The organism is Terracoccus luteus, from assembly GCF_003635045.1.
GTDB classification, from domain to species: Bacteria; Actinomycetota; Actinomycetes; order Actinomycetales; family Dermatophilaceae; genus Terracoccus; species Terracoccus luteus.
Genome location: NZ_RBXT01000001.1, coordinates 2511168 through 2568838 on the forward strand (window position 1 = coordinate 2511168; position 57671 = coordinate 2568838).

Here is a 57671-nt window from a genome sequence, read left to right on the forward strand (position 1 = left end):
CCGGACGGCCTTGCGGCCCTCGGCGGTGAGGCTGAGGATGACCTGCCGGCCGTCGGTCGGGTCGTCGGCTCGGGCGACGAGGCCGAGGTCGACGAGGCTCTGGGTCGTGCGCTTCATGCTCGGCGCCGACACCTTCTCGATCTCGGCCAGCTCGCTGTTGGTGCGCGGCGTCGTCTCGAGGCGGATGAGCGCCGAGAATTGGTGCGGCGCGAGCTCGGGGTCGCTCTCGAACCGCACGCGGCGCGAGATGCGCATGCACGCGATGCGCAGCTCGTTCGACAGGGTGACGAGCTCACCGCGGGTGAGAGCAGGAGCCGACGGGCCGGCATCCATGGTGGTGGGGGTCTTGGTACGCAAGGGGGTCCTCGGAAGTGTTGTATCGACAACTACTTACCTTAACTCATTACCCCGGCTAACCATTCCGCCACCGTCACAGCCCCGCTTCCTGCGTCCGGCCCGCGGGCGCTACGTGCTGCCCACGTCCGAGGTCGGCCGTCGCGAGTCGCACCGCCTGTCGGCCGTGGCGTGTCTGCGCACCGCGGCCGTCTCGTACGAGTGGTCGCTCACGACCCAGCCGACCCGCGCCCAGCTGCTGTCGGCGGCGGGGCGGCTGCCGAGCCGAGGGCGCGACGCGGCGGCCGAGATCGCGTGACGGGCGGACGGGAGGGCCGCGAACCCCTTCGAGTCGGTCGTCCGTGCCGACTCGTACTCGGCTCCCGGCATCCGCCTCGTCCCTCAGCGCCGGCTGCGGGTGGGCGGCACGACCATCCGACCCGATCTCGTCGACGAGCAGCTGCGCATCGTCGTCGAGTGCGACAGCGCAGAGTTCCACACCTCGGGTCGTGCCATCGACAAGGACTGCTGGCGCTACACGGAGCCGGCGCTCGCCCGGTGGTTCCTCGTGTGAGTCTCGTGGGTGCAGGCGATGTACCGACAGCCGGGGTGCGGTCGGCGATGCTGCGCGCCACCGACCGCCAGGAGCTGGCGCTCGGCACGACCATCGCCCACGCCCGACGGTTCGCACGTGGCCGACGGACTGGGCTCTGAGGCCCTGACGACCGTTACTACCGGGCACCCCCAGTGAGGAGCGGCCGCGCCGCTTGCGGTGGTGGCCGCACCCGACCACGGGTCGTCCGAGCGGCCGGCCGCCCCCCGACAGCCCGCGGCAGCCCCCGGTCAGGCGCCGGTGAGGAGGCTCTCGATCGGCGCCTTGGCGAAGTACACGAGGAAGAACGCCGTGACGATCCACAGGAGCGGGTGGATGCTGCGCGTCTTGCCCCGGGCCACCTTGAGCAGCACCCAGGCGATGAACCCCGCGCCGATGCCGACGGTGATGTTGTACGTGAACGGCATGAGCACGATGGTGAGGAAGGCCGGGATGCCGACCTCCATGTCGTCCCACGAGATGTTCGTGACCTGCGTCATCATCAGATAGCCGACGATGACGAGGGCGGGCGCCGCGGCCTCCGAGGGGACGATCGCGAAGAGCGGGGCCAGGAACGTCGCCAGCAGGAAGAGGATGCCGGTGACGACCGACGCGAGGCCGGTGCGGGCTCCCTCCCCCACCCCCGCGGCGCTCTCGATGTAGCTCGTGTTGCTGCTGACACCGCCCGCGCCACCGGCGATGGCGGCCACCGAGTCGACGGCGAGGATGCGGTCGGTGTTCGGCGGGTTGCCGTGCTCGTCGAGCAGCTTGGCCTCGGTGCCGATGGCGACGACCGTGCCCATGGTGTCGAAGAAGTCGGCGAGCAGCAGGCTGAAGACGAACAGCGTCGCGGTGATGACGCCGATCTTGCCGAAGCTGCCGAGGAGGCTGAACTGGCCGAGGATGCCGAGGTCGGGCGTGTTCGTGATCGACGTCGGCAGCGCCGGCACGGTCAGCGCCCAGGCGTCGGGGTTGACGAGCGCCCCGTCGGCCCCGAACGTGCGCGGGCCGATCTTCGCCACGGCCTCGATGGCGATGGCGAGCGCCGTGGCCACGACGATGCCGATGAGGATGGCGCCCTTGACCTTGCGGATGAGCAGCACCGCCATGAGCAGCACGCCCACGACGAAGACCACCGTCGGCCAGCCGTCGAGGCTGCCGCCGATGCCGAGCTCGCTCGGGACCGAGCCGGGCGTGCTGGGCCGGCGGGCGAACCCGGCGTCGATGACGCCGATGAAGGCGATGAACAGGCCGATGCCGACGGAGATGGCCACCTTGAGCGGCGCGGGGATGGCCCGGAACACGGCCCGCCGGAACCCGGTCAGCACGAGCACGAGGATGATGACGCCCTCGATGACGACGAGGCCCATGAGGTCCGCGAAGGTGATCCCCTCCGACGCGTGGGTGACGACCATGCCGGTGATGAGGGCGTTGATGCCGAGGCCTGCGGCGATGGCGATCGGGAACCGACCGACCACCCCCATGAGGATCGACATGACGCCCGCCACGACCGCGGTGCCGACGGCGACGAGCAGCTTGCTCTCGGCGAGGTCCGTCGTGCCGCCGATGAAGTTGCCCGACCCGTCGGCCACGCCGGAGAGGATGATCGGGTTGAGCACGATGATGTACGCCATCGTGAAGAAGGTGACGACGCCACCGCGCAGCTCGCGCGAGAGGGTCGACCCCCGCTCGCTGATCTTGAAGAATCCGTCGAGGCCGGAGGCCGGTCGTCTGGTGCGCAGGTCGGTCGCCATGGCGCGAACAGTAGCGGCGCGACGTTTCCCGGATGTGTCGAGCGCCTACGCTGGTCGCATGACGTCGCGACCCGAGCCCGAGGCGACGCCCGAGATGACCCCGATCGCCCCGATCCACGTGCCGATGCTGCGCATCGTCGAGGCCGGGATCGCCTGCTGGGTGGTCGCGCTCGTCGTCACCCTCGTCGTCCCGACGCTGCACGAGGGCGACCGCGGCTGGTGGCCGTGGGCCTGCGTCGCCGGGGTCGCGCTCGGCGCCGTCGGCTGGCTCTACGTGCGCCGCGGGCGCGGCAACGCCACCGACGCCGCCTGACCGACGCGCGTCAGGGATGGGCTGAATGCCGGGTGGTGCCGGGTCCGGACGGCTCAGTCGGTGGGCTGCTCGGTCTCGGGGTCGGTCGGCTGGTCGCTCTCGGCCGGCTCCGCCGGCTGCAGCGGGTCGTCGGCGCCCACCTCGGGCTCGGCCCCCGTCGACTCGGCGGGCTCGTCCGCGTCCGTCGACTCCTCCGGCTCGTCGGCATCCGTCGCCGGCGCCTCGTCCGTCGCAGCCTGCGGCTCGCGCACGGCCCGCTCGGCCGGCTCGAGGTCGACGGCGAACTCGTCGACGATCGGCTGCCCGACCGAGAGCGGCTCGGGCTGCTCCGCCTCGGTCTCGGAGTGCGCACCGCACCCGTGGTCGAGCGAGACGACCTGGCCGTCGGACGGGCTCCACGCGTTGGCGCACACACCGAAGACGGAGCGCAGGGCGCCGGGCATCGGGACGAGGTAGCCGCAGCTCGTGCAGCGGTCGGTCGCCTTGGTCGCGACCTCGGCGGTCGGGCCGTGCGAGCCCTCGTACCACCGGGTCGCGGCCTGCTCGCGGCCTTCCGCCGAGAGCACGCGCGGGCGGCCGAGGCCGAGCTCGAAGAAGCCGACCTGGTCGACGTCCTCGTCACCCGTGGCCTCGAACCCGGCCTCGAGGTTCGGGTCGTCGGCGCGGTAGGGCAGGGTGTCGCCGGCCCCGAGGTCACCGGGGGCGAGCCGCTCGGCGTAGGGCAGCCACTGCGGCGCGAGCACGGCGTCGGCACCGGGCAGCAGGTTGGTCTCGCAGACGGTCGCGACCTTGCCCCGCGGCACGCGGGCGACGCTGACGCCCCAGCGCCAGCCGCCGTAGCCGGCCGACAGGCAGGCGAACCAGTGCATGCCGAGGCGCTCGTCGAGCATCTCGAAGCCGACGTGCTCGCCCACCGAGCCGGGCTCGGTGATCTCGTCGAGCGCGGACCGGGCGACGTCGACGGCGGCCGACAGCACGGCATCCGACTTGGTGGGAGCAGCCACGGCCATCAGGCGTCCAGCTGGTCGGCGAGGCCGCGCAGGGCGCGGGCGACGGTGGAGCCGAGCTTGCGGTCTGGGTAGTGACCGCGGCGCAGGCCGTTGCCGACGCCGTCGAGCAGCTGCACGACGTCCTCGATGATGACGACCATGTCCTCGGCGGGGCGACGGTCGCGCTCGCGCCGACCGGCGGCGACCGAGGGCGCGGGGTCGAGCAGCTGCAGCGAGAGCGCCTGCGCGCCGCGGCGACCCTCGACGATGCCGAACTCGACCCGGGCACCCTTGCGCACGGTCGTGACGCCGGTGGGCAGGGCGCTCGAGGGCAGGAAGACGTCGGCCCCCTCGTCCTCGGCGATGAAGCCGAAGCCCTTGTCGGAGTCGTAGAACCGGACCTTGCCAGTGGGCACGTGTGCACCTCGTGATGTTGTGGGCGAGCCGCGCGCGGGCACGGCTCGATCGCGCTCTCTGCGCTCGCACCCAGCCTAACGGGCGGGGCAAACCGGTTTGGTCAGAGCGGTGAGACGCCCCACGTGCCCGTCCACTCGTCGCCGGGCTGCAGCACGACGAGCGAGTCGCCCGAGTTGAAGGCGTCGGCGGGGCAGCTCATCGGCTCGACGGCGACGCCGACGACGTCCTTGCGGTCGCGGGCGATGGCGGTGAACACCTGCAGCCACGGGAACGCCTCGTCGGCCCACAGGCTCGCGCCGCGGTCGCCCGAGCGCACCGTGACCCGCCAGCACCCGTCGTCGTCGCGGGTGACCCCGGTGAACGCGGTGTCGAGGTCGGCGGTGCCGACCGGGCGCGCGTCGCGGAAGTCGTACTCGCCGCCGTCGACCGGATGGGTCGCCACCGGCAGCTTGCGCTCGTCGACCTCGACCCAGGTGGATGCCGGGACGCCGAGCTCGATCTCGGGCAGCGGGGTCTCGCCGGTGGCGAGGTAGGGATGCGCGCCGTACCCGAAGGGCGCGGCCGTGGCACCCACGTTGCGCGCGGCCGCGGTGACGGTGAGGCCGGCGTCGTCGAGGGCGTACGTCGTGCGCAGGTCGAGGTGGTGCGGCCAGCCCGGCTGCGGGTGCAGGCGGTAGCCGACCACGACGGCATCCGGGGTGAGCTCGACGAGCTCCCACAGGGCCCAGCGCACGAGGCCGTGGCTCGCGTTGGCGAAGGGCACCTCGGTGAGGGGCAGCTGCAGCGGCTTCGGGCTGTCGCCGAAGGTGTAGCGGCCGTCGCGGATGCGGTTGGGCCAGGGGATGAGCTGCTGGCCCCGCCCGGAGGCGCACCCCTCCAGCTCGCCGTAGCCGGCGACGACGTCAACGCCGTCACGCGTGAAGGTGCGCAGACCGCCGCCGACCTCGACGACGGTGGCCTCGAACGGGCCGTGCGAGATGGTCCACTGCTGACCGGTCGGGCTGACCGGCCGGCCCGCCGGGACGGGCGTGAGCGCGCGCATGCGCCCACGGTAGCGGCACCGAGGAGGCCGCCGCCGTAGGGTTGAGCGGATGCCCACCCCACGCCGCAGCCTCGCCGACGACATCCGTGGTCGCAGCGACGACGAGCTCTCCGAGCTGGTCCTCGCGCGGCCCGACCTCGCGCGCCCGGCCCCGGCCGACCTCACGAGCCTCGCGGCCCGGGCCAGCACCCGGGCCAGCGTGCAGCGGGCGATCGAGGCCCTCGACCGGGGACACCTGCAGGTGCTCGAGGCGCTCGTCGTCGTCGGGGGCGAGGACGCCGCCGCCGAGGGCCCCGCAGGTCGGCGGGAGCGTCTGCTCGGGCTGCTCGGGCTGCTCGGGGTGGACGACGGCGTGGGGGACGACGGGCAGGACGGTGAGGGGGCCGTCGTCGACCGCCTCGCCGACGACCTGTGGCGGTTCGGGCTGCTCTGGGCCGACGACGCCGGCGTGCACCACGTCGTGCGCACCGTGCCCGAGGTGCTCGGGGCCACCGTGGCCGGTCTCGGGGCCCCGATCGCCGAGCTGCGCCCATCGCTCGTGGCGCGCCACGACGACCCGGCTGCGCTGCGGGAGACCCTCGGGGAGGCCCCCGACGCCGCCCGCGCCATGCTCGAGAAGATGGCCTGGGGCCCGCCGTTCGGGGTGCTGCCCCGCAACCCGACCGGCGACAGCCCCGCCCGTTGGCTGCTCGAGCGGCACCTGCTCGTCCCGGTCGCCGCCGACCGGGTGGCCCTGCCCCGAGAGGTGGGCCTCGTCCTGCGCGACGGCCGCCTGCACCGCGAGACGCGGCTGCGCCCACCGGCGCTCGAGGCGCGGTCGGTGACGCTCGTCGACGCCGTCGCCGGGGGCGCCGCCGGCGAGACCCTGACCCACCTCGACGAGCTCGTCGCGGCCTGGGGCGCCGAGCCGCCGCGGGCGATGCGCTCGGGTGGGCTCTCCGTGCGCGACCTGCGGGCGACCGCCTCCGCCCTCGACCTCGAGACCGAGCGGGCGGCCTTCGTCGTCGAGCTGGCGCACGCGGCCGGCCTCGTGGCCGATGACGGCGAGGTCGTCCCCGTGTGGGCGCCGACCGCCGACGTCGACGACTGGAGCTCGAGCGACGCCGGCCGTCGCTGGGCCGGGGTGGCCCGGGCGTGGGGCGACTCGACGCGGGCCGCGCACCTCGTCGGCCGCCGCGTCGGGTCGGGCACCTCCGCCGCCAACGCCCTGGGGCCCGATGTGCAGTGGCCGGCGGTGCGGGCGATCCGCCGCGAGGTGCTGCACGAGCTGGCCACCCTCGAGCCCGGTTCGGCCCCCGACACCGGCTCGCTGCGTGACCGCCTGCTGTGGCGCCGGCCGCTGCGGCCCGACGCCGTCCTCAGCGAGGCGCTCGAGGCCGTCCTGCGCGAGGCGGAGTGGCTCGGGGTCACCGGCCGCGGCGCGCTCTCGACCCCCGGCCGCACCCTGACGGCGTCACTCCCCCGGCCACCCGCCATCCGCGACCTCGACCGCCGGGGCCGGGCCACGACGGCATCCGGACCGGGCGCCGGCGGCACCGACGACGCCGACGGCGACGGGCTCGCCGAGGCGATGTCGCGGCTGCTGCCGGAGCCGGTCGACCACGTGCTCGTGCAGGCCGACCTCACCGCGGTGGCGCCGGGGCCGCTCGAGGGTGAGCTGGCGGCGTTCATGCGCCTGGCCGCCGAGGTCGAGTCGCGCGGCGGCGCGACCGTGTACCGCTTCACCGCCGAGTCGGTGCGGCGGGCGCTCGACGCCGGGTGGACCGCGCACGACCTCGTCGAGCAGGTGCGTCGGTCGAGCCGGACGCCGGTGCCGCAGCCGCTCGAGTACCTCGTCGGCGACGTCGCGCGGCGGCACGGCCAGACCCGTATCGGCGCGGCGGAGGCGTACGTGCGCAGCGACGACGAGTCGGTGCTCGACCAGATGCTCGCCGCCCGCGAGCTCGCCCCGCTGCAGCTGCGGCGGCTCGCCCCGACGGTGCTCGTGTCGGCGGCGTCACCGGCCGTCGTCGTCGAGGTCATGCGCGACCACGGCTTCGCACCGGTGGCCGAGGCCCTCGACGGCAGCGTCGTGCACGCCGAGACGCCGCGTCGGCGGGCCGCCACCCGGCGACGCGCGAGCCCGGCCGCGGTGTCGCCGGTCGACGAGTCCGTGACCCGCACCCTCGTGGCGGGGCTGCGCACGGCCGAGCAGGGCTCGCAGCAGCGGCGCGCCGAGGAGGAGGCGCGGGAGGGGCCGCGCATCCCGGCCACCGACCCCGTCGTGACGCTGTCGCTGCTGCGCGACGCGGTGGCCGAGCGGCACGGCGTCTGGATCGGGCTCACCGACCAGGTCGGGGTGACGACCCGCCACCTCATCCACCCCCGTCGGGTCGACGGCGGGCGCGTGTGGGCCACCGACGAGGGCGGGCGCGAGAAGTCGTTCTCCGTGCACCGCATCACCGGCGCCACGGTCGAGGGCTGAGCGGTGCCCGAGCCGGCTCGCCCCGCGTTCGTGCTGCACGACCACCGCAGGCCGACGCCGCACTTCGACCTGCGGCTCGAGCAGGACGGCGTGCTGCGCTCGTGGGCCGTGCCGCGCGGGCTGCCGACGGTCACGCGGGACGTGCGGCTGGCCGTCGCGGTGGCCGACCACGACCTCGACCACCTGACGTACGAGGACCGGCACAAGACCGTCGCCGACACCGGCTGGTGGGAGGAGGAGTCGGCCGACGAGCGCCGTATCGTCTTCGTCCTGCACGGCCGCCGCGGCGCGCGGCGCTACGCCCTCGTCCGCACCGACCGCGACTGGATCCTCGCCCTCAGCCGCTTCCAGCCCGACTGACCCACCCCGCCCACCCTGCCCTCCCTCCCCGCCTTCTCCCGTCGAAAGGCCAAATAGAGGTCGCCGAAAGGCCACATCGTGCACGGCCGTACGCCGGACCGGCACGGACGGCCCAGTTGTCCACAGGGGCTCTGCAGCACGTGGCACCAGGCGTCCAAGATCGACCCCATGTCACAGCGTCACGGTCCGCCGGCCGACGACCCGTGGGACGACACGGACTCACCGTCGGTGGGCCGGGCACCCACCCTCGAACCAGCCGTTCGCGATCGCTTCCTCGCGATCGGGGCCACCATTCCGGGGCGATATGCCTTCTCCCATGCCACGGCCGCGCTGCTGCTGGGCTGGCCCCTGCCCTGGCCGGCTGAGGTCACCGGTGACGTCCACGTCATCACGCCGACGCGCGACAACCGGGTGCGACGGCGGGGTGTCGTCGGACACCGGGGCCTGGAGCTCCGACGGGTCGTGGAGGTCGAGGGAGTGCCGGTCGTCGCCGCGGGCCACACCTGGGCCGACCTCGGCGAGCTGTCGGTGTCGGGTGGCACCTTCGCCCTCCACAGTCTGGTGGCGGCGGCCGACCAGGCACTCAACCAGGGGTGCACGCGGAGCGAGCTCGACGGCATCCTCGCCGGCCGTGGTGCCGCGCGCGGCGTGCGCAACCTGCGTCCGGCCCTGCGCTGGGCCCGACGGGGCTCGGAGTCGGCGGGCGAGACCCAGTTCCGGCTCGTCATGCACCGCGCCGGGCTTCCGTTGCCGTCGCTGAACAAGAACGTGTTCGACGCCGACGGTAGATGGCTCTTCCGCCCGGACATGAGCTGGCGTGCGCGGCGGGTCGCGGTCGAGTACCAGGGCGCCGTCTGGCACGACTTCCCGGAGGCCGTGAAGGCGGACCACGCGCGGTTCGACCGCGCGGAGACCCACGGGTGGGCCATGTTCGCCGTCCGATCCGCACACGTCTGGAGCAAGCCGGAGCGCGACGAGGCGTTGACGGAGATCGCCGAGGCGGTGGGCTTCCCACCCGACCGACTGGACCTCGACGCGGCCGAGCCACGTCGGTTCTCGGCGGCCTATGCGGACACTCTCATGGAGAACCTCGAGCGACGACGCAGACGGCACCTCGCCCAGTGGGCGGCGTCGCGATCGTGGTGAGGTCCCACTCCGGATGTCGGATGCCGGTCGCCTCCGCAGCGCGGCGCTGACCTCTCGGTGACCCCTATTTGGCCTTTCGACGGGTTCTATTCGGCCTCTCGACGGGTCACACGGGTCAGGGGGTGGGGGGCGGGGTGAGGGCGCGGACGACGTTGCTCGGGGACGGGCGGCCGAGCTGCTGCGCCATCCAGACCGACGTGGCCACGAGGGCGTCGAGGTCGACGCCGGTCCGCACCCCGGCTCCGGTGAGCGCCCAGACGAGGTCCTCGGTGGCGAGGTTGCCGGTCGCGGACTTCGCGTAGGGGCACCCGCCCAGCCCGCCGGCCGCGGCGTCGACGACGGTGACGCCGTCGCGCAGGGCCGCCATCGTGTTGGCGAGCGCCTGCCCGTACGTGTCGTGGAAGTGCACCGCCACCCGCTCGGGCCCGATCCCCCGGGCGTCCAGCGCCTCGAGCAGCCGGTGCACGTGCCCGGTCGTGCCGACGCCGATCGTGTCGCCGATGCTCAGCTGGTCGCAACCCATGCCCATGAGGCGCTCTGCGACGTCGACGACCTGCCCGACCGGTACCGGCCCCTCCCACGGGTCGCCGAAGCACATCGACACGTAGGCGCGGACCCACCGACCGGCATCCTTGGCCCGCGTCACGACGGGCTCGAACATCGCGTACTGCTCGCCGACCGACCGGTTGAGGTTCTTCTGCGCGAACGTCTCCGTCGCCGAGCCGAACACCGCGACCGCCTGCAGCCCCAGCGCCTCGGCGCGCTCGAGCCCGCGCAGGTTGGGCACGAGCGCGGGCCGCGCCCGCCCCACGCCGTCGGCGCCGAGGGCCTCGAGCACCTCCTCGGCGTCGCCCATCTGCGGCACCCAGCGCGCCGGCACGAACGACGTCGTCTCGATCGTCGACAGCCCCGCGGCCACGAGCCGCCGCACGAACTCGACCTTGACGGATGCCGGGACGACCGCCTTCTCGTTCTGCAGACCGTCGCGCGGGCCGACCTCGTAGATCGTCACCTCCGGGGGCAGCCCCGTCGCCGCCTCGACCTGTGGGAGTCGCATCCGGTCATACTGTCACCCGGAATACGTCGTACCACGGGCAGGGTTGAGGCAAGACGATGAATGACGGACCCCTGATCGTGCAGAGCGACAAGACCCTCCTCCTCGAGGTCGACCACCCGAACGCCGAGACGGCGAGGCGGGCCATCGCCCCGTTCGCCGAGCTCGAGCGCGCCCCCGAGCACGTGCACACCTACCGCATCACCCCGCTCGGCCTCTGGAACGCGCGCGCCGCGGGCCACGACGCCGAGCAGGTCGTCGACGCGCTGCTCACCCACAGCCGCTACGCGGTACCGGGGGCACTGCTCGTCGACGTCGCCGAGACGATGGACCGCTACGGCCGGCTCACCCTCGAGAAGGAGGGCATCGCCGACTCCCCCGAGGGCACCCGGCTCGTGCTGCGCACGACCGACCGCCCCGTGCTCGAGGAGGTGCTGCGGCACAAGAAGATCAAGCCGCTCACCGGCGACCGCATCGACGACCTCGCGGTGCTCGTGCACCCGAGCGAGCGCGGCACCCTCAAGCAGGAGCTGCTCAAGGTCGGCTGGCCGGCCGAGGACCTCGCCGGCTACGTCGACGGCGAGGCCCACCCCATCGACCTGCGCCAGGACGGCTGGCACCTGCGGCCCTACCAGCAGCAGGCGGTCGACGGGTTCTGGCACGGCGGCTCCGGCGTCGTCGTGCTCCCCTGCGGCGCCGGCAAGACCCTCGTCGGCGCCGGCGCGATGGCCTCGGCCAAGGCCACGACGCTCATCCTCGTCACCAACACCGTGAGCGCCCGGCAGTGGAAGGACGAGCTGCTCAAGCGCACGACCCTGACCGAGGACGAGATCGGCGAGTACTCCGGCGCCCGCAAGGAGATCCGCCCGGTCACCATCGCCACCTACCAGGTGCTCACGACCCGCCGGAAGGGCACGTACACCCACCTCGACCTGCTCGACGCCAAGGACTGGGGCCTCGTCGTCTACGACGAGGTGCACCTGCTGCCGGCGCCGATCTTCCGCATGACGGCCGACCTGCAGGCCCGCCGGCGCCTCGGCCTCACCGCGACGCTCGTGCGCGAGGACGGCCGCGAGGCCGACGTCTTCAGCCTCATCGGCCCGAAGCGCTTCGACGCGCCGTGGAAGGACATCGAGGCGCAGGGCTACATCGCGCCCGCCGACTGCGTCGAGGTGCGCGTCAGCCTGCCCAACGGCCAGCGCATGGCCTACGCGACGTCCGAGCCCGACGACCGCTACCGGCTCGCGAGCTGCACCGACGCGAAGCTGCCGGTCGTCGAGAAGCTCGCCTCCCGGCATCCGGGCGAGCCGACCCTCGTCATCGGCCAGTACCTCGACCAGCTGCACGAGGTGGCCGAGCGCCTCGGCGCCGACGTCATCACCGGAGAGACGACCGTCAAGGAGCGCCAGCGGCTCTACGACGCCTTCCGCACCGGTGAGATCAGCACCCTGGTCGTGAGCAAGGTCGCGAACTTCAGCATCGACCTGCCGGAGGCGAGCGTCGCCATCCAGATCAGCGGCACGTTCGGCTCGCGCCAGGAGGAGGCCCAGCGCCTCGGCCGCGTGCTGCGCCCCAAGGCCGACGGGCGCACCGCGCACTTCTACACCGTCGTCAGCCGCGACACGGTCGACGCCGACTTCGCCGCCCACCGGCAGCGCTTCCTCGCCGAGCAGGGCTACGCCTACCGCATCATGGATGCCGACGACCTCTGACCGCGCGGCCGTGACCCCGGGCGCCTCCCGAGGGCGCGCCGGGAGCCGTCGGGACCACCTCATCCTGCGCTCTGGCGACCCTGCGTAGCAGGGGCCCCACCCGCGGCGCGGCACTCTTGCCGCAACCGGACGAACGGGTGTAGTCCCGACTCGGGCGAGGTGTCCGTCCTGCCCCGCCCAGCGACAGGTCCTGCAGTGCCACCTCGTCTCGGGAGCCCCACATGAACACACGTCTCGTCACCGTGCTCGCCGCCGCCGCCCTGGCCGGCACCCCGCTCGTCGTCACCGGGGCGACCCCGTCGGCGACACCCACCTCGAGCCCGCAGGCCCAGCAGCACCGCGACGCGCGCGAGAGGGTGGCCCGGTCGACCTCGCCGACGTGGAAGGTCTTCTCGACCACGGTCGGGCGGGGGACTGCCATCACCGTCTCGACCGGCGGCAACATCACCTCCTACCTCTCACCGAACCAGACCGGCGCGAAGTACGAGCACATCGGAGTGGGGACGGTCGGCGAGGGCTACGTCCTGTGCTACTCGGGGCTCAGCGGCAGCGCCTACGACCTCGGCGACCTGGCCTCGGGGTTCGCGGCCCCGACCACGACCTCGAACGCGGTCACCCGCCGCACGAGCGACAACCGCATCGAGCTCACGCAGTCGTATGCCTTCACGGTGGGCTCGAACACGAACGTCTCGAACCTCCTCGTGACGATGAAGCTGCGCAACCTCACGGCCAGCCCGATCTCCGGTGTCGTGCTGCGTCGGCAGGTCGACTTCGACATCGACACCGGTGGCCCGCAGGGCTGGGCGGGCTTCCTCAGCAACCACGCGCGCACCAAGGCGACGGTCAGCGCCTTCCACGACCCGGTCGAGGCCCCGGCGGGGGCGGAGGCGCACGGCATCACGCTCGGGAGCCAGACGACACCCGGCCCCTTCGAGACCCTCGTGACCCAGGACATCCTCGACCCCGGCTGCGCGCCCGCCCAGGCCCCGCAGAGCCCCGACTACTTCGTCTCGCGCGGCGACTACGGCGACTCGATCTCGTACGCCGTGGGCACGATCAAGCCGGGGGCGACCAAGACGGCGGCGGTGCGCTACTACCGTTTCTGATCGGTCGCGCCCGTTCCCAGCGAACTCCCAGCCAGTACCCCGACACTGAAGTGGTGGAGACCCAGACGCCTGAGGCCAGACTGCTCGTCGTCGAGGACGAGCCCAACATCCGTGAGCTGCTCGCCACCTCGCTTCGTTTCGCAGGGTTCGAGGTGGACACCGCCGGTGACGGCACCACCGCGTTGGCCATGGCCGCCGAGCGCGACCCCGACCTCGTCGTGCTCGACGTCATGCTCCCCGACGTCGACGGCTTCGAGGTGACCCGGCGGCTGCGCGACCGAGGTCGCAAGCAGCCGATCGTCTTCGTCACCGCGCGTGACGCGACGGGCGACAAGATCCAGGGCCTGACGGTGGGCGGCGACGACTACGTCACCAAGCCGTTCAGCCTCGAGGAGGTCATCGCCCGCATCCGGGCCGTGCTGCGCCGCACCCGCGGGGCGGCCGAGGACGATGGCTCGACGCTGCGCTTCCACGACCTCGAGCTCAACGAGGACAGCCACGAGGTGCGCCGCGGCGGGCGAGTCATCGACCTGTCCCCCACCGAGTTCAAGCTGCTGCGCTACCTGCTGCTCAACCCCAACCGGGTGCTGTCGAAGCTGCAGATCCTCGACCACGTGTGGGACTACGACTTCCGCGGCGAGTCCGGCATCGTCGAGTCGTACATCTCCTACCTGCGCCGCAAGATCGACGCCGACGGGCCTTCGCTGATCCACACCAAGCGCGGTGTCGGCTACGTTCTGCGGGTGCCCCCCGAGTCCGTCTCCGCATGACCGGCGCGTGCTGACCGACGCGGTGCGCCGGCGGCTGCGCCGGCTGCGGGCCCTGCCACTGCGCTGGCGCCTGCTGCTCGTCAGCCTCGGCCTCGTGCTCGTCTCCCTCGTCGCGACGATCGCGCTCGTCAGCGCGCTGCTCAACCGCTACCTGCTCAACCAGGCCGAGCAGGAGCTGCGCCTGTACGGCGCGAGCATCGCCGACCTGCAGAGCGAGCTGCTCGAGAGCGGCGGGTCGCCGTTCCCCAACGGCTTCACCCTGCGGTTCATCGGCCCCACCGGTCGCCAGACCTTCGTGCTCAACGCCGCCACGGAGCCGCACCGGCAGGCGGCCGTGCCGAACCTCAGGCCCACCGACCCGCTCGTCACCGAGGGACGCGTCTTCACCATCGGCTCGGTCGGTGACCCCGACGTCGACTGGCTCGCCCTCGCGCAGCCGAACAGCGAGCGCACCGGCACCTACGTGCTCGCCCTCCCGCTGCGCTCGTTGCACAACACCGTCGACCAGTTCGTCTGGTACTCGAGCGGGATCGGCGCCCTCGCCCTGCTCGCCTGCGGCGGTCTCGGCTGGTTCCTCGTGCGCCGCACCTTCCGCCCCCTCACCCGCATCGAGGACACCGCCGCCGCCATCGCCGGCGGCGACCTCACCCAGCGCGTCGACGTGCCGCCCACCCACGACGAGGTGGCCTCGCTGTCGCGCTCGCTCAACGCCATGCTCACCCGCATCGAGCGCAGCTTCGCGGTGCGCGAGGCCAACGAGGCGAAGATGCGCCGCTTCATCGCCGACGCCTCGCACGAGCTGCGCACCCCGCTCGCCGCGGTCACCGGGTACGCCGAGCTCTACCGCCAGGGCGCCCTGCCCAACGCGGATGCCGTGTCGGGCGCCATGGGGCGCATCGAGAGCGAGGGCCACCGTATGAGCGGCCTCGTCGAGGACCTCCTCGCCCTCGCGCGCCTCGACAGCGAGCGACCGCTCGAGCTGCAGACGGTCGACCTCGCGGTGCTCGCCGCCGACGCGGCGCAGGACGCCCGCACCATCAATCCCGACCGGGCCTTCACGGCATCCGGCATCACCGGCCCGATCCAGCCCACCGAGCTCGTCGCCGACGAGCGACAGCTGCGTCAGGTCGTCACCAACCTCGTCACGAACGCGCGCGTGCACACCCCGGCGGGCACCCCGGTCGAGATCCTCGTCGGGCGCGTCAACCCGGCCCGGGGCGGGCGCGCGGCGCGGGTCGCGCTGCACGTGCGCGACCACGGACACGGCATCCCCGAGTCCGAGCGTGGCAACGTCTTCGAGCGCTTTTACCGGGCCGACTGGTCACGAAGCCGTGAGCACGGCGGCGGCAACGGGCTCGGCCTCGCCATCGTGCACGCCATCGTCACCGCCCACGGCGGCACCGTCCGGGTCGACGAAACCCTCTCGGGCGGAGCGACGTTCATCGTCGAGCTGCCGTGCGAGCCTCCCGCGGGCGACACCGGCCGGACCCTTCCGGATCGCACAGCCAATTCCTAGGAAGGCCATACCGGTCACCCAATCTGTTCCGGTCAACTGGTTACAACGGACCACAGAGGAGGAGCCATGACCATGGCACCGGACAACACGCAGCAGATCCCGCAGCCGTCGCAGCCGTCGCAGTACTGGGACGTCGCGCCCGACGGCACGACCACCCCGGGCCCCGTCGGCACCGGCGCGACGGGCTCCCCGCAGGGCGGCTCACCGCAGGGCGGCTACCCGCCGGCGCCCCCGCAGGGCCCGACCGGCGGTCGCTCGAAGGGCCGTGGGCGCGGTGTGCTCGGCACGGCCGGCGTGGCCCTGCTCGCGGCGGTGCTCGCCAGCGGTGGGACGTACGCCCTCACCCACGGCGACGACACCACCCTCGCCTCGCAGACGAGCTCGTCGACGACGCAGGGCGGCGGCACCACCTCCCCCACGGTCGTGCAGGGCAGCGCCACCGCGCCCGACTGGGCCGCCGTCGCCAAGGCCGTGTCGCCGAGCGTCGTCTCCATCGTCGTGCAGACCCAGCAGGGCTCGGGCGCCGGGTCGGGCGTCGTCTACGACGACCAGGGCCACATCCTGACGAACAACCACGTCGTCGGCGACGCCACGGGCAACGGGGCCATCCAGGTCACCCTCGCCGACGGCCGCACGTACGACGCGACCATCGTCGGCACCGACCCGTCGACCGACCTCGCCATCATCAAGCTGACGAACGGACCCGCCGACCTCACCCCCATCACGCTGGGCGACTCCGACAACCTCACCGTCGGCGCGCCCGTCATGGCGGTCGGCAACCCCCTCGGCCTGTCGGGCACGGTCACGACCGGCATCGTCTCCGCCCTCGACCGCCCGGTCAGCACGGGCAGCAGCGAGCAGTCGCCGTTCGGCAACCAGGCGTCCGGCGACACCGTCGTCACCAACGCCATCCAGACCTCGGCGGCCATCAACCCCGGCAACTCCGGTGGCGCGCTCGTCAACGCCAAGGGTGAGCTCGTCGGCATCAACAGCTCGATCGCCTCGCTCGGCGGCAGCAGCGGCGGCAGCCAGAGCGGCAACATCGGCATCGGCTTCGCCATCCCCGTCAAGGAGGCCAAGTCGATCGCCGACCAGCTCATCAAGACGGGCAAGGCCGAGCACGCCTTCCTCGGCGTGAGCACGACCGACACGACGGTCAGCGTCGGTGGGGCCAAGCGGGCCGGTGCCCAGGTCGCGGCCGTCACGAGCGGTACCCCGGCCGCCTCGGCCGGCGTCCGCAAGGGCGACGTCATCACCGAGGTCGACGGTCAGCCGGTCGACTCCGCGACCGCCCTCGTCGCCCAGGTGCGCGAGATGAGCGCGGGCGACAAGGTCAAGCTCACCGTCGTCCGCGGCGGCGCGGCGCAGACGATCGAGGTCACCCTCGCGGTCAAGCCCGACGCGACGAGCTGACCACCAGCCGACCCAACCCTGCACGACCGGGAGGGCACCGCCGACGAGGCGGTGCCCTCCTCGTGTCTCCCGTGTCTCCCGTGCCTCTCCGTCGGAGCCCGGGGCCGGATGCCGGTCAGCCGAGCTCGAGGGTCAGCCGCCCGTCGCCGCAGGCGGGGTCGGCCCGCCAGCCGTTGCGTACGAGCAGGCTTCGCGCCTCGACCTGCTCGTCGCGCACGACCGCCCGCACCTGTCGCGCACCCCACACCCGGGCGACCTCCTCGGCGCTGGCGAGAAGCCCCGGCGCGACGCCGGTGCCACGTTCGGCCGGGCGCACGTAGAGGTGGCGCAGCTCGGCCGAGCGGCCGCGGTCGCTCCCGCGCTGACGCAGCAGGCCGACGCAGCCGACGAGCGGTCCGTCCTCGCCACCGCGCCGGGCGACGACGAAGACCCCGGTGGGTGGGGCGAGGTCGTCGCGGCGCAGGCGGTCCCACCCGTCCTCGAGCTCGTCGGGCGAGGGCGACGCACCCTCCCCCGCGGCCCGCTCCAGAAGCTCGACGACGAGCCGGCGCAGCAGGGCCTCCGAGGCCGGGTCCGTCACGTCACCGAGCTCGATGAGCCAACGGTCCTGTCCCGCAGCGTCGCTCACGACGGGCGCCTCGTCGCCGGTGGTCCGCCCCGGCTCACGACCCCGCGAAGGCGCGACGCGAGGCCAGCACCTCGCGCAGCTCGGAGTCGCAGTCGACGAGCGGTCGCCGGACCCCGGGCGAGAGGTCGGTGCGCTCGAGGGCAGCGGCGCTGAGGCGCGCCGTAGCGTCACTGAAGACGACCGGGAAGGCCGACTCGACGACCCGCGACAGGGCGTCCTCGCCGACCCAGCCCGCCATCGCGGGGACGTCGTCGAAGTAGCGGGGCACGTAGGCGGCGACGAGGTCGTCGTCGGGGGCCTGCCAGAAGCCGCGGGCGAGGTGCACCATCTCGTAGTTGCTGCGCCCGTGACGGCCGGTCAGCTGCTCCCAGGCCCACGCCTTGGCGTCGGCGTCCGGCCGGCTGGCCCGGCACAGCAGGGCGTTGAGAGAGCCCTGCAGCGTGTCGTCGCGCGAGCGGAACTGCTCGATGCCCTCGTCGTCGAGCAGGCCCCGGCCCGCGAGGTTGCGCACGACGATCCAGCGGAAGTCGCCGTCGTCGGACAGGCCCTCCGGCAGGTCGTGGCCCGAGGCCCAGGCCCGCAGCAGCGACTCGTCGTCGCTCGTCCCGGCCACGAGCCGCGCGGCGGCGAGGGACGCGGTCTGACCGGCCGGTGCCTGCTCCAGCACCGTACGACCGCTCTCGGCCAGGGCCGACCGCACGCCCGCCTGTCGCTCACGCGGGACGAACCACGGCACGATGCGGTGCTCGGCGTACGAGGCCACGCGGGTCAGCAGCGACGGGTTGGTCTCGTGCGGCCACGAGGCGTGGAACACCTCGAGGAAGGTGTCGGGCGAGACCGTCGCACCGTGCACGCCGTCGAGCAGCGCCGACCAGACGACGGCGCGGGCCTGGGCGTCCGGCACCGAGGCGAGCTGGGCCGGCAGTGCGTCGATCGTGCTGTCCGACAGACGGATCCGGGCCCACGTGAGGTCGGCGGCGTTGGGCACGACGACCGCCGGGGCGGGGTTGCCGACGAGGGCGGGCACCGGCGTCTCGGCGTCGGTGACGGTCAGCGACAGCCCGAGCCGCTGCTCGCCGTCGGTCCAGCCGGCGACGTCGAAGGCGTGGGGACGGTCGGCGGGGTGGCGCTGCGGTGTCTCACGCAGCACGACGGCATCCGAGACGACGCCGCCCTGCTCGGTCAGCCGCACCGACAGGGTGTCGCGGTCGGCGGTGAGCAGCCAGGCGCGCGACCACTGCTCGAGCGAGCGTCCGCTCGCCCGCTCGATCGCGCCGAGGAAGTTGGCGAGCGTGCCGTTGCCGTAGGCGAGCCGCGAGAGGTAGTCGCGCACCCCGGCGATGAAGGCGTCGTCGCCGACGAAGGAGATGAGCTGGCGCAGCGTCGCGGCGCCCTTGGCGTACGAGATGCCGTCGAAGTTCTGCAGCGCGCTCTGGGCGTCGAGGGCCTCCACCCCGGCGACCGGGTGGGTCGACGGCGAGCGCTCGGCCCCGTAGCCCCACACCTTGCGCACGATCGAGCTGTCGACCCAGGCGTCGGTGTACCGGGTGGCGTCGACGAGGCAGCGGTGCGACATGTACTCGGCGAACGACTCGTTGAGCCACAGGTCGTCCCACCACTGCATCGTCACGAGGTCGCCGAACCACATGTGCGACAGCTCGTGCGAGATCGTGTTGGCCCGCCCGAGCAGCTCGTCGCGGGTGGCCGCCCCGCGGAAGAGGTACTGGTCACGCAGCACGACGCAGCCGGGGTTCTCCATCGCGCCGGCGTTGAACTCCGGCACGAAGACCTGGTGGTACTCCCCGAAGGGGTAGCGGATGCCGAAGAGGTCGTGGAAGTAGTCGAACGACTGGCGGGTGACCTCGAGCATCTCGGGGGCGTGCCGCTCGAGTGGCTCGCGCAGCGACGCCCGGGCGTGCAGACCGAGCGGGATGCCGTCGTGCTCGGCGGTGACGGACACGTAGGGCCCGGCGCACACCGTGACGAAGTACGTGGCGAGCGGGAGGGTCGCCGCCAGCCTCCAGCGACCGGGGGCCTCACGGGTGGCGGCGCCGTTGCCGAGGACGACCCACTCCTCGGGGGCGAGGACGGTCAGCTCGTACGGCGCCTTGAGGTCGGGCTGGTCGAAGCAGGCGTAGACGCTCGGCGCCGCGTCGAGGAAGAGGTGGCCGTACACGTAGTCGAGCCCGTCGGCGGGGTCCGTCGCGCGGTGCAGGCCCTGCCCGTCGTGGCTGTAGGCCATGACGGCCTCGACGACGAGCTCGTTCTCGCCCGCCACGTCGGGCAGGGGCAGGCGACCGTCGACGAGGTCACCGGCATCCAGGGCCCGGCCGTTGAGGGTGGCCGAGGTGACGGTGCGCGCGTGCACGTCGACCCACGTCCGGGCCCCCGGCGTCGTGCACGTGAAGCGCACGACGGAACGGGACCCGAAGACCTCGACCCCCCGGTCGAGGTCGAGGTCGACGGCGTACGACGTGACGGTGACGAGGTCGGCGCGTTCGCGCGCCTCGGCCAGCGTGAGACTCGGCATGGGGCGAGCCTGCCAGATGCCGACGCGGGAGCGCGGGTCAGGCCGGTCAGTACCGCTGCGGGCCGCCGGCCATGTTCTCGAGGCGGGCGATGCGCTGGTCCATCGGCGGGTGGGTCGAGAAGGCGCGCGAGACGTCCTTGGCCCGGAACGGGTTGGCGATCATCATGTGGCTCGCGTTGACGATCTGGCGCTGCGGCGCGAGGGGCGCGCGGGCGACGCCCGACTCGAGCTTGCGCAGGGCCGAGGCGAGGGCGAGCGGGTCGCCGGTCAGCTTCGCGCCGTCCTCGTCGGCGTCGTACTCGCGGGTGCGGCTGATGGCCATCTGGATCATCATCGCCGCGAAGGGCGCGAGCAGCGACATGGCGAGCAGGGCGAGGGGGTTGGGGCGGTCCTCGTCCGAGTTGCCGCCGCCGAACATGCTCGTGAACATGAGCATCTGGCCGACCGAGGTGATGACACCGGCGATCGCGGCCGCCACCGAGCTGGTGAGGATGTCGCGGTTGTAGACGTGCATGAGCTCGTGGCCGAGCACACCGCGCAGCTCGCGCTCGTCGAGCAGCTGGAGGATGCCCTCGGTGCAGCAGACCGCCGCGTTCTTCGGGTTGCGACCGGTGGCGAAGGCGTTGGGCGCCTGGGTCGGCGAGATGTAGAGGCGCGGCATGGGCTTGCCGGCGGCCGTCGAGAGCTCACGCACGATGCGGTACATCGCGGGCGCCTGCGCCTCGCTCACCGGGTAGGCGTGCATCGCACGGATGGCGAGCTTGTCGCTGTTCCAGTAGCCGTAGGCGGTCGTCGCGACACCGATGAGGGCGAAGAGCCAGATGAACCTGCCATTGCCGATGAGCGCACCCAGCGCGAGCAGCAGGGCCCAGATGCCGCCGAAGAGCGCAGCGGTCTTGAGCCCGTTGAAGTGCTTGTGCATGCCGGTTGAACGAGTGACCACTGGCGCCTGTTCCCAGCCGTCGTCCAGCCGGGTCGCACGGGCGAGGGGGCAGGATGCCGGGTGGCCGGGCTGGTGGTGAGCGCGCGGTCTGCGCCCCGTCGGGGACGGCGCCACGGCCCGGAAAGGGACGGCCCGGGCCGCGATCGCCGTCCGGCACCGGGCCCTGGCCCGAACAGGGACCGTCAGCCGAGCAGGCCGAAGAGCAGGTCCGGCTGCACGCTGACGACGAAGAGCACCGCCACCGTGAGCACGAGCGCGGCCACGAGCGGACCGCGGCGACCGGGCCCGCCCCACCGGGACGCCACGGCGACCGTGGGGGCCGACCGACCGGCATCCGGCGTGTCGACCGAGGTGACGACCGGACGCAGCCACCGCAGGTAGACGGCGACGCCGAGCACCGCGTTGGCGGCGGCGACCACGGTGAGCCAGGTCCAACCCTCGGCGACGACCGGGCGCAGGGCGACGACCTTGCCGACGAGCCCGACGATGCCGGGCGGGAGGCCGGCGAGGGAGGTCAGGGCGAGGCCGAGCGCGCCCGCCCGCCAGGCGGTGCGACGCCACAGGCCCTCGTAGGCGTCGAGGCGACGGGCGGCGACCCCGACCTCGCGGGCCCGCAGGGCGACGACGGCGAACGCGACGAGCGTGGCGACGACGTAGGTGAGCAGGTAGGTGGCCGAGGCCGACGTGCCCAGCGCCGACACGCTGACGAGCGGCAGCACGACCCAGCCGGCCTGCGCGACCGTCGACCACGCGAGCAGGAGCACGACGTCGTCCTGCCGCAGGGCCATGACGTTGCCGAGGGTCATGCTGAGCGCCGCGACGACCGCGACGACGACGAGGCCCGGCGTGCCGAGGGCGGCCACCGCGCGCAGGAAGACGAGCAGCCCGGCGAGCGCCCCGATCTTCGACACGGTGGCGAGGAAGGCCGCCACGGGCAGGCTCGAGCCGGAGTAGGCGGTCGGCGTCCAGGCGTGGAAGGGCACGAGCGAGAGCTTGAACCCGAGGCCGGCGACGACGAGCACGACCGAGAGCGACAGCAGGGCCGCGTTCGCCACCCCGCCGGTCGCGACGCCGGCGCCCTGGGCGCCGAGCGCGGCCGCACCCGAGAGGAACGGGCTGCCGGTCGCGGCGAACCACAGCGCCGCGCCGAGCGCGAGCAGGGCGAAGGAGACGAGCGAGGTGACGAGCAGCTGCACCGCACCGGCCACGGCCCGCCGACCGCCCGACAGCGCGACGAGGGCGATGACGGGCAGCGTGGCCAGCTCGAGCGCCACGAGCCACGTGGCGATGTCACGGGCCGCCGCGACGACGACGGTGCCCGAGAGCGCCGCGAGCAGCAGCACCGCCTGCACCGGCTCGCTCGTCGGCGAGGGCGTCGAAAGCGCCGTCGTCCCGGGGTCGGTCGCCCGGGCGCGACGGCCCGGCCAGGCGAGCAGCAGCACGACGAGGGCCGAGAGGTTGGCGGCGAGCTGCAGCGCGCTCGACAGCGAGTCGGCCTGCCAGAGGCAGTTGCCCGCGGCGGCCGCGGCGCCTACCGCCTCGCCCGACCCCGAGGCGGCCGGCACCGTCCACCCCGACGGCAGGCAGAAGCTCGTGCGCACCTCGCCGGAGGTCTGCAGCACCCCGGGCAGGCAGGTCCACGCGCCGAACCCGGCCGCGACGGCCGCGATGACGAACGGCGTTTCACGCAGCCGGGGCGAGACGAGGTCGGCGACGAGCACCGCGACGACCCCGAGCAGGGGGAAGAGCGCCGGCCACAGTGCGCCGACGTCGATGACGAGTCCGCCGGTCACCGGCCAACCCCCAGCAGCGTCGTGACGTCCTGCGCCGAGATGCCGAGCAGCAGGTGGGGGGCCACGCCCAGGCCGACCGTGGCGACGAGCAGCGTGACGAGCACGCCCCACTGCCAACCCCGCGAGTCGGGTACCGGCTCGGCGGCGTCACCCTCGGCCGCGTCGCCGCCCTCGCCCGCCCACACGATGCGCGCGACGCGCAGGCTGTAGGCGGCGGCGAGGGCCAGGCCGACGGCGCCGGCCACGACGCAGGACCGCAGCAGGCCGACGGGGCGGTCCGGGGCCGGTGACCACGCCGCGTAGAGGGCGAGCCACTCGCCCCAGAAGGTGACGAGCCCGGGCAGCCCGAGGGCCGCGGCCAGGCCGACGACGAGCGCCAGCCCGAGGCGGGGTGCCTTGTCGCGCAGTGCCGCCCGGGCGGTGCCGAGGTCGGCGCTCCCCCACCGCTCCTTGAGGTCGCCCACGACGAGGAAGAGCAGCGCCGACACGATGCCGTGGGCGATGTTGCCGAAGAGCGCGGCCTGCAGGCCGGTCTCGCTCCCCGACGCGACCGCGAGCACGACGAAGCCCATGTGCGCGACCGAGCTGTACGCGACGAGCCGCTTGAGGTCACGCTCGACGAGGCAGGCCAGGCCTCCCCAGAGGATGCCGGCCACGCCGAGCAGCGCGAGCGCCGGGCTGAGGGTGGCCACCCCGTCGGGCGCCGACGCGACCGGCAGCCGCACGATGCCGTAGGTGCCCATCTTGAGCAGCACGGCGGCGAGCAGCACCGAACCGGCGGTCGGGGCGATGGTGTGCGCGCTCGGCAGCCACGTGTGCAGGGGCCACACCGGCACCTTGACGGCGAGGCCGGCGAGCAGCAGGGCGGCGGCCGTCAGCTGGGTGCCCGACTCGAGCGCGCCGGCCCGCGCCGCGAGGGCGTCGAGGTCGCTCGTGCCGGCGGCGTTCACGAGCACGAGGACGCCGACGAGCATGAGGGTCGAGCCGAAGGCGGTGAAGAGCACGAACCGGCCCGCGGCGTCGGCGCGCCGCTCGTCGGGCACGTGCTCGTCGCCGAACCGGCGCACGAGCACCCACATCGGCACGAGCACGATCTCGAAGGCGACGAAGAAGAGCAGCGCGTCGCGGGCGAGGAAGGTGGCGAGCGCCCCGGTCTCGACGAGCACGATGCAGCCGAGGTAGGTGGCCCGCGACCCGCCGGGTGGGGTGCGGCCGGCGAGCGCGTGCACGACGACGGCCACCGTGAGCAGGGCGGTGAGCAGCACGAGCGCGGCCGACAGCCCGTCGACGGCGAAGTGCCAGCGCACGCCCAGGGCCCGGATCCACGGCAGGTCGACGCTCATCGACCCCGCCACGACGACGACGGCCAGCAGCGCCGTGACGGCGGTGGCGACGAGGGCCGCGAGACCGACGCCCCGACCGGCGCCGGTGAGGCCGTCACGACCTCCGTCGACGGATGCCGGGAGGGCGAGCAGCGCGACCGCGGTGAGCAGCGGCACGAGCAGCAGCAGGGTCACCGCCACGCCGTCACCCCCAGCAGGGCGACGGCGACGATGCCGACGACGACCCCGAGCAGGGCCCGCCCCGGCACGGCCCGGTGGCCGCGCTCGGCGAGCCGGCCGGCCTGGCGCACGGCGACGGCGGCCGCGCGCGGGTAGGCGTCGACGACGTCGCGGTCGAGCGTCACGACGACCCGGGCCACGGCGGTGACGGCGCGACCGACCGCGGCGTACCCGGCATCCGCGCCGAAGCCGCTGACGGCGCGCTCACGCGTCGAGGTCGGGAGCACCTCGGCCGCGTCGCGCTGCCCGCGCCGGGCGGCCGTGAAGGCGGCCCACCCGCCGAGGGCGACGAGCGCGAGCGAGAGCAGCGCCGAGACCACGCCGAGGTGGATGCCGTCGACGCGCGGCAGCAGCAGCGACCCCAGCACCGTCAGCACGGCGAGGACGCAGACCGCGAGCGCGGCCGGAAGCGTGATGGGTCGGTGCTCGCCGTGCGCCGCGAGCGCCCCGGGCTCCCCGACCGCGAGCGGCTGGGGCGGGAGATCGTCGGCGGCCGGGCTCTCCTGCTCGGCCACCGGGGTGTCGAGCAGCAGCCACGCGCGGGTGCAGTAGAAGGCGGTGAGGGCGACGGTGACGAGCAGGGCCACGACGACGAGCCACGCCGCGGCGCCGCCGGCACCGGTGACGCCGTCGAGCGCACCCTCGAGGGCGGCGTCGACGGCGGTATCCTTGGTGAGGAAGCCGACGAACGGCGGCACCCCGGCGAGCGAGGCGAGGCCGATCGCCATCGCCCAGCGCAGCGCGCCACGACCGCGCAGCCCACCCCGCAGCGCGGTGAGGGCCGTCGCCCCGAGCAGCGCCGCCAGCCAGCCGGCGCCGAGGAAGAGCAGGGCCTTGAAGAAGGCGTGGCCGACGAGGTGCGAGACGCCCGCCACCGGCCCGATCGCGGCGGGGGTCGTGGCGAGGGCGCCGAGCATGATGGCGACCTGGCTGAGGGTCGAGTACGCGAGCAGGCGCTTGAGGTCGGCCTGCGCGCAGGCGAGCAGGGCGGCCCAGACCATCGTCACGGCGGCGAGCAGGGCGAGCACCGTGCGGGCCGCGTCGTCGACGGCGAGCAGCGGCAGCAGCCGGGCGACGAGGTAGCTGCCGGCGGCGACCATCGTGGCGGCGTGGATGAGGGCCGAGGCCGGTGTCGGGCCCTCCATCGCGTCGGGCAGCCAGTCGTGGAACGGGACGAGACCGCTCTTGCCGGCCACCCCGACGACGACGCCGACGAGACCGACGGTGAGGGCGGCATCCGGCGTCGTGGCCGCGAGCACGGTGGTGAGGTCGGTGCTTCCGGCGCGGACCGCGAGCGCGACGAGCCCGACGACCATGCCGATGTCGGCGACCCGCGTGACGACGAAGGCCTTGTAGGCGGCGCGGCGGGCGGCGGGCCGCTCGCTGTCGTGCCCGATGAGCAGCCACGAGCACCAGCCCATGACCTCCCACCCGACGAGCACGAGCACGAGGTCGGCCGACTGCACGACGAGCAGCATCCCCGCGGCGAAGAGCGACACGGTGGCGGCGAACCGGGCGTACCGGGGGTCGTCGCGCAGGTACCAGACGGTGAAGACCTGGATGGCGAGCACGACGACGGCGACGACGAGCGACACGAGCGCGGCGAGGTCGTCGCTCAGCAGGTGCAGCGGCAGCGACAGCTCGCCGGCGGGCAGGGGCCCCGTGCTGTCGAGGTCGGCCGCGCCCACCGGCGACACCCACTGCACGATCGCGAGTAGCACGACGGCGGATGCCGTGCCGACCGCGAGCGCGCGGGCGGGGGTGTGCGACCGGCCGGCGAGCAGGCCCGCGAGGCCCGCGAGCGCGGGCAGCAGGACGAGGAGGCGCACGACCCACGTCACGGGCGGGCCCCCGTCGCAGCGGTGGGCGAAGCGGGCGCGGCCGGCGTCACGGCCCCGGCCCCGTCGCGCGCGTCGTCATGGTCGTCGCGGTCGTCGTCGTCGCCGTGGTCGTCGCCGAGGTCGGGGACGGCGGTGAGGTCGACGTGCCCGAACCGCCGGAACATGACGAGCACGATGGCCAGGGCGATACACACCTCGGCGGCGGCGACGGTGATGACGAACAGGGTGAGCACGGGCCCGGTCGCGAGGGGCGACCCGGGCTGCGAGCCGACCGTGACGAGCAGCAGGTTCGCGGCGTTGAGGACGAGCTCGACGCCGATGAGCACGAGCACGGCGTTGCGGCGGGCCAGCACGCCGTAGAGCCCGATGCCGGCGAGCAGGGCGGCGAGCGCGGCCGGGTAGTGCAGGTGCATCACGGGCGGTCACCGCCCGGGCGCAGCACGAGCCGCGAGACGGCGAACGACCCGACGAGGGCGACGAGCAGCAGCACCGAGAGCAGCTCGAACGGCCAGACCCACGAGCCGAAGACCGCGGCGGCGATCTCGGGCGTCCCCGTCGTCGGGCGGTCGGCGTCGACCCGGACGTCGGCGAGCGCGGGCACGAGGGCGGCGGCGAGGAGCGAGGTCGTCGCGCCGCCGAGCAGCACCGCGACCACCCGCTGCCACACGGGGGTGCTGATGTCGCGGTTCGCCCCGATCGGGGCTCGCGTCAGCATGAGCGCGAAGAGCACGAGCACGACGATCGCCCCGACGTAGACGAGCAGCTGCACGAGGCCGACGAGCTCCTGGCCGAGCACGACGTAGCACCCGGCCAGCGAGCCGAGGCAGACGAGCAGCCAGAGCGCCGCGTGCACGAGGTGCCGGGTCGAGACGGCGAGCAGCGCCGAGCCGGCCGTGATCGCCCCGACGACGACGAAGACGATGTCGCGGGTCGTCACTCCCCACCCTCCCCCGGCTGCAGCCGCGGGGCCGGCCCACCGGCATCCGGCGTCCCGGGCCCGGCCTCCGGCGCGGGCGGGGTGACCGGGATGACCTGGGTCGCATCCACCGGCGGCGTCACCGGTAGCTCGCGCGTCGGCGCCTCACGGCGGGGTCGCGGCGGTCGCGCGGGAGTCCCGCCCCCCTCAGTGCGGGCAGGGCGGGCAGGGCGGGCGCGGGCGGCCGGAGCGGCCCCTGCCGGGGCGGGGCGCTTCGGCTTGGCCGCGGCCGTCACCTCGGCGGGCACGGCGCTGCCCGGGTCGAGGGCGGGCGGCGGCGGAACGGTCGCCATCCACGCGCCGAGCCGGTCGCGCTCGTGCAGCAGGTCGCGGATGTCGACCTCGGCGTACTCGAACTCGGGGCTCCAGTGCAGCGCGTCGAAGGGGCACACCTCGATGCAGATGCCGCAGTACATGCAGAGCGAGAAGTCGATGGCGAAGCGGTCGAGCATGTTGCGCTGGCGGGCGCGCCCGCCCGGGGTCGTGGGGGGCAGCTCCTCCTTGTGCGAGTCGATGTAGATGCACCAGTCGGGGCACTCGCGCGCGCAGAGCATGCACGAGGTGCAGTTCTCCTCGGTCAGCGCGATGACGCCGCGCGACCGCGGCGGCAGCGCGGGGCTGACGTCGGGGTACTCCGCGGTGTGGGTGTGCCGGGTGAGCGACCTCGCGGTCGTCGCGAGGCCCCTCACCAGGCCGGGCAGGATGCCGTCGCGCTCGCTCATGCGGCGCCACCCCCTCGGGCGTCGGTGCCGGTCATGACGTCATCACCACTCCCACGGCGGTCAGGGCGAGCTGGAACAGGGCGATCGGGACGAGCCAGACCCAGGCGAGCCGCTGCAGCTGGTCCTCGCGCAGGCGCGGCCACGACACCCGCAGCCAGATGACGACGACCGCGACGACGAAGCCCTTGAGCAGCGTCCAGAGCCAGCCGAGCCAGCTCTCGAGCGGCCCGGCCCACCCGCCGAGGTAGAGCACGGCGAAGAGGAGCGAGAAGACGACGATGCCGGCGTACTCGGCGAGCAGGAAGAAGGCGAAGCGCAGGCCGGTGTACTCGGTGACGGCGCCGAAGACGATCTCGGAGTCGGCGAGCGGCATGTCGAACGGCGGTCGCTGCAGCTCGGCCAGCGCCGCGACGAGGAAGACGACCGCCCCCGGCAGCTGCCAGAGCAGCCACCACGGGCTCCACGCCTCGGCGATGCCGACGAGCGACAGCGTGCCTGCGGCGAGCGCGACCGAGGCGACGGCCAGCACGAGCGGCAGCTCGTACGAGACGAGCTGGGCGGCGGCGCGCATCGCCCCGAGCAGCGAGTACTTGTTGGCCGAGGCCCACCCGGCCATGAGGGTGCCGATGACGCCGACCCCGATGACGGCGAGCACGAGCACGACCCCGGCGTCGACCGGGGCCCCGACGACCGACGGCGACAGCGGGATGGCCGCGAGCGCGACGAGGTAGGGCACGAGCGCCACCGCCGGGGCGAGCCGGAAGACCCACCGGTCGGCCCGGGCCGGGGTGATGTCCTCCTTCTGCACGAACTTGACCCCGTCGGCGACGAGCTGCGCCCAGCCGTGGAAGCCACCCGCGTACATCGGCCCGAGCCGGCCCTGCATGTGGGCCATGACCTTGTGCTCCGTCTGGCCGACGAGCAGGGGCAGCACGAGGAAGGCGAGCAGCACGGCCACGGCCCGCAGGACGACCTCGAGCCACGTCGGCAGCACGACCGCATCGGGCCACGACAGCCAGTCGGGCCAGCCGAGGCTCCAGTCGAAGGGCCAGCTGACGCTGATGTCGAAGGGCAGGTCGAGCGCAGGCGTCACCGGGGGCCCCACTCCGGCGGCGGCACGCCGGGTGCCTGGACCCGGCGCCGACCGGGCGCCCGGGCGCTCTCGTGGCCCTCACCCGGCTCCTTGGCGCCCGGCCACGGCTTCGAGGCACGGGCGGCGAGCACGAACGTCTTGCGCAGGGGGGTGCCCTCGAAACCGTCAGGGAGCAGCAGCGGGCGCAGGCCGGCATCCGTGCCGTCGTCGAAGCCGTCGAAGGGGAGGCCGAACATCTCGTGCGTCTCGCGCTCGTGCCAGGCGGCGCCCGCGAAGGTGCCCGTCAGCGAGGCCACCGCGACGCCGTCGGGCACGCGCGTGCGCAGCAGCACCGACGTGAGCGGGGTGTCGGGGCGCACGTCGACCAGGTGGCACACGACGTCGAGGCCGGGGTCCTGCTCGGCATCGGTCTCGTCGACGGCGGTGAGCCAGTCGAAGAAGGCGTAGCCCTCCTCTCGCAGCGCGACGGCGGTCGCGACCCACTCGCCGAGCGGCACGTCGCGCACGTCGGTGACCCTCATCGGTCGCTGTCCCGCGGGCGGCGCAGCAGGGGCCGGCGCACGTCGCCGCTGCTGCCGACCCGCGTGCCCGCGTAGCGCCCGCGCAGGGTGCCCGCCGAGAGCCGCTCGTCGGCGATCTGCTGCTGCAGGCGCAGGATGCCGTGCAGCAGGGCCTCCGGCCGCGGCGGGCAGCCGGGCACGTAGACGTCGACGGGGACGATCTGGTCGACGCCCTTGGTGACGGAGTAGCTGTCCCAGTAGGGCCCGCCGGAGTTCGAGCAGGCCCCGAAGCTGACGACGTACTTCGGCTCGGGCATCTGGTCGTAGAGGCGGCGGATGGCCGGCGCCATCTTGTCGGTCACCGTGCCCGAGACGACCATGAGGTCGGCCTGGCGCGGACCGGGCGCGAAGGGGATGACCCCGAGGCGCATGAAGTCGTGGCGGCCCATCGAGGCGGCGATGAACTCGATGGCGCAGCAGGCCAGCCCGAAGTTGAAGACCCAGAGCGAGTACCGCCGACCCCAGTTGAGCACCACCTTGACGGGCTTCGGGGCGTGGGCGCCCAGCACCCCCATCGCGGCGTCGGGGTGCTCGACCGGACGGATCGTCGGCAGCGGCAGCCCGACCGGCCCGCCGGTGCCGCCCGGCCCGCCGGTGCTGCCGGTACCCGTGGCCATCAGACCCACCTCAGCAGGCCGCGCCGGGCGGCGTGGGCCAGGCCCAGCACGATGACGGCGATGAAGACGAACATCTCGACGAGGCTGGACCGCCCGATCTCGGGCGAGCGCAGCACGAGGGCCCACGGGAAGAGGTAGATCGCGTCGACGGCGAAGATGACGTAGAGGAAGGAGAAGACGAAGTAGCGCACCTTCGTCTGCGCCCAGCCCTCGCCGACCGGGTCGACCCCCGACTCGTAGGTGCTCGCCTTGGCCGCGCTCGGCGCCCGAGGCGCGAGCAGACGGCGCGCCCCCATGGCGGCGACGAACAGGAGCACCCCGGCTGCGAGCACCGCTGCGACTGCGAGGTAGCCGGACATGGCGGTCAGCCTAACCAGAGCGGGCCCGCCGGTGGCCCCGCGACCGGCGGCGGATGCCGGGTGGTGCCGCCGGGCGGGCGGGTGCGGTCAGCGGGCGGGCCTGTGGTCACCGGACGTCAGGCGTCGGCGGCGTCGGGGTCCTCCTCCGGCTCGAACGTGTTGGGCTCGCCGGTGGTCAGCTCGATGCCGTCGCCGTCGCCCTCCTGCAGGGGCTCGGGCAGGTCGTCGGCGCCCGGCTGGTCGCTCTGCTGGTCGGTCTGCTGGTCGCTCGGGCCGGTGGGGGTGGACGGGTCGGACATCGGTGTCTCCTTCGTCGGTTTCTCCCACCCTCTCACGCAGCGGGGACAGCGGCTCGGGGCCGGGCGGGAATGCCCGGGCCGACCGGGACGCTGGCCTGTCCAGAAGGTGATGGAGCGCCCGAGACGGTTTCGATCACGAACTAGCATGGACGAGGCGATGGGGGCCACTCCCCGCGCCCGAGAGCCGCAGGAAGTTCGAGGACGACGCAGAGCATGAGCAGCAAACTGGTCCAGAAGCTCGACCGCGTGGTCATCCGGTTCGCCGGTGACTCCGGTGACGGCATGCAGCTCACCGGCGACCGGTTCACCTCCGAGACGGCGCTGCTCGGCAACGACCTGTCGACGCTGCCGAACTTCCCGGCGGAGATCCGCGCCCCCCAGGGCACCCTGCCCGGCGTCTCGAGCTTCCAGCTGCACTTCGCCGACCACGACGTGCTCACCCCCGGCGACGCCCCCGACGTGCTCGTGGCGATGAACCCGGCCGCCCTCAAGGCCAACCTGCGTGACCTGCCCCGCGGCGCGACGGTCATCGTCAACACCGACGAGTTCACCAAGCGCAACCTCGCGAAGGTCGGCTACACCGTCAGCCCCCTCGACGACGGCTCGCTCGAGAGCTACCACGTGCACCCAGTGGCCCTGACCTCCATCGCCGTCGAGGCCCTCGCCGCCTTCACCGACCTGACCCGCAAGGAGAAGGAGCGCGCGAAGAACATGTTCGCGCTCGGCCTGCTCTCGTGGCTCTACACCCGCCCCACCGAGGGCACCGAGGCCTTCCTCAAGGGTAAGTTCGCCGACAAGCCCGACATCCTCGAGGCCAACCTCGCGGCCCTGCGCGCGGGCTACAACTACGGCGAGACGACCGAGGACTTCTCCGTCTCGTACGAGATCGCCCCGGCCACCATGGCCCCCGGCACGTACCGCAACGTCACCGGCAACACCGCCCTGTCCCTCGGGCTCGTCGCCGCCGCGCACCGGGCCGGGCTGGCGCTGTTCCTCGGCAGCTACCCGATCACCCCGGCATCCGACATCCTCCACACGCTGGCCGGCCTCAAGCGCTACGGCGTCGCCACGATGCAGGCGGAGGACGAGATCGCCGGCGTCGGCGCCGCGCTCGGGGCCAGCTTCGGCGGTGCGCTCGGGGTCACGACGACGTCGGGCCCCGGCCTCGCCCTCAAGGCCGAGACGATCGGCCTGGCCGTCTCGCTCGAGCTGCCGCTCGTCGTGTGCGACATCCAGCGCGGCGGGCCCTCGACCGGCCTGCCGACCAAGACCGAGCAGGCCGACCTGCTGCAGGCGCTGTTCGGTCGCAACGGCGAGTCGCCGGTCGCGGTCGTGGCGCCGTCGACGCCGGCCGACTGCTTCGACATCGCCGTCGAGGCGGTGCGCATCGCGACGACCTACCGCACGCCGGTCATCGTGCTGAGCGACGGCTACCTCGCCAACGGCTCCGAGCCGTGGCGCCTGCCGCGCACGGCCGAGCTGCCCGACATCGCGGTGGAGTTCGCGAGCGAGCCGAACGGCGTCGACGCCAAGGGCCAGCCGGTCTTCCACCCGTACCTGCGCGACCCGGAGACGCTGGCGCGCCCGTGGGCCGTGCCCGGCACCCCCGGGCTCGAGCACCGCGTCGGCGGCATCGAGAAGGCCGACGTCACCGGCAACATCAGCTACGACCCCGACAACCACGACCGCATGACACGGCTGCGGCAGGCCAAGATCGACGGGATCGCCTCGAGCATCGACCCGCTCGCGGTCGACGACCCGACCGGTGACGCCGAGCTGCTCGTGCTCGGGTGGGGCTCGACCTACGGGCCCGTCGCGGCGGCCGTGCGCCTCGCCCGCAACACCGGGGTGCGGGTGGCCCAGGCGCACCTGCGCCACCTCAACCCGTTCCCGGCGAACACCGGCGAGGTGATGCGGCGCTACCGCCGCGTCATCGTGCCGGAGATGAACCTCGGCCAGCTCGCCCTGCTGCTGCGCGCGAAGTACCTCGTCGACGTGCAGTCGTACACCTCGGTGCGCGGGCTGCCTTTCACCTCAACCGATCTCGCCGACGCCATCACGACGTCGGTCAAGGAGCTGGCATCGTGACCACCGACCTCGGACTGCCTCGCACGCTCGCGGCCGGCACCGACGGCGTCCCACGCCTCCCCGAGGGCGTCAGCCTCGGCAAGCGCGACTTCACCTCCGACCAGGAGGTGCGCTGGTGCCCCGGCTGTGGTGACTACGCCATCCTCGCCGCGGTGCAGGGCTTCCTGCCCGAGCTGGGCCTCAAGCGCGAGAACGTCGTCTTCGTCTCCGGCATCGGCTGCAGCTCGCGCTTCCCGTACTACCTCGACACGTACGGCATGCACTCGATCCACGGACGCGCGCCGGCCATCGCGACGGGCCTGGCGGCGAGCCGCGAGGACCTCTCGGTCTGGGTCGTCACCGGCGACGGCGACGCCCTCTCGATCGGCGGCAACCACCTCATCCACGCGCTGCGTCGCAACGTCAACCTCAAGATCCTGCTCTTCAACAACGAGATCTACGGCCTGACGAAGGGCCAGTACTCCCCGACCTCGCACGTCGGCCAGGTGACGAAGAGCTCGCCCCTCGGCTCGGTCGACCGGCCGTTCAACCCGGTGTCGCTCGCCCTCGGGGCCGAGGCGACGTTCGTCGCCCGCACGATGGACTCCGACCGGGCCCACCTCACGTCGGTGCTGCGCGCCGCCGCCGAGCACCGCGGGTCGGCCCTCGTCGAGATCTACCAGAACTGCCCGATCTTCAACGACGGCGTCTTCGACGTCCTCAAGGACCGCACCGAGGCCGCCGCCCGCATCCTGCACCTCGCCCCCGGCGAGCGGGTCGGCGCCGGTGAGAACGTCGTGGTGCGCAGCGACGACGGCTCGCTCGCGTTCGTGCCCGAGGCGGATGCCGACCCGGCCCGCGTCGTCGTGCACGACCCGGCCGCCGACGACCCGTCGGCGGCGTTCGCTCTTTCGCGCCTCGACTCGCCCGACCTCGGCCACGTGCCGATGGGCGTCTTCCGCAGCGTCGCCCGGCCGACCTACGACGACGGGCTGCGCGAGCAGATCACGGCGTCGCGCACCGGCGAGGTCACCGACGCCGACATCGACGCCCTGCTCGCCGGTCGCGACACGTGGACCGTGGGGGCGTGACGAGCGGCGCCGCCAGCCCCGGGCCGCGACCGACGGCCGCGCCCACCGGCATCCTCGACACCTCCCCCACCGGTGAGGTGACCCGCGGCACGGTGCTCGGCTTCGCCGCCTACGGCCTCTGGGGCCTGTTCCCGCTCTACTTCGACGCGCTGCGCCCGGCGGGGGCGTGGGAGATCCTCGCCCACCGCATCCTCTGGACTCTGCTCTTCTGCGTCGTCGTGCTCGCCGTCATGCGCGACGTGTCGTGGGTGCGACCGCTGCTGCACCGGCCCAAGCTGCTGGCCGGCATCGCCGTCGCCGCCGTGCTCATCGCCGTCAACTGGACCGTCTACGTCGCGGCGGTGACGTCGGGAAACACGAGCGACGCGGCCCTCGGCTACTTCCTCAACCCCCTCGTCACGGTGGCCCTCGGGGTCGTCGTGCTCGGCGAGCGGCTGCGGGTGCTGCAGTGGGTGGCCGTCGGGGTGGGTGTCAGCGCGGCGGTCTTCCTCGCGGTCGCCGGCGGCCAGGTGCCGGTCGTCGCTTTGACGCTGGCGTTCTCGTTCGCCCTCTACGGCCTGACGAAGAAGAAGATCGGCGCCTCGCTCGAGGCGGTGCACGGCCTCACCGTCGAGACCGTCGTGCTCGCCCCCGTCGCCGTCGTCACGCTGCTCGTCGTGCACGCCCAGGGCGGGCTCGAGTTCGGCCGCCACGGAGCACTCCACACGGGGCTGCTCGTGTTCTCGGGGGTGGCCACGGCGCTGCCGCTGCTGTGCTTCGCCGCCGCCGCCCGCCGCATCCCGCTCGTGACGATCGGGCTCATCCAGTTCATCACCCCGGTCATGCAGCTGCTCTGCGCCGTGCTGCTGCTCGGCGAGCACATGCCCGCCGAGCGCTGGGTCGGGTTCGGCATCGTCTGGGTCGCGCTCGTCGTGCTGACGGTCGACTCGCTGGTGGCCGTGGGCCGGAGCCGCCGGGCCGCCGCCCTGCCGGTCGACGACTGCCCCCGCTGACCGCCGCCTTCGGCCTCCCTCACCCCGCCCTGCGCCACCCGCCGCCACCGCCCGGCCCGCCTCCTCGAACCAACCGTTCGACGTCGAACGCGCTGCTGGAGGTCGAACGCGCCGGTATACGGCCGCGTTCGGCCCGCAAGGCGGTGTTCGGCATCCAACGACTCGTTCGAGTCGGCCGAGGCAGGGGGATGATGAGGGCATGAGCGACGACGCGAGCACCTACCGCACCGAGCACGACTCGATGGGCGAGGTGCAGGTCCCCGCCGACGCCCTCTGGGGCGCACAGACCGCCCGCGCGGTCGAGAACTTCCCGATCAGCGGCCGGCCCGTGCCGCCGGGCGTCGTGCGCGCGCTGGCCCAGCTCAAGGCCGCCGCCGCCCGCGTCAACGCCGACCTCGGGGTGCTCGAGAGCCCCGTCGCGGATGCCGTGGAGCGCGCGGCCTCCGAGGTGGCCGCGGGCGAGCACGACGGCGAGTTCCCCGTCGACGTCTTCCAGACCGGGTCGGGCACCTCGACGAACATGAACGTCAACGAGGTCGTCTCGCGGCTCGCGCACCTGCGGTCGGGGCTGGCGGTGCACCCCAACGACCACGTCAACGCCGGTCAGTCGAGCAACGACACCTTCCCCAGCGCGCTGCGCATCGCCGCCACCCTCGCCGCCCTCGACGACCTCGCCCCGGCTCTCGACCACCTCGCGGCCTCGCTGGCGCGCAAGCAGGAGGAGTTCGCCGACGTCGTCAAGGCCGGTCGCACCCACCTCATGGATGCCGTGCCGGTGACCCTCGGCCAGGAGTTCGGCGGCTACCGCCGCCAGGTCGAGCTCGGCGCCGCCCGGGTACGGGCCGCGGCCGAGGCGACGAAGGAGCTGCCGCTCGGGGGCACCGCCGCCGGGACCGGGCTGAACGCGGCACCCGGCTTCGCGGCATCCGTCATCGCGAAGGTGGCTGAGACGACGGGGGTCGACTTCCGCGAGGCGGCCGACCACTTCGAGGCGCAGTCGACGCAGGACGCAGTGGTCGAGCTGTCGGGAGCGTTCAAGGTCGTCGCGGTGGGGCTGACGAAAATCTGCAACGACCTGCGGTGGATGAGCTCGGGGCCAAGGACGGGTCTCGGGGAGATCCACCTGCCCGACCTGCAGCCCGGCTCGAGCATCATGCCGGGCAAGGTCAACCCCGTCGTGCCGGAGGCGACGCTCATGGCGTGCGCCCAGGTCATCGGCAACGACACCACGGTCACCGTGGCGGGGGCCGCCGGCAACTTCGAGCTCAACGTCATGCTGCCGGTGCTCGCCCGGAACGTGCTCGAGTCGGCCACCCTGCTCGCCGCGTGCGCCCGGCTGCTCGCGGACCGCTGCGTCGACGGCATCACGGCCGAGGTCGACCACGCGCGCGAGCTGGCGGAGAGCTCGCCCAGCATCGTCACGCCGCTCAACCGGTACATCGGCTACGAGGCGGCGGCCAAGGTCGTCAAGCAGGCGGTCGCGCAGCGGCGGACCATCCGTGAGGTCGTGCTCGAGCAGGGGCACGTCGAGAGGGGCGCGCTCACCGAGGCCCAGCTCGACGAGGCTCTCGACGTCCTGTCGATGACGCGCCCGCCGCAGCGCTGACGGGAGGGCGCCCATCCGTCCCGTACCGGGCCATGTCGAGAGTGCGCTCCGCGCCTCCTGACCCGGGAGCGACGCCACGTGGGTGGGTGCCTCACGCCGATCGTGCGCCGGCTGGGTCATACTGACGCCGGCAGCACAGTCGTTCAAACCACGAGCGCTCCGCTGCTGATCCACCCGGCTGAGGGACTCATGTCACCTTCACCAGACCCCGTCCCTTGCGGTACACCCCGCCCTCCTGTCGCACCGTCGTCAGAGCCGGACTGTCACGACGGCAGTGCCGGGCCGGAACCCGGGCGATGCCTGCTGACCCCGAGTGAGGTCGCAACCCGGTTGAGGGTCGCCCGAAGACGGTGAGTCGATGGATGTGGGCGTTGACGGACGCCAGGGACGCGACGACCGGCGTCGTGATCCGGCCCCCGAAGAAGCTGACCGGTCCGGCTGGAGCCGGCGCGGTCAGCTCGTCCGAGCCCGGTGGCGAAGGTGAAAGGTGCGTGTACAGCTGTGGAGCCCATCCCGGAGACCCGTCGAGCGTTCATTGACCTCGTTCGGTACGAGGAGTTCGACCTCGAGCCTCACATCCGTGGATGGATCGACGCCGTGCTGGCGGTCGTGCCAGACCTGGTGGGTGTCAGCTTCACGATGATCGCCGAGGGTCTGACCTTCACCTACGAGGCGGTGCCCGAGGTGGCTGCGGCACTGGATGCAGTGCAGTACCTCGATGCGGGCCCGTGCGTGGAGACCGTGCACGACGGCCAAGCCCGCGAAACCGTCATGTCTGCCCTCGATGAGGATCGGTGGCGTCTGTTCGCCGAGGCCGGCGCCGCGGTCGGAGTCCGGTCCACGTTGTCACTGCCGATCGCCGATGACACCGGAAGCGTGGTCGCCAGCATCAATCTGTACGGGCTGCGGGCGGACTCGTTCCGAGGTCAGGCCGACCGCTTGGCGGCAGCGTTGGGATCGTGGCCCCAGGGTGTCACCCACAACGCCGACCTCGCCTTCCAGAGTCGTCAGCAGGCGCAGGTCACCCCGGAGCGGCTGGCCGAGCGCGAGATCATCGAGCGTGCCGTCTGGATGATCAGCGGCCGCTACGACATCTCCATCGAGCAGGCTCAGGCCCGACTGGCCGACGCATCAGAGCGGGCCGGAACGACTTCAGCCGTGTTCGCGGCCCTCCTCACCGACCTCGCAGACCCGCCCGGGCTCTAGGGGGCAGCGAGGCGCCCTCGCGGGCTACCCCATCGTGCGACCACCCATCACCGGGTGCGACGCCCCTGAGGCTCCCCGCCGACACGGATGGTGGCGGCCGGACTCGCGGAATGGGCCGCGAGGGCGAAGCGGGGATACGCCGGCGCGGCCGAGGTGGCGAGCTCGGCGGCGCATCGCCCGACCACCGGCGAGAGCTTGGCGCCGTGACCCGAGCACGCCGACACGACGACGACTCCGCCGACGCGGTCGACGACGAAGTCCTCGCTCGGCGTCGTCGTGTAGAGACAGGTCGCCTCGGCGAACGGCTCCGGCACGAGCCCCGGCAGCCAGCGCTCGACGTAGCGCACGATGCGCTCTCGCGCGGCGACGTCGACGGCGGAGTCACGATGGCGCGCGTCGGAGGGCCGACCCACGTGCTCGGCCACCTTGCGGGCGTCACCGAGGCCCCCGTCGCGGCCCCCCGGCAGGTGGTAGACGTCGAGGTCGTCGAGGTGGATCGTGACCGGCCAGACGAGGCTCTCGTCGAGGCGCGGGAAGTGGAAGACGCGGTGCTCGGTGACGCGCAGCGGCGGCAGTCCCACGGCCCCGCCGAGCAGGTCTGCGCACCATGCACCCGCTGCGACGACGACCCGGCGGCAGGAGACGTCGCCCGCACTCGTCCGCACGACGGTGTCGTCGGTGTCGGCGCGACCCGGGTCGATGCCCAGCACCTCGGTGCCGGTGACGAGCCGCACCCCGGCTCGACGCGCGACGTCGAGGTAGGCGTGCACGGCCTGCTCTGCGTCGACGGTGCCCGCCTGCGCCTGGTAGAGCACCGGGCCGGCGAAACGCATTCCAGGCCAACGCTCCTCGGCTGCGGCGGCCACGAGCAGCTCGGTCGCCAGACCGGCCCGGTCGAGGGCCTGGCGGATGCCGGCGGGGTCGCGGGCGGGCCCGTGGTCGATGCCGCCGGTGAGCCGCACCAGCGCACGCCCCGACTGCCGCTCGAGCTCGCTCCAGAGCTCGAACGCGTCGCCGGTGAGCGCGACGTAGTCGTCCTGCGCGTAGGCGCGCCGCACGATGCGGGCCGAGCCGTGCGAGCTGCCGTGCACGCTCGCCGGCTCGTCCTGCTCGACCACGACGGCGTCGACCCCGCGCGCAGCGAGCTGCCACGCCGTCGCGGCGCCCATGAGCCCGGCGCCGACGACCACGACGTCCGCCCTGTCGGGCAGGTCGTCGGGGAGGGTGTCGGGCACGCTCCGGGGGACGGTGCGCGAGGGAGCGGTCGGGTCGTTCACAGCAGGAACTGGCTGACGGTCAGCACCGCGCCCTGCGGGTCGCGCACCACGGCGGTTCGCGTCCAGTCGGTCTCCGCGCGGTCGAGCACGGTCGCGCCGAGTCGCTCGGCCGTCGACGCCACCTCGTCACGATCGGCGACCGCGAAGGTCACGTGCCAGTGCGGTCGCTCACCATCCTCCGCCCGGGCCAGCCAGGCGATGCCGTCGGCGAAGCCCGGCGGCGCCTGGATACCGTCCTGACGGTGGTGGATGCCGGGGTCGACCGTCGCGGCGAGGTGGTCGCCGTACCCGGGTCGACGCACGATGGTGGCGGACCCGACGTCGTCGACGACCCATCCGAAGACCTCGGTGTAGAACCGCGCGGCGGTGTCGGGGTCGGCGGCGTGGAGGTCGCTGAAGTTCCAGGCCCCCGGCTCGTTGACGGCCTGGGCGCCCAACCGCCGACGTGCCTGCCACAACCGGAAGGGCGCGCCCTCCGGGTCGCGGCACAGCACCGAGCGTCCGCCCTCCCCCGCGTCGGCGGGTGGCTCGACCACGGTGCCGCCAGCGCGCTCGACCGCGGCGGCCGCGGCATCCGCGTCGTCGACGGCGACGTAGGTGTTCCACGTCGCCGTGTCGGCACCCGTCGCACCGGGAGCGCTCGGCCCGCCCACGGCGGCGACGTCGCGACCGTCCAGCTGCGCGATGACGTAGCGCTGCGGCAGGCCCGGGGGCATGACGTCGGTGGACGTCCAGCCGAAGAGCCCGCCGTAGAACGCGGTCGCGGCGTCGACGTCACCCGCGTCGAGGTCGACCCAGGACGGCACCCCGGTGGGGTAGGTGCGTGGCTCGCTCATCTGCTGCTCCCAGGACCCTCGGCTGCGCTGACGGTCCGAGGGTAGGGCTCGACACCGACACCGACGCCGACACCGGTACCCGGCCCCACTTGGTCAGCCCTTCACGGCGCCCCCGGCGAGCCCGGCCACGAAGTACCGGCGGGCGAGGATGGTGATGAGCACGATCGGCACGGCGAGGGCCAGGCTGCACGCGGCGAGCAGCTGGAAGGTCGTCACGTCGTCGGCGCCCGACTGGGCGGCGACGAACACCGGGATGGTGACGGCGTCGTTCTGCGTCAGGGTCAGGGCGACGAGGTACTCCTGGAAGGCGAGCAGGAACGCGAACAGGCCTGCGGTGATGAGGCCCGGGGCACTCAGCGGCACGATGACACGCCAGAAGGCCTGCAGGCGGGTGCAGCCGTCGACCATCGCCGACTCGTCGAGCTCTTCGGGCAGCTCGCGGAAGAAACCGGTCAGCAGCAGCAGCATGAACGGCATGTTGACGGCCACGAAGGCGATGACGAGGGCGACGTTCGTGTCGTAGATGCCGACCGCCCGCGAGGCCTCGTAGAACGGCAGCACGACGGCGAACCGCGGCAGCGACCGGAACACGAGGGCGAGCACGAGCAGGATCGGGCCGATGCGGCCGCGGTAGCGCGCGAAGGCGTAGGCCGCGGGTGCGCCGACGGCGAGGCTGACGACGACGGACAGGACGGCTACCAGGGCCGTGTTGGCGAGCACCTCGGCGAAAGTCGTGCGACGCCACAGGTCGCTGAAGGCGTCGAGCTGCGGCGTGAAGGCCCAGACGGGTGGGTTCTGAAAGGCCTGCGCGAACGGCTTCAGCGCCGTGAGCCCGGCCCAGAGGAACGGCGTCATCATGACCACCGCGATGAGGCACATCACCCAGAACGCCCACCACGAGCCCCCGGAACCACGCCCCTCGCGCGCGACCCGCGAACCCGCGCCCCGCGCCGGGCCGCCCACCGGCCGTGCCGGCGCCGTGCTCACGACAGCCCCCGCGCGTCGCGCCACGTCGACCGGAGGAAGGGCAGCAGCAGCACGAGCGTCACGACGATGGTGAGCAGGTTGACGGCACTGCCGATCCCGAGTCGGTACGAGTCGTTGAGGGCGATCTGGAACACGTAGGTCATGAGCGACTCCGTCCCGAGCTGTGAGGCCGCCGGCGTGATGATGCGGATGGAGTCGAACACCTTGAGCGAGTCCATGATGCTGATGACGCAGACGAACGACACGAGCCGCCCCAGCGCCGGGATGACGACGTAGCGCTGCTTCTGCCACCAGCTCGCGCCGTCGAGCGACGCCGCCTCGAGCGGCTCGTCGGGCAGGCCTTGCAACCCGGCGTAGAAGATGAGCACCGCGAACGGGATCTCGTGCCAGAGCATGTGCATCGTCAGCAGTGCCCGCGCCGGCCACTCGCTGACGAGCCAGTCGATGCGGATGCCGGCCAGCTCGAGGAGGCGGTTGACCGGTCCCCCGAACACGTCGTTGAACAGCCACGAGAAGTCGAGCGCCCCGACGACCGTGGGCACGACGTACGTGGCGAGCAGGACGCCGAGGAAGATGGCCCTCCCGTACCGGGCCCGGTCGAGCACCAGCGCCACGAGGTAGCCGAGCACGACCTTGAGCACGGTCACGACGACGGCGAACCCCACGGTGAACAAGGCGGCCTCGCCGAAGCGAGGGCTGCTCAACAGCTCGCGGTAGTTGTCGAGGCCGTTGAAGACGCCCGGCTGCCCCACCGGGACGTTCTGGAAGCTCCAGCGCACCGTGGCCACGAGGGGCACGACGAGCAGGGCGACCATCAACGCGATGGCCGGCCCCGACAGGGCGACGAAGGTGCGGGTGCGCATCAGTCGGAGGACCGCAGCGCCGGGCCGCCGGGCGCCGGCGTCACTGCGCGTAGCCGGCGTTGGCGATGGCCTCCACGGCGGTGGACTGCGCCTCTGCCAACGCGGCCTCGACGCTCTGCTTGCCCGACACGGCATCCCCGATCGGCGCGCCGATCACGCTGTACACGTCGGCGATGTACGGCACCGGGTTGAGCGGCTTGGGACCGGTGGCCAGCACCTCCTGGGCGTTGGCCGCGAACGGGATCGCGCTCGTGTCGATGAGGTCGAGACGGGCCGGGAGGGCGTTCGGCAGCGCCGACCTGCCCGCCTGCTCGCTCGTGGCGACGGCCGCCAGCTGGAACAGCAGGTCGGGGTCGACCTTCGAGTTCTTCGCCACCGCGAACCCGTCGACCGACACGAACGACAGCGGCTTGCCGCCGCTCTTGACGGCAGGAGGGGTCGCGAAGGCGAAGTTGCCCGCCTGCGGAGACTTCGCGGCATCCACGAGCGGCGACAGCCGCCCGGTGACGAGCATCCCCATGGCGGCCTGGCCGGTCTGCAGCTGGGTCGTCACCTCGGGTGAGGAGAAGCTCAGGGTCTGCGGCGACATGTACGGCAGCAGGCTCTTCAGCTCGGTGACCGCCTCGCGGCCGGCTGCGGTGTCGATGGCGGGCACGGGCTTGCCGGCCTCGAAGTAGTCACCGCCGAGCGAGCGGATGGTCTGGCCGAAGAGTCCCTGGATGTCGTTGGCCGGGGCCATCGGGATGGCGAGGGGGTACCTGATCTCGCCGGCGTCCTGGATCTTCTTGGCCGCCTGCCGCATCTCCTCGAACGTCGTCGGCGGCTTCAGGCCGAGCTTGTCGAAGACGTCCTTGCGGTAGACGAGCTGGTTGACGCTCCAGTACGTCGGGAGGCCGAACTGCTTGCCGTCGTAGCTGTGCGCCGCCAGCAGCGTGGGGTCGAGCTTGTCGAGGGCGAACGTGGAGGAGTACTTCGTCATGTAGTCGTCGAGGGGGACGGTCCATCCGCGGTCGGCGTAGAGCGGGTAGACGGTGCCGAACTGCTCGACGAGGTCGTAGCTCGCACTTGAGCCCGACAGCGACTGCACCGCCCGCTGCTTCTGCCCCGTGAGGTCGGTGGCGGGGTGGTTGAGCGTCAGGGTGTCGGACCTGCAGGCCGAGGTGAGCACGTTCGTGAAGGGGTCGGTGGCCGCGCTGTTGTAGGCGAGGATGTTGACGGTCGTCGCGCTGGTCGGTGCGGTGATCTCGCACGCGACCGCCGACGCCGAGGGGGACGCCCCCACCTCGGAGCCGGCGCCACAGGCTCCCGCGGTCACCGTGGCGGCGACGGCGAGAGCCAGGGCGAGGGGGCGGCGACCCGGCCGGCGGTGGCTCGGGGTGGCGCGGGGTGTCGGTCGAGCGGTCATCGTGGCTCCTGGAGGCTGGGGTCACGCCGCTGCGGCCGCCTGCTCCGGTGCAGGGACGTCCCGACGTAGGAGCAAGACCTACCCAACCCTCGGTGCACTTTCCCGGCGAGCAGCGCATGGTTCACCAATGTGACCGCACCGTGACGAAGTGTGCGTTCGTCACGCATCGGGCACCTCCCGACGCAGCCGGCCACCCCACCGTCAGAGGAGCAGGTCGAGGGCGACCGTCGTCGTGACCGTCACCGCCATGAGCACGGCCGCCGGCAGCAGCGTCGCCCGCAGCACCCGACCGGTCGCCGAGCGGTCGCCGCCGACGGCGGTGAGCCCGAGCACCATGACGACGGGCGCGAGCGAGTTGCCGATGTTGCCGCCCGCCAGCTGACCGGCCAGCAGCACCGCGCGGGGGGCGCCGACGAGGTCGGCCACCTGCACCTGCAGCGCGGAGAACAGCGCGTTCGAGCTCGTCGTCGACCCCGTGATGAACGAGCCCAGCGCCCCGACGAGCGGCGCGATGGCCGGGTACGCCGAGCCGGTGGCCGCCGCCGCGCCCTGCGCCACGGTCGTCACCATGCCGCTGTCGACGAGCACCCCGGCGACCGACGCGAGCAGCAGCACGGACACCGACGACTTGCGGAACTGCTTGAGGGTGGCCACGGCCACCGGCCCCCACGACCGCTTCGGCCACCGCCCCCGCAGCCGCCAGACGAGCACGCTGAGCAGGCTCGCCACGAGCAGGAAGGTGCCCGGGTGCCCGAGCAGGGCGATCGGGTTGTAGGGCGCGGATGCCGGGTTGGCCACTCCCTGCCCCGTCGTCGTCCGCGGGAACGACGGCCCCAGCAGCAGGTGCGTCTTGGCCCACGCCCGCAGGCCCGGCGGCAGGTAAACGGCGAGCGCGACGACGGCGAGCAGGGCGTAGGGCACCGCCGCCGCCCACGCGCGGCTGCGCTCGTCGGACTCGTCCGACTCGACCGGCTCGACCGGCTCGACAGCTGCGTCGACGTCGGCCGACAACCCGGAGGCGAGCCCGCCCGAGGTGTGACCCACCGGCATCCGGTCGGCGCGGGAACGGGCCCGGACGCCACGGAGCGCGCGCAGCACGAAGACGGCGGCGATGCCGGCGGCCCCGCCGCACAGGGCGGCGATGCCCGGCTCGACCTGCGCGACACCGGCCTGCGTGAGGGCCATCGAGAGGCCGACGACGACCAGCGTCAGCCACGACTCGCGCAGGGCCTTCAGGCCCCCGGTCATCAGGGCCACGAGCACGCCGCCGACGAGGCAGTTGAGACCGAGCAGCACGCTGGCGGCTACGGCGTACTCGTGCGTGTCGGCGGCGTCGAGGTGGGCGGTGAGCGAGCCCATGTAGAACGACGAGCCCATCGACCCGAACCCGACGGCCCAGTGGTAGCCGACGAGCGGCAGGGCGACGGCGCGCACCACGCCGACGCCGAGCGCGACGAGCAGCGGCGCCGCGACCGCGATGGGCGTGCCGAAGCCGGAGACGCCCTGGATGAACGAGGGCAGCACCCAGGCCAGCAGCAGGACGTTCTCGGTGCGGGTGGGCAGCAGCCGCCCGAGGGCCCGGCCGAGCGAGGTCATGCCGATGCGGGTGGCGAGGTGGTGCATGAGCAGCGCCGGCCCGATGACGTAGAGGATCCAGACCCCGACCCAGGCGCCCTTGCCGAGACCGACGGCGACCGTCAGCCCGCCCGCGCCGAAGACGAGCACGGCGAGCGCGACGGCGTAGAGCACCGTGAGGCCGGCGTTGACGAGCATCGACAGGCGCCCCCACAGCACGAGGGCGAGCAGGAGCACGACGGGGCTGACGGCGAGCGCCCAGTCGAGGACGGAAGGGGTTGAAGCCGGTGGCACGCGATTGTCTTTCGTATACGGTCGGGGTCACGACAGGCGTCCCGGGCAGGCCGGGGACGCGTCAAAAGGGGGTCGGGGCGTGGAGTCTCAGACGATCGGCAGCGCGCACCTCGGGCTGCGCGACCAGGTGCTCGCCGAGCTGCGTCGGCGCATCGTCGACGGCGACTACCCGCCGGGCGAGCGGCTCACCGAGGACCGCCTCGCCGCCGACTTCGGCGTCTCGCGCAACCCCGTGCGGGAGGCGCTGCGCGTCGTCGAGGCCGACGGTCTCGTGACGATGGCGCCGCGTCGGGGCGCGGTCGTCGCGACCCCCGACCCGAAGGCCGTGGCCGACCTGTTCGCGGTGCGCGCCGGGCTCGAGGCGGTCGCCGCCCGGCTGGCCGCCGAACGGGCCACCCCGCAGGACGTCACGCGGCTGCGCGACCTCGTGGATGCCGCCCGGCGGGCCACCGACGCCGCCGACTTCTCGCGCGTGGCCGAGCTCAACAGCGACCTGCACATGAGCATCATCGACATCAGCGGCAACCGGTGGCTCAGCACGATCTCGGCCGCCGTGTACCTGCACGTGCACTGGATCTTCCGCATCACCGCGTCCCACCGGGCGCCGCACTCGTGGTCCGAGCACACGCACCTCGTCGACGCGATCGCCTCCGGCGACGGCGACGCCGCGGAGGCGGCGGCGCACGCCCACGTGGCCGCGGCGACCGCAGCCGCGCTCGAGAACCTCGCGGCCGCCGACTGAGCCGGGCTCAGCGCCCGACCGCATAGCCCTGCATGCCCCGCGGGTTGGCGCCGGCCCGCAGCACGCCGCTGTCGGGGTCGCGCGTGACGGCGCACAGGCGGCCCTCGCTCCACGGGTCGCCGAGGCGCACCTCGTGGCCGCGCCGGCGCAGGCCCTGCACGACGTCGTCACCGATGCGGTCCTCGACGATGAGGACCCCCGGCTCGACGGCACGCGGCCAGAACGAGCCGGGGAAGGCGTTGGTGTGCCAGGAGGGGGCGTCGATGGCCTCCTGGATCGACTGCCCGTGCACGAGGGTCCGCAGCAGGAAGAGCAGCTGCCACTGGTCCTGCTGGTCGCCGCCGGGCGACCCGCAGGCCATGACGGGGGCGCCGTCGCGCAGCACCATGGTCGGGGTGAGGGTCGTGCGCGGGCGACGGCCGGGCGCGAGCGAGGATGCGAGCCCCTCCTCGAGCCAGAACATCTGCATGCGGCTGCCGAGGCAGAAGCCCAGCTCGGGCACGGTCGGCGAGCTCTGCAGCCAGCCGCCGCTCGGGGTCGCCGACACCATGTTGCCCCAGCGGTCGACGACGTCGACGTGGCACGTGTCGCCGCGGGTCTCGCCCCGCCGGTCGACCGTCGGCTCACCGAGCGTGGCGTCGGCGATGGGCCGGTCGGCTCCCCCACCCGCGCGCAGGTAGGCGGCAATGCGCGGCTCCCGGCCGTCCGGTGAGCCGGGCCGCACCTCGAGGGAGGCTCGCTCGCCGACGAGCGCGGCGCGCTCGCGGGCGTACTGCTCCGACAGGAGGGTGTCGAGGGGCACCTCGACGTCGCCGTACCAGGCCTCTCGGTCGGCGTAGGCGAGCTTCATCGTCTCGGTGATGGCGTGGATGCCGTCGACGCCGGCCGGGTCGAGATGGGCCGGGTCACCGAGGGCGTCGAGCCCGCGAAGCGTCTGCAGCAGGGCCGGGCCCTGCCCCCAGGCCGCGGTCTTGGCGATCTCGTGGCCCTGCCACGGCACCGAGACGGTGTCCTCCCACGTCGCCGAGAACGCGGCCATGTCGTCGCCCGTGACGAGACCGGCGTGGCGCTCGCCGCTCGAGTCGCGGAACGGCTGGCGCGAGAAGGCGTCGACCGCCTCGGCGACGAAGCCCTGCGACCACGCGCGACGGGCCGCCTCGACCTGTGTCGCCCGGGCGCCACCGGCTGCGGTCGCCTCGGCGACGAGGCGCTCGAGGGTGTCGGCCCAGCGGGGGTTGGTGACGAGCGAGCCCGGCGCCGGGGGCTGACCGTCCCGCAGCCACAGGTCGGCGGAGGTGGTCCAGTCGTCAACGAAGAGGTCGCGGACGAGGCCGATGGTCGTGCACACCCGCTCGAGGACGGGCACGCCGTGGCGCGCGTAGCCGATGGCGGGCTCGAGCACCTCGGCGAGGGTGCGGGTGCCGTGGTCGCGCAGCAGTAGCAGCCACGCGTCCACGGCGCCGGGCACGGCCGCGGCGAGGGGCCCCGACCCCGGGACGAGCTCGAACCCCTCCCCCCGGTAGTGCTCGATGGTCGCGCCGGCCGGGGCCGGGCCCTGCCCGCAGAGCACGCGCGGCGTGGGGTCCTCCGCGGTGCAGACGATGGCGGGCAGGTCGCCGCCCGGGCCGTTGAGGTGGGGCTCGACGACGTGCAGGACGAACCCGGCCGCGACGGCCGCGTCGAAGGCGTTGCCGCCGAGCTCGAGCATCCGCATCGCTGACTGGGAGGCCACCCAGTGGGTCGCCGACACCATCCCGAAGGTCCCCTCGAGGGTCGGTCGGGTGGTGAAGGTCATTCGCTGCTCCTCGGGTGCTGCGTTTCGGTCTGGGTTTCGGTCTGGGTTTCGGTCCGGGTGTCGGCCTGCGTGTCGTGCAGGGTCACGGTCGGGGTGAGGGCGGCGGGAGTCACCGTGCCGCCCACGCGCACGTCCGGGCCGGTGCCGTCGTCGGCGACGAGGTGGCAGGCCACGGTGCCGCCGCCGGCGTGACGCAGCGCCGGGACCTCGGTCGAGCAGCGCTCGACGGCGACGGGGCAGCGGGTGTGGAACCGGCAGCCGGGCGGCGGGTCGAGGGCGGACGGCAGGTCGTCGCCGAGCAGCACCCGGGTGCGGGCCCGCTGGCGCACGGGGTCGGCGACGGGCGCCGCCGCCAGCAGGGCCTGCGTGTACGGGTGCTTGGGTTGCGCGAACAGCTCGGCGCGAGAACCCTGCTCGACGAGCTGGCCGAGGTACATCACGGCGATGTCGTCGGCGAGGTACTCGACCGCCGCGAGGTCGTGCGTGATGAAGAGGCACGCGAAACCGATGTCGCGCTGCAGGTCGGCGAGCAGGTTGAGCACGCTCGCCTGCACCGACACGTCGAGGGCGCTGGTCGGCTCGTCGGCGACGAGCAGCGACGGCTCCGACATGAGGGCGCGGGCGATGCTGACGCGCTGGCGCTGCCCACCCGAGAGCTCGTGCGGGTAGCGGCGGGCCACCTCGGGCCGCAGCCCCACCCGCTCGAGGCCCTCGGCGACCCGCCGCTCGCGCTCGGCCCGCCCGAGGCGCCCGCCGAGCAGGCGCAGCGGCTCACCGACGACCTCACCCACGAGCATCCGCGGGTCGAGCGAGCCGGCCGGGTCCTGGAAGACGATGGAGACGGCGCGGCGGTGCGGGCGCAGCCGGGCGCGCGACAGCGACGTGACGTCGGTCCCGGTGAGGCGCACCGAGCCGGAGGTGGGCTCGAGCAGCCGCACGACGCAGCGGCCCACGGTCGACTTGCCCGAGCCGCTCTCGCCGACGAGGGCCGTGACCTGCCCGGGGCGGATGGTCAGCGACACCCCGTCGACGGCCCGCACCGGGCCGAAGTGCATGACGAGGTCGTCGAGCTCGAGGGCGGGCGGCGCCCCCTCGGTGGCGACCGGCATCCGGGTCTGGGTCGTCATGCGATCTCCTCCTGGGCGGGGCGCCCGAGGTCGCCCCTCGGGTGCCAGCACGCGACCCGGTGGCCGGCGCCACCGTTGACCCCGACCCCCACGGGGGCCGCGGCGAGCGGCGGCGCCGACGTGCGGCAGCGCTGGTCGGCGGCGGCGCAGCGGTCGGCGAAGGTGCAGGCGTCGGGCTGCTCGCGCAGGGTCGGCACGAGGCCGGGGATCTCTCGCAGCCGGTGGGTGCCGGCGTGGCGCCCCGGTGTCGGTGACGCCGTGAGCAGGCCTGCGGTGTAGTGGTGCTGGGGTCGCTCGAAGAGCTCGTCGACCCCAGCGTCCTCGACGACGCGACCGGCGTACATGACGACGACGCGGTCGGCCACGTCGGCGATGACGCCGAGGTCGTGGGTGATGACGAGGATGCTCGTGCCGAGCCGGTCGCGCAGCCCGCGCAGCACGTCGAGGATGCCGGCCTGCACCGTCACGTCGAGGGCGGTCGTCGGCTCGTCGGCCACGAGCACCCGCGGCTCGCAGGCGATCGCCATCGCGATCATGACGCGCTGGCGCATGCCCCCGGAGAGCTGGTGGGGGTAGTGCTTGACGCGCTCGGCCGCCGACGGGATGCCGACGAGGCGCAGCAGCTCGACCGCGCGGGCCTGGGCCTGCTTGCGGTTCAGCTTCTCGTGCACCTCGAGCACCTCGCCGACCTGACGTCCCACTGTCAGCACGGGGTTCAGCGAGGTCATCGGCTCCTGGAAGATGTAGGCGATCTCGCGGCCCCGCGCGGTGCGCAGCCGGGCGGGCGTGGCGCCGACGAGCTCCTCCCCCTCGAGCCGCACCGACCCGGTGACCCGGGCGCTGCGCGGCAGGAGGCCGGCGAGGCTCATGGCGGTGACGCTCTTGCCGCAGCCGGACTCGCCGACGATGCCGACGATCTCGCCGCGGCCGAGGGTGAGGTCGACGTGGTCGACCGCGCTGACCGGCCCGTTCTCGCCGCTGAACCCGACGCTCAGCCCGCTCACCTCGAGGACGGGCGCACCTGTGTCCGTTGCCTTCTCGCGCTTCGCGGCGGCGGTCATCGTCGGCTCCCCTTGGGGTCGAGGGCGTCGCGCAGGCTGTCGCCGAACACGTTGAAGGCGAGGGCGAGCACCATGATGACGAGGCCGGGCAGCACCGCCGCCCACGGCGCGCGGGCCGCGAACTGCTGGGCGTTGGCGAGCATCGTGCCGAGGCTGGGGTCGGGCGGCTGGATACCGAGCCCGAGGAACGACAGGACCGCCTCGCCCAGGATGGCGGCGGGGATGGCCACGGTGGCCTGCACCAGCACCACCGACGTGGCGTTGGGCAGGACGTGCCGGCGCAGCACCCACATGTCACTCGCCCCGTCGACGACCGCGGCCGCGACGAAGTCGAGCGACTTGAGGCGCAGCGTGTCCGAGCGCACGACCCGGATGACGCCGGGGATCTGGGCCACCCCGATGGCCACCGCCGCGTTGCCGAGGCTCGCACCACGGATCGCCGCCAGGCCCACCGCGAGGATGAGGAAGGGGAAGGCGAGCATGAGGTCGGTGAGGCGCGAGATGACGCCGTCGACGGCGCGGAAGTAGCCGGCGGCGAGGCCGAGCGGCACGCCGATGAGCAGTGCGGTGAGCACCGCCAGGGCGGCGACCGTCAGCGAGGCGCGCACGCCGAGCATGATGCGGGAGAGCACGTCTCGGCCGAGGTCGTCGGTGCCGAGCAGGTGACCGGGGGTGCCGGGCGGCGACAGCGTGTTGGCGAAGTCGGTCTGCTCCGGCGCGTAGGGCGCCAGCACCGGCGCGAGCAGCGCGACGAGGATCGCCACGACGAGCACGACCGCACTGACGAGGGCGAGGGGGTTGCGGGCGAGGCGCCGCAGCACCCGACGGCGCGGGCCCTGCGAGGGCTCGCTCGCCCCGCTCGTGACGGGCGACGCGAGGGCGGTGTCGACGCTCATGCTGCCTCCCCGGAGACCCGGACGCGGGGGTCGATGACCGAGTAGAGCAGGTCGACGACGAAGTTGATGACGATGTACGAGGTGGCCGTCACGAGCACGACGGCCTGGATGACCGGGTAGTCGCGCTGGAAGACGGCGTCGATGGTCAGCTTGCCGAAGCCCGGCAGACCGAAGATCTGCTCGGTGACGACCGCCCCCGAGATGAGCCCGCCGAGCTGCAGGCCGACGATCGTCACGACGACGATGAGGCTGTTGCGCAGGGCGTGGCGGGTCACGACGACGCGCGGCTTGAGGCCCTTCGCCTCGGCCGTGCGCACGAAGTCGGTCGACAGGGCGTCGAGCATCGACGAGCGGGTCTGGCGCATGATGACCGCCGCCAGCCCGGTGCCGAGGATGAGTGCCGGCAGGACGAGGTGGTAGAGGTTGTCGACGACGCCGTCACCGAGCGGCACGAAGCCGGATGCCGGGAACAGCCCGGTCGCGACGGACAGGTAGAGGATCGCGACGAGGCCGAGCCAGAAGTGCGGCACCGACAGCCCGAGCAGGGCGAACGCGTTGGCGACCCACTCGGCGGGGCGTCCGCGCCGCACCGCGGCGACGACGCCGGCGCCCACGCCGAGCAGGGTGGCGATGACGATGGCGATGAGGGACAGCTCGACCGTCACGGGCAGGGCCGTGGCGAGCATGTCGCGCACGGGCTGACCGGTGCGGATCGAGGTCCCGAGGTCGCCGCGGACGGCGTTGCCGAGGAAGGTCCAGAACTGCACGAGCACCGACTGGTCGAGCCCGTACTTCTGCCGGATGGCGACGAGGGCCTCCGGGCTGCGGTCCTCCCCCGCGAGGGCGAGGGCCGGGTCACCCGGCAGGGCGCGCACCCCGATGAAGACGACGACCGTCGCCAGCAGGAGGGTGAGCGCCGACTGCCAGGCCCGGCCCCACAGGTAGCGGCGCATCGGTCACTTGGCCAGGCCGGAGGCACCGACGCGGATGACGCCGTCCGGGAAGACCTGGACGCCCTTGACGGTGTTCGAGACGCCGGTGAGGTTGCGCTGGCGGTACAGGTAGATGAGCGGGTCGTCCTGGTGCAGCTGCTCGACGACCTTGCCGTAGAGGTCCCGGCGCTTCGCGACGTCCTGCTCCTCACGGGCCTGGGCGAGGAGGTCGTCGACGGTCTTGCTGCTGTAGCCGGCGACGTTCTGGCTGCCGCCCGTTCCGACGAAGTTGGTGATGTTGGCGTCGGGGTCGATGCGACCCGACCAACCCAGCTGCAGCAGGGAGAACTCGCCGCGGTCCTGCTGGTCGAGCAGCGTCGCGTACTCGACCGGCTTGATCTGCAGGTCGAAGCCGCCCTCCTTGACCATCGACTGCAGCGCCTGGGCCAGGCGCAGGCTGTCGGGGTTGTTCGACGTGATCATCGGGATCTGCACGGGGGTGCTGACGCCCGCCTCCTGCAGCAGCGCCTTCGCCTTGGCCGGGTCGTGCTCGGTGCAGGTCTGCGCGGCCTCGGAGGTGAACTGGGTCGAGGGCGAGATGGGCGAGCAGGCCACCGTCGCGAGGTCGTTGAAGATGACCTTGACGAGGCCCTTGCGGTCGATGGCGAGCTCGAGGGCCTGACGCACCTTGGCGTCCTTCGCCTCGGGCCGGTCGATGGTGCCGGTCGGCGAGCCGACACCGTTGACGTTGCCGATGTTGACCGTGAGGCCCTGGTAGCCGAGCGACTGCGACGAGAGCACGGTGAGGTTGCTCTGCTGCTGCAGGGTCGGGACGTCCTGCGCCGACAGGGAGTCGGCGACCTGGACGTCGCCCGAGCGCAGGTTCGCCGCGCGGATGCTCGCGTCGGTGATGATGCGGTAGGTGATCGCGTCGAGGTGGACGTTCTTCGCGTCGTAGTAGTTCGGGTCCTTGACGAGCTCGATCGAGTTCTGCGGCACGCGCTTGCTGAACTTGAACGGGCCGACGCACACGGGGGCGGTGGCGAAGTCCTCGCCGAGCTTGTCGGCCTGGGTGGGGCTGACGATCATCCCGGCGCGGTCGGTCAGGGCGGCCACGAGCGGGGCGAAGGGCTTGGACAGCGTGATGACGACCTTCGTCGCGTCGGGCGCCTCGACCGTGGTGATCGGGCCCAGCTCGCTGCGGCGGGCCGAGGTCTTGAGGGTCAGCTCGCGGTCGATGCTCGCCTTGACGGCGGCGGCGTCGAAGGCGGTGCCGTCGGCGAACTTCACACCCTCACGCACCGGGATCGTGACGGTGAGGCCGTCGGAGCTCGTCGTCGGCAGGGCGGTCGCGAGCTGGGGCACGATCTGCGCCTTCTCGTCGACGTCGTAGAGCTTCTGGCACATGGCGTGGAAGACGTAGCGCGAGTAGAGGCTGCGCGAGAGGGCCGGGTCGAGCTGGTCGGGCTCGGCCGACAGGGCCATGACGAGGGTGCCACCCTGCTTGACCTGGTCGGCCGAGACGGGCTCGCCGAAGGTGTCGCCGCCGGGGCCCGCCGCGGCCCCGGCCGTGCCGGAGCCCCCGCTCCCCGAGCCGGTGGTCGGCGTCACCGCGGAGCAGGCGCCCAGCGCCAAGGCGGTGACGGCGGCGAGGGCGGTGAGCGGCAGGGCCAAGCGGGGCCGACCCCCGGATGCCGGGGCGGCCGTCGGTCCGTCGGTCGAGGTGGAGGTGGCGCTGGGGGCCGTGGGTGACGGCGCGGTGCGGCGACGGGGGAGGGGGTGCCGGGACATGTGCGCTCCTGGGGCGGGGGGAGGGATTGGCACAACGTATCCTGTATACAGTCGACAAGATACGTCTGCGACCAGACTTTTCTCAGGTTCTTCTGGCCCGGAACGGCCGGCGCCCCGGCCGACGGCGGACCCGCCTCAAGGCGCAGCCACGCGCACCGGGGCGCACCGGCATCCGGTGTGGGGCGACGGCGAGCGACGTCGTGCGCGACCCGGCCGGAGGTCGGCCGGTGGGGGTGGGAGCGGGCGCCGGTCAGCCGGCGCGGTGGACGACCGACAGGGCGAGCGCGGCCAAGGCGGCCTTGGCGTCGCTGTCGGGCAGCGGGTCGAGCAGGGCCCGGGCGTCCTCGGCGACGGCCTCGGTCTCGGCCCGGGCTGCGTCCATGGCGCGGTGGCCGCGCAGCAGGGTCATCGCCTCGGCCACGCCGGCGTCGTCGTCGGAGAGGTCGGCGTCGAGCAGCTCGAGCAGCCGGGCGTCGGTGGGGTCGGCCGGGTCGGCGAGCGAGCGCACCCGGAGCGTCGGCAGCGTGTCGACCCCCTCGCGCAGGTCGGTGCCGGGCACCTTGCCCATGTCGTCGGCCTCGGACGCGACGTCGATGAGGTCGTCGGCGAGCTGGAAGGCGATGCCGACCTTCTCGCCGTAGGCCCGCATGATCTCGACGGTGTCGGCGTCGGCGCCGCTGAACATGGCGCCGTACCGGCCCGCGGTGGCGATGAGCACGCCGGTCTTGTCGGCGAGGACGTCGAGGTAGTACGCGACGGGGTCGACGCCTTCGGGCCGCGGGCGGGCGTCACGGATCTGGCCGGAGCACAGCCGCACGAAGGTCTGGGCCTGGATGAGCACCGCCTCGGCACCGAGCCCGGCGACGAGCTCGGAGGCCTTGCCGAAGAGCAGGTCGCCGACGAGGATCGCCGTCGTGTTGTCGTAGGCGGCGTTGACCGAGACCACCCCGCGGCGCACGGTCGCCTCGTCCATGACGTCGTCGTGGTAGAGCGAGGCGAGGTGGGTCAGCTCGACGCCGGCGGCGGCGGCCACGACCCGGTCGTCGATGCCCCCCGCGACCTCGGAGGCGAGCAGCGTCAGCAGGGGACGGAAGCGCTTGCCCCCGGCCTCGACGAGGTGCGCGGACGCCCCCGCGATGAAGGGGTCGTCGTGGTCGACGACCTGCCGCAGCAGCGCGTCGACCCGGTCGAGCCCGTCCTGCAGGCGAGCCCGCAGCTGCGGGCTCGCCCCGGGGACGGTGAGGACGGGCGGGGTGGCGTGGGTCGTCATGGCAGGGTCAGCCGCGTCAGCGGACGAAGAGCGAGGCCCGGTCGGCCAGGTCGAGCAGCGCCGAGGGGAGCACGCCGAGGGCCAGCGTGATCATCGTGCCGATGGCGATGGAGAACGTCGTCGTCACCGACGGGGTGACGACCTCGACGGCGTCGTCGGGCGCCTCGCTGAAGAACATGAGCACGATGATGCGCGCGTAGACGAAGACCGTGATGGCGCTGCAGACGACACCGACGACCGCGAGCACGGTGCCGGTGGCGCCGCCGCCCGACACGGCCGCGGCGAACACCCCGAACTTCGAGACGAAGCCGGACGTGAGCGGGATGCCGGCGAAGGCGAGCATGAGGAAGGCGAACGCACCGGCGACGAGCGGATGCCGCTTGCCGAGGCCGGCCCACTGCGACAGGTGGGTCGCCTCTCCCCCGTTCTGGCGCACGAGCGAGACGATCGCGAAGGCCGCGATGGTCGAGAAGCCGTAGGCCGCGACGTAGAAGAGCACCGAGCCGACGCCCTGGCGGTCGAAGGCGAGCACGCCGACGAGGATGAACCCGGCGTGGGCGATCGAGCTGTAGGCGAGCAGGCGCTTGATGTCGGTCTGCGTCACCGACAGCACGGAGCCGACGACCATCGTCAGCAGGGCGACGATGACGAGGGCGTTGGTCCACTCCCAGCGGGCCGTGTCGAGACCGGCGTAGGCGAGGCGCAGGATCGCGCCGAACGCCGCCGCCTTCGTGCACGCGGCCATGAAGCCGGTGACCGGCGTCGGGGCGCCCTGGTAGACGTCGGGCGTCCACGCGTGGAACGGCACCGCACCGACCTTGAAGAGCAGGCCGACGAAGACGAGCAGCGCGCCGGGGACGAGCAGGCCGTTCATGTCGAGCGGGCCTGCGGAGACGGCGGCGCTGAGGTCGCCGAGGTAGACCGAGCCGGCGTAGCCGTAGAGCAGGGCCGTGCCGAAGAGGAAGAAGGCCGAGCTGAAGGCGCCGAGGAGGAAGTACTTGAGCGAGGCCTCCTGCGAGAGGAGGCGGCGGCGCCGCGCCAGGCCCGAGAGGATGTAGAGCGGCAGCGAGAGCACCTCGAGGGCGACGAACATGCCGAGCAGGTCGTTCGTCGTCGGGAAGAGCATCATGCCGAAGATCGCGAACAGCGTCAGCGGGAAGACCTCGGAGGTGAGGGCCCCGGCCCGGGTGGCGGCCGTCTCGAGCGGCGAGCCCGGGGTGGAGGCACCGCTCGGGGTGAAGGCGTCGGGCCCCTGGCCGCCGAAGCGCTCGGCCATCGTCAGGATGCCGAGGATGCCCATGAGCGCGATGGTCCCCTGCATGAACAGGGCCGGTCCGTCGATGGCGAGGGCGAAGAGACGGCGGTTGGTCGTGCCGTCCGACAGGCCCATCGTCAGCCCCTGGTGGCCGGCGGCGACGATGACGGCGACGAAGGCGCCGAGCAGCGCCACGACGGACAGGCCGACCTGGATGCGCTGGCGGAGCTCGCGCGGGGCGAACGCCTCGACGAGCACCCCGACGAGCGCGGCACCGAAGACGACGAGCAGCGGGAGGATGGCCAGGTAGTCGATCTGCGACTGCTGGAAGGTCACCTCGTGCTCCCTTCAGCCGCGTTGCCGGCGGCGGGGGTGTTCTGGACGTGCGACATCGACTTGTCGACGGCCGGGTTGATGGCGTTGAGCGCGAGGTTCGGGAAGAACCCGAGCACGAGGAACGCCGCGATGAGGGGGGCCGCGACGAGCTTCTCGCGGGTCGTCAGGTCGACGATGCGTCGGCCGGACGGCAGCTCGAAGCCGCGTACGCCGCCCGAGGACTTGCGCCAGGCGTCGTCGACGGTCACGCCGTCGGCGGCGAGCGACTCGGGCTTCGGGCCGGTCATGACCCGCTTGTACATGAGCAGCACGTAGAGCGCGGCGAGGATGATGCCGGCCGTCGCGATGACGGCGGCCGCCGGGCGGGTCGGGAAGCTGCCGACGAGGACGAGGAACTCCGACACGAAGGTCGACAGGCCCGGGAGCGACAGGGCCGACAGGCCGGCGACGAGGAAGATGCCCGCCAGCCCCGGGGTGACCCGCTGCCAGCCGCCGTAGTCGGGGATGCGCTTGCTGCCGCCGCGGCGCACGACCATGGCGGCGAAGAGGAACAGCGCGGCGGTCGAGAACCCGTGGTTGACCATGTAGAGCGTCGAGCCGGCTCCTCCGGTCGTCGTGAAGGCGAAGATGCCGAGCACGATGAAGCCGAAGTGGCTGACCGACGTGTAGGCGATGAGCCGCATCATGTCGGTCTGGCCGATGGCGAGCAGGGCTCCGTAGAGCACCGACACGACGGCGAGCACGACGACGACGGGCGTGGCCCAGTGGCTCGCCTCCGGGAAGAGCTGGAGGCAGAAGCGGATCATCCCGAAGGTGCCGACCTTGTCGAGGACGCCGACGAGCAGGGTGGCCGTCGCCGGGGAGGACTCCGTCGCGGCATCCGGAAGCCACGTGTGGAAGGGCACCATCGGCGCCTTGATGGCGAAGGCGATGAAGAAGCCGACGAACATGAGGCGCTCGGTCGTCGGGTCGATCGACAGGCCGGTGAGGCGCTCGACGAGGAATCCGTCGGTGCCGCCGGGGCCCTGGATGTAGAGGGCGATGACGGCGACGAGCATGACGAGCCCACCGGCGAGCGAGAAGAGGAGGAACTTCATCGCCGCGTACTGCCGACGGGCACCACCGAAGCGCCCGATGAGGAAGTACACCGGGATGAGCATGGCCTCGAAGAAGACGTAGAAGAGGAACACGTCGGTGGCGGCGAACACCCCGACCATGAACGTCTCGAGCAGCAGCAGGAGCGCGAAGTACGTCTTGACCCGACGCTCGTCGGCCGCGTCGTCCTCGGGCAGGTCACGCCACGCCGCGAGGAGGCAGATCGGCGTGAGCACGAGCGACATGAGGATGAGCACGAGCGCGATGC

Annotated in this window: 52 protein-coding genes (2 of these 52 cut by a window edge); 17 read left to right on the forward strand and 35 right to left on the reverse strand. The window is 73.1% G+C overall.

The genetic code is table 11. From position 1 onward, the window contains the following. On the reverse strand, positions 1–357 hold the 5' portion of the coding sequence (locus tag DFJ68_RS11380; RefSeq protein ID WP_245963603.1) for a MarR family winged helix-turn-helix transcriptional regulator. Its footprint begins 117 nt before the window's first position; only the first 357 of its 474 coding nucleotides appear in the window; the start codon lies at positions 355–357; the stop codon falls past the left edge of the window. A 112-nt stretch (positions 358–469) separates the two neighbouring features. On the opposite strand from DFJ68_RS11380, the gene DFJ68_RS18125 reads away from it, so the two are divergent. Continuing rightward, positions 470–652, forward strand: a complete 183-nt coding sequence (locus tag DFJ68_RS18125; RefSeq protein ID WP_147431572.1) for a hypothetical protein — start codon at positions 470–472, stop codon at positions 650–652. A 99-nt stretch (positions 653–751) separates the two neighbouring features. Continuing rightward, on the forward strand, positions 752–907 hold the full coding sequence (locus DFJ68_RS18300) for a hypothetical protein (RefSeq protein WP_170165751.1): 156 nt from the start codon (positions 752–754) through the stop codon (positions 905–907). A 269-nt stretch (positions 908–1176) separates the two neighbouring features. Here DFJ68_RS18300 and DFJ68_RS11390 read toward each other — a convergent pair whose 3' ends face one another. Then, positions 1177–2679 (reverse strand): NCS2 family permease, encoded by a 1503-nt coding sequence (locus tag DFJ68_RS11390; RefSeq protein ID WP_121033297.1) that lies wholly within the window; start codon positions 2677–2679, stop codon positions 1177–1179. 58 nt (positions 2680–2737) lie between these two features. Between DFJ68_RS11390 and DFJ68_RS11395 the strand changes: the two genes are divergently transcribed. Beyond that, positions 2738–2992: a DUF2530 domain-containing protein gene (locus DFJ68_RS11395; RefSeq protein WP_121033299.1), complete on the forward strand. Its 255-nt coding sequence runs from the start codon at positions 2738–2740 to the stop codon at positions 2990–2992. Between the two features lie 53 nt (positions 2993–3045). On the opposite strand, the gene DFJ68_RS11400 is transcribed toward DFJ68_RS11395, so the two are convergent. The 3 genes from DFJ68_RS11400 to DFJ68_RS11410 form a co-directional block, all read right to left on the reverse strand. Further along, positions 3046–4002, reverse strand: coding sequence for a DUF3027 domain-containing protein (locus DFJ68_RS11400; protein WP_121033301.1), 957 nt, complete (start codon positions 4000–4002; stop codon positions 3046–3048). Then, positions 4002–4397: a cold-shock protein gene (locus DFJ68_RS11405; RefSeq protein ID WP_121033303.1), complete on the reverse strand. Its 396-nt coding sequence runs from the start codon at positions 4395–4397 to the stop codon at positions 4002–4004. Before DFJ68_RS11405 ends, DFJ68_RS11400 begins: the two co-directional genes overlap by 1 nt. Positions 4398–4498: 101 nt before the next feature. Continuing rightward, a complete protein-coding gene (locus DFJ68_RS11410) occupies positions 4499–5440 on the reverse strand; it encodes an aldose 1-epimerase family protein (RefSeq protein WP_121033305.1) in 942 nt (313 codons plus the stop codon). 49 nt (positions 5441–5489) lie between these two features. Between DFJ68_RS11410 and DFJ68_RS11415 the strand changes: the two genes are divergently transcribed. From DFJ68_RS11415 to DFJ68_RS11425, 3 genes are all read left to right on the forward strand, one after another. Then, a complete protein-coding gene (locus DFJ68_RS11415) occupies positions 5490–7904 on the forward strand; it encodes a helicase-associated domain-containing protein (RefSeq protein WP_121033307.1) in 2415 nt (804 codons plus the stop codon). Between the two features lie 3 nt (positions 7905–7907). Next, on the forward strand, positions 7908–8264 hold the full coding sequence (locus DFJ68_RS11420) for a DNA polymerase ligase N-terminal domain-containing protein (protein ID WP_245963604.1): 357 nt from the start codon (positions 7908–7910) through the stop codon (positions 8262–8264). Positions 8265–8726: 462 nt separating this feature from the next. After that, on the forward strand, positions 8727–9410 hold the full coding sequence (locus tag DFJ68_RS11425; RefSeq protein WP_147431573.1) for a hypothetical protein: 684 nt from the start codon (positions 8727–8729) through the stop codon (positions 9408–9410). A gap of 115 nt (positions 9411–9525) precedes the next feature. Here DFJ68_RS11425 and DFJ68_RS11430 read toward each other — a convergent pair whose 3' ends face one another. Then, complete coding sequence (locus tag DFJ68_RS11430) at positions 9526–10467, reverse strand: hydroxymethylglutaryl-CoA lyase (protein ID WP_121033311.1); 942 nt, start codon at positions 10465–10467, stop codon at positions 9526–9528. 56 nt (positions 10468–10523) lie between these two features. Here DFJ68_RS11430 and DFJ68_RS11435 point away from each other — a divergent pair, with 56 nt between their 5' ends. From DFJ68_RS11435 to DFJ68_RS11455, 5 genes are all read left to right on the forward strand, one after another. Continuing rightward, entirely contained in the window at positions 10524–12176 is a 1653-nt protein-coding gene (locus DFJ68_RS11435; RefSeq protein ID WP_121033313.1) for a DNA repair helicase XPB, read from the forward strand. A gap of 221 nt (positions 12177–12397) precedes the next feature. Beyond that, a complete protein-coding gene (locus DFJ68_RS11440) occupies positions 12398–13282 on the forward strand; it encodes a hypothetical protein (protein WP_121033315.1) in 885 nt (294 codons plus the stop codon). Between the two features lie 53 nt (positions 13283–13335). Beyond that, a complete protein-coding gene (locus DFJ68_RS11445) occupies positions 13336–14052 on the forward strand; it encodes a response regulator transcription factor (protein WP_121033317.1) in 717 nt (238 codons plus the stop codon). 7 nt (positions 14053–14059) lie between these two features. Further along, complete coding sequence (locus tag DFJ68_RS11450; protein ID WP_245963605.1) at positions 14060–15568, forward strand: sensor histidine kinase; 1509 nt, start codon at positions 14060–14062, stop codon at positions 15566–15568. A gap of 66 nt (positions 15569–15634) precedes the next feature. Beyond that, positions 15635–16981 carry a S1C family serine protease gene (locus DFJ68_RS11455; RefSeq protein ID WP_121033319.1) on the forward strand — a complete coding sequence of 449 codons (1347 nt, stop codon included), beginning with the start codon at positions 15635–15637 and terminating at the stop codon, positions 16979–16981. A gap of 115 nt (positions 16982–17096) precedes the next feature. Here DFJ68_RS11455 and DFJ68_RS11460 read toward each other — a convergent pair whose 3' ends face one another. The 14 genes from DFJ68_RS11460 to DFJ68_RS11525 form a co-directional block, all read right to left on the reverse strand. Next, positions 17097–17609, reverse strand: coding sequence for a GNAT family N-acetyltransferase (locus tag DFJ68_RS11460; RefSeq protein WP_170165752.1), 513 nt, complete (start codon positions 17607–17609; stop codon positions 17097–17099). A gap of 34 nt (positions 17610–17643) precedes the next feature. Next, on the reverse strand, positions 17644–20139 hold the full coding sequence (gene pepN, locus DFJ68_RS11465) for an aminopeptidase N (RefSeq protein WP_121033323.1): 2496 nt from the start codon (positions 20137–20139) through the stop codon (positions 17644–17646). 46 nt (positions 20140–20185) lie between these two features. After that, the gene (gene htpX, locus DFJ68_RS11470) at positions 20186–21061 is read right to left on the reverse strand and encodes a zinc metalloprotease HtpX (protein WP_121033325.1); all 876 of its coding nucleotides are present in this window, start codon (positions 21059–21061) and stop codon (positions 20186–20188) included. 203 nt (positions 21062–21264) lie between these two features. Further along, positions 21265–22875: an NADH-quinone oxidoreductase subunit N gene (locus DFJ68_RS11475; RefSeq protein ID WP_121033327.1), complete on the reverse strand. Its 1611-nt coding sequence runs from the start codon at positions 22873–22875 to the stop codon at positions 21265–21267. Next, complete coding sequence (locus tag DFJ68_RS11480) at positions 22872–24398, reverse strand: complex I subunit 4 family protein (RefSeq protein WP_121033329.1); 1527 nt, start codon at positions 24396–24398, stop codon at positions 22872–22874. Before DFJ68_RS11480 ends, DFJ68_RS11475 begins: the two co-directional genes overlap by 4 nt. Continuing rightward, positions 24389–26278, reverse strand: a complete 1890-nt coding sequence (locus DFJ68_RS11485; protein WP_121033331.1) for an NADH-quinone oxidoreductase subunit 5 family protein — start codon at positions 26276–26278, stop codon at positions 24389–24391. Before DFJ68_RS11485 ends, DFJ68_RS11480 begins: the two co-directional genes overlap by 10 nt. Further along, complete coding sequence (gene nuoK, locus DFJ68_RS11490) at positions 26275–26691, reverse strand: NADH-quinone oxidoreductase subunit NuoK (protein WP_121035310.1); 417 nt, start codon at positions 26689–26691, stop codon at positions 26275–26277. The genes DFJ68_RS11485 and nuoK overlap by 4 nt, the downstream gene beginning before the upstream one ends. Then, a complete protein-coding gene (locus DFJ68_RS11495; RefSeq protein WP_121033333.1) occupies positions 26691–27215 on the reverse strand; it encodes an NADH-quinone oxidoreductase subunit J family protein in 525 nt (174 codons plus the stop codon). Before DFJ68_RS11495 ends, nuoK begins: the two co-directional genes overlap by 1 nt. Further along, complete coding sequence (locus DFJ68_RS11500) at positions 27212–27976, reverse strand: NuoI/complex I 23 kDa subunit family protein (RefSeq protein WP_121033335.1); 765 nt, start codon at positions 27974–27976, stop codon at positions 27212–27214. The genes DFJ68_RS11495 and DFJ68_RS11500 overlap by 4 nt, the downstream gene beginning before the upstream one ends. Positions 27977–28007: 31 nt before the next feature. Continuing rightward, positions 28008–28970 carry an NADH-quinone oxidoreductase subunit NuoH gene (gene nuoH / locus DFJ68_RS11505; protein WP_211333481.1) on the reverse strand — a complete coding sequence of 321 codons (963 nt, stop codon included), beginning with the start codon at positions 28968–28970 and terminating at the stop codon, positions 28008–28010. A gap of 95 nt (positions 28971–29065) precedes the next feature. Next, a complete protein-coding gene (locus DFJ68_RS11510; protein ID WP_121033337.1) occupies positions 29066–29590 on the reverse strand; it encodes an NADH-quinone oxidoreductase subunit C in 525 nt (174 codons plus the stop codon). Then, the gene (locus tag DFJ68_RS11515; protein WP_420823659.1) at positions 29587–30246 is read right to left on the reverse strand and encodes an NADH-quinone oxidoreductase subunit B; all 660 of its coding nucleotides are present in this window, start codon (positions 30244–30246) and stop codon (positions 29587–29589) included. The genes DFJ68_RS11510 and DFJ68_RS11515 overlap by 4 nt, the downstream gene beginning before the upstream one ends. After that, on the reverse strand, positions 30246–30605 hold the full coding sequence (locus DFJ68_RS11520) for an NADH-quinone oxidoreductase subunit A (protein WP_121033339.1): 360 nt from the start codon (positions 30603–30605) through the stop codon (positions 30246–30248). The genes DFJ68_RS11515 and DFJ68_RS11520 overlap by 1 nt, the downstream gene beginning before the upstream one ends. Before the next feature lie 116 nt (positions 30606–30721). Beyond that, a complete protein-coding gene (locus DFJ68_RS11525; protein ID WP_121033341.1) occupies positions 30722–30904 on the reverse strand; it encodes a hypothetical protein in 183 nt (60 codons plus the stop codon). Between the two features lie 213 nt (positions 30905–31117). Between DFJ68_RS11525 and DFJ68_RS11530 the strand changes: the two genes are divergently transcribed. From DFJ68_RS11530 to DFJ68_RS11550, 5 genes are all read left to right on the forward strand, one after another. Continuing rightward, positions 31118–32992 carry a 2-oxoacid:acceptor oxidoreductase subunit alpha gene (locus DFJ68_RS11530; RefSeq protein ID WP_121033343.1) on the forward strand — a complete coding sequence of 625 codons (1875 nt, stop codon included), beginning with the start codon at positions 31118–31120 and terminating at the stop codon, positions 32990–32992. Continuing rightward, on the forward strand, positions 32989–34062 hold the full coding sequence (locus tag DFJ68_RS11535; RefSeq protein ID WP_121033345.1) for a 2-oxoacid:ferredoxin oxidoreductase subunit beta: 1074 nt from the start codon (positions 32989–32991) through the stop codon (positions 34060–34062). The genes DFJ68_RS11530 and DFJ68_RS11535 overlap by 4 nt, the downstream gene beginning before the upstream one ends. Next, on the forward strand, positions 34059–35054 hold the full coding sequence (rarD, locus tag DFJ68_RS11540; RefSeq protein WP_121035313.1) for an EamA family transporter RarD: 996 nt from the start codon (positions 34059–34061) through the stop codon (positions 35052–35054). Before DFJ68_RS11535 ends, rarD begins: the two co-directional genes overlap by 4 nt. Before the next feature lie 199 nt (positions 35055–35253). Next, positions 35254–36660, forward strand: coding sequence for a class II fumarate hydratase (locus tag DFJ68_RS11545; protein ID WP_121033347.1), 1407 nt, complete (start codon positions 35254–35256; stop codon positions 36658–36660). A 501-nt stretch (positions 36661–37161) separates the two neighbouring features. Continuing rightward, the gene (locus DFJ68_RS11550) at positions 37162–37866 is read left to right on the forward strand and encodes an ANTAR domain-containing protein (RefSeq protein WP_121033349.1); all 705 of its coding nucleotides are present in this window, start codon (positions 37162–37164) and stop codon (positions 37864–37866) included. A 47-nt stretch (positions 37867–37913) separates the two neighbouring features. Here DFJ68_RS11550 and DFJ68_RS11555 read toward each other — a convergent pair whose 3' ends face one another. The 6 genes from DFJ68_RS11555 to DFJ68_RS11580 form a co-directional block, all read right to left on the reverse strand. After that, positions 37914–39101, reverse strand: a complete 1188-nt coding sequence (locus DFJ68_RS11555) for an FAD-dependent oxidoreductase (RefSeq protein WP_245963606.1) — start codon at positions 39099–39101, stop codon at positions 37914–37916. 38 nt (positions 39102–39139) lie between these two features. Continuing rightward, positions 39140–39979, reverse strand: a complete 840-nt coding sequence (locus DFJ68_RS11560; protein WP_121033351.1) for a VOC family protein — start codon at positions 39977–39979, stop codon at positions 39140–39142. Positions 39980–40072: 93 nt separating this feature from the next. Further along, a complete protein-coding gene (locus DFJ68_RS11565; protein ID WP_121033353.1) occupies positions 40073–40966 on the reverse strand; it encodes a carbohydrate ABC transporter permease in 894 nt (297 codons plus the stop codon). Then, positions 40963–41829 (reverse strand): carbohydrate ABC transporter permease, encoded by an 867-nt coding sequence (locus tag DFJ68_RS11570; RefSeq protein ID WP_170165753.1) that lies wholly within the window; start codon positions 41827–41829, stop codon positions 40963–40965. Before DFJ68_RS11570 ends, DFJ68_RS11565 begins: the two co-directional genes overlap by 4 nt. A gap of 40 nt (positions 41830–41869) precedes the next feature. Continuing rightward, positions 41870–43234, reverse strand: coding sequence for an ABC transporter substrate-binding protein (locus DFJ68_RS11575; RefSeq protein WP_121033357.1), 1365 nt, complete (start codon positions 43232–43234; stop codon positions 41870–41872). A gap of 201 nt (positions 43235–43435) precedes the next feature. Then, positions 43436–45103, reverse strand: coding sequence for an L-lactate permease (locus DFJ68_RS11580; RefSeq protein ID WP_121033359.1), 1668 nt, complete (start codon positions 45101–45103; stop codon positions 43436–43438). Positions 45104–45182: 79 nt separating this feature from the next. Between DFJ68_RS11580 and DFJ68_RS18130 the strand changes: the two genes are divergently transcribed. After that, a complete protein-coding gene (locus tag DFJ68_RS18130) occupies positions 45183–45845 on the forward strand; it encodes a GntR family transcriptional regulator (protein WP_170165754.1) in 663 nt (220 codons plus the stop codon). Between the two features lie 7 nt (positions 45846–45852). Here the strand turns inward: DFJ68_RS18130 and DFJ68_RS11590 are convergent, their stop codons facing one another. The 9 genes from DFJ68_RS11590 to DFJ68_RS11630 form a co-directional block, all read right to left on the reverse strand. After that, positions 45853–47640 (reverse strand): gamma-glutamyltransferase family protein, encoded by a 1788-nt coding sequence (locus tag DFJ68_RS11590; RefSeq protein WP_121033361.1) that lies wholly within the window; start codon positions 47638–47640, stop codon positions 45853–45855. Further along, positions 47637–48767, reverse strand: a complete 1131-nt coding sequence (locus DFJ68_RS11595) for an ABC transporter ATP-binding protein (RefSeq protein WP_211333350.1) — start codon at positions 48765–48767, stop codon at positions 47637–47639. The genes DFJ68_RS11590 and DFJ68_RS11595 overlap by 4 nt, the downstream gene beginning before the upstream one ends. Continuing rightward, positions 48764–49828, reverse strand: a complete 1065-nt coding sequence (locus tag DFJ68_RS11600) for an ABC transporter ATP-binding protein (RefSeq protein WP_121033363.1) — start codon at positions 49826–49828, stop codon at positions 48764–48766. Before DFJ68_RS11600 ends, DFJ68_RS11595 begins: the two co-directional genes overlap by 4 nt. Beyond that, complete coding sequence (locus DFJ68_RS11605) at positions 49825–50724, reverse strand: ABC transporter permease (protein WP_121033365.1); 900 nt, start codon at positions 50722–50724, stop codon at positions 49825–49827. Before DFJ68_RS11605 ends, DFJ68_RS11600 begins: the two co-directional genes overlap by 4 nt. Further along, entirely contained in the window at positions 50721–51677 is a 957-nt protein-coding gene (locus DFJ68_RS11610) for an ABC transporter permease (RefSeq protein ID WP_121033367.1), read from the reverse strand. The genes DFJ68_RS11605 and DFJ68_RS11610 overlap by 4 nt, the downstream gene beginning before the upstream one ends. A 3-nt stretch (positions 51678–51680) precedes the next feature. Next, the gene (locus DFJ68_RS11615; protein ID WP_121033369.1) at positions 51681–53447 is read right to left on the reverse strand and encodes an ABC transporter substrate-binding protein; all 1767 of its coding nucleotides are present in this window, start codon (positions 53445–53447) and stop codon (positions 51681–51683) included. Between the two features lie 250 nt (positions 53448–53697). After that, positions 53698–54717 carry a polyprenyl synthetase family protein gene (locus DFJ68_RS11620; RefSeq protein ID WP_121033372.1) on the reverse strand — a complete coding sequence of 340 codons (1020 nt, stop codon included), beginning with the start codon at positions 54715–54717 and terminating at the stop codon, positions 53698–53700. A 16-nt stretch (positions 54718–54733) separates the two neighbouring features. Next, positions 54734–56308 (reverse strand): NADH-quinone oxidoreductase subunit NuoN, encoded by a 1575-nt coding sequence (gene nuoN, locus DFJ68_RS11625; RefSeq protein ID WP_121033374.1) that lies wholly within the window; start codon positions 56306–56308, stop codon positions 54734–54736. Further along, positions 56305–57671, reverse strand: partial view of an NADH-quinone oxidoreductase subunit M gene (locus tag DFJ68_RS11630; protein ID WP_121035317.1) — the 3' portion only. Its footprint extends 247 nt past the window's final position; the window shows 1367 of its 1614 coding nt (coding positions 248–1614); its start codon lies off the right edge, out of view — the gene reads right to left on this strand; it ends in the stop codon at positions 56305–56307. The genes nuoN and DFJ68_RS11630 overlap by 4 nt, the downstream gene beginning before the upstream one ends.

What these genes read in the sequence shown, in the direction of transcription:
- DFJ68_RS11410 (WP_121033305.1), bottom strand. Translation starts at nt 5,440, where the DNA reads ATGCGCGCGCTCACGCCCGTCCCGGCGGGCCGGCCGGTCAGCCCGACC.
- DFJ68_RS11500 (WP_121033335.1), bottom strand. Translation starts at nt 27,976, where the DNA reads ATGAGCGAGCGCGACGGCATCCTGCCCGGCCTGGTGAGGGGCCTCGCG.
- DFJ68_RS11530 (WP_121033343.1), top strand. Translation starts at nt 31,118, where the DNA reads ATGAGCAGCAAACTGGTCCAGAAGCTCGACCGCGTGGTCATCCGGTTC.
- DFJ68_RS11615 (WP_121033369.1), bottom strand. Translation starts at nt 53,447, where the DNA reads ATGTCCCGGCACCCCCTCCCCCGTCGCCGCACCGCGCCGTCACCCACG.
- DFJ68_RS11595 (WP_211333350.1), bottom strand. Translation starts at nt 48,767, where the DNA reads ATGACGACCCAGACCCGGATGCCGGTCGCCACCGAGGGGGCGCCGCCC.
- DFJ68_RS11390 (WP_121033297.1), bottom strand. Translation starts at nt 2,679, where the DNA reads ATGGCGACCGACCTGCGCACCAGACGACCGGCCTCCGGCCTCGACGGA.
- DFJ68_RS11560 (WP_121033351.1), bottom strand. Translation starts at nt 39,979, where the DNA reads ATGAGCGAGCCACGCACCTACCCCACCGGGGTGCCGTCCTGGGTCGAC.
- DFJ68_RS11430 (WP_121033311.1), bottom strand. Translation starts at nt 10,467, where the DNA reads ATGCGACTCCCACAGGTCGAGGCGGCGACGGGGCTGCCCCCGGAGGTG.
- DFJ68_RS11510 (WP_121033337.1), bottom strand. Translation starts at nt 29,590, where the DNA reads ATGAGGGTCACCGACGTGCGCGACGTGCCGCTCGGCGAGTGGGTCGCG.
- nuoK (WP_121035310.1), bottom strand. Translation starts at nt 26,691, where the DNA reads ATGCACCTGCACTACCCGGCCGCGCTCGCCGCCCTGCTCGCCGGCATC.
- DFJ68_RS11525 (WP_121033341.1), bottom strand. Translation starts at nt 30,904, where the DNA reads ATGTCCGACCCGTCCACCCCCACCGGCCCGAGCGACCAGCAGACCGAC.
- DFJ68_RS11610 (WP_121033367.1), bottom strand. Translation starts at nt 51,677, where the DNA reads ATGCGCCGCTACCTGTGGGGCCGGGCCTGGCAGTCGGCGCTCACCCTC.
- DFJ68_RS11515 (WP_420823659.1), bottom strand. Translation starts at nt 30,246, where the DNA reads ATGGCCACGGGTACCGGCAGCACCGGCGGGCCGGGCGGCACCGGCGGG.
- DFJ68_RS11435 (WP_121033313.1), top strand. Translation starts at nt 10,524, where the DNA reads ATGAATGACGGACCCCTGATCGTGCAGAGCGACAAGACCCTCCTCCTC.
- DFJ68_RS11600 (WP_121033363.1), bottom strand. Translation starts at nt 49,828, where the DNA reads ATGACCGCCGCCGCGAAGCGCGAGAAGGCAACGGACACAGGTGCGCCC.
- DFJ68_RS11545 (WP_121033347.1), top strand. Translation starts at nt 35,254, where the DNA reads ATGAGCGACGACGCGAGCACCTACCGCACCGAGCACGACTCGATGGGC.
- DFJ68_RS11620 (WP_121033372.1), bottom strand. Translation starts at nt 54,717, where the DNA reads ATGACGACCCACGCCACCCCGCCCGTCCTCACCGTCCCCGGGGCGAGC.
- DFJ68_RS11455 (WP_121033319.1), top strand. Translation starts at nt 15,635, where the DNA reads ATGACCATGGCACCGGACAACACGCAGCAGATCCCGCAGCCGTCGCAG.
- DFJ68_RS11440 (WP_121033315.1), top strand. Translation starts at nt 12,398, where the DNA reads ATGAACACACGTCTCGTCACCGTGCTCGCCGCCGCCGCCCTGGCCGGC.
- DFJ68_RS11605 (WP_121033365.1), bottom strand. Translation starts at nt 50,724, where the DNA reads ATGAGCGTCGACACCGCCCTCGCGTCGCCCGTCACGAGCGGGGCGAGC.
- pepN (WP_121033323.1), bottom strand. Translation starts at nt 20,139, where the DNA reads ATGCCGAGTCTCACGCTGGCCGAGGCGCGCGAACGCGCCGACCTCGTC.
- DFJ68_RS11590 (WP_121033361.1), bottom strand. Translation starts at nt 47,640, where the DNA reads ATGACCTTCACCACCCGACCGACCCTCGAGGGGACCTTCGGGATGGTG.
- DFJ68_RS11570 (WP_170165753.1), bottom strand. Translation starts at nt 41,829, where the DNA reads ATGCGCACCCGCACCTTCGTCGCCCTGTCGGGGCCGGCCATCGCGTTG.
- DFJ68_RS11520 (WP_121033339.1), bottom strand. Translation starts at nt 30,605, where the DNA reads ATGTCCGGCTACCTCGCAGTCGCAGCGGTGCTCGCAGCCGGGGTGCTC.
- DFJ68_RS11400 (WP_121033301.1), bottom strand. Translation starts at nt 4,002, where the DNA reads ATGGCCGTGGCTGCTCCCACCAAGTCGGATGCCGTGCTGTCGGCCGCC.
- htpX (WP_121033325.1), bottom strand. Translation starts at nt 21,061, where the DNA reads ATGCACAAGCACTTCAACGGGCTCAAGACCGCTGCGCTCTTCGGCGGC.
- DFJ68_RS11395 (WP_121033299.1), top strand. Translation starts at nt 2,738, where the DNA reads ATGACGTCGCGACCCGAGCCCGAGGCGACGCCCGAGATGACCCCGATC.
- DFJ68_RS11575 (WP_121033357.1), bottom strand. Translation starts at nt 43,234, where the DNA reads ATGACCGCTCGACCGACACCCCGCGCCACCCCGAGCCACCGCCGGCCG.
- DFJ68_RS11415 (WP_121033307.1), top strand. Translation starts at nt 5,490, where the DNA reads ATGCCCACCCCACGCCGCAGCCTCGCCGACGACATCCGTGGTCGCAGC.